We start from the raw sequence: 50136 nt of genomic DNA on the forward strand, positions 1-50136 counted from the left end.
ATTGGCTCTCCTCCATGTTCGCCTCCGTAATGACGGCCGGTCTGGCTCCCGAGGCCGCGAAATGACCCGGCCTCCCTTCGCTTCGGTCACCGAGGACGACATCACTATCGTCTCGGCTCAGCTGGGACGCCCGGCCCGCAACGTCGTGGGCATCGCCGCGCGCTGCGTTTGCGGCGCCCCGACCGTGGTGGCGACGGCGCCGCGCCTTGCCGACGGCACCCCCTTCCCCACGTTGTATTACCTGACGCACCCCGCGGCGACCGCCGCGCTGTCGTTCCTTGAGGCCACCCAGGTGATGAACGAGTACAACCAGTTGCTGGCCGACGACGAGCAGGTGCGTGCCCGCTACCGGCGTGCGCATGAGGGTTTCCTCGCCGACCGGGAGATCCTGGGCACGGTTCCGGAAATCGTCGGCATCTCCTCCGGCGGCATGCCCGAACGCGTGAAATGCCTGCACGCGCTGGCCGCGCACTCTCTGGCCGCAGGTCCCGGAGTGAACCCGATCGGTGATCTGGCCCTCGCCCGGGCAGCCTGGACGCCCGCCGTCTGCGAGTGCCTCGACTACACCACGGCCGACGAGTGACCCGCTCCGCCTGGCGTCGGATCGGCGCGGGCGTCGCCCTGGGCCTGACCATGGCGCTGGGCGGGGCTTTCGTTGCACCGACCGCGCCGGCCTTCGCGGAGAACACGCAGGTGCGTGACCTTGAGTACTGGCTCAACGACTACGGATTCACCCAGGCCTGGAATACGACCCGTGGTGCGGGTGTGACGGTGGCCGTCATCGACACGGGAGTCGCCGGCGTCGCCGACCTCACCGGTGCGGTCGTCGGCGGAACGGATGTCTCCGGGCTCGGCTCCGCCAACGGGCAGACGCCCGTCGGAGAAGGCAGCGAGCACGGAACTCTGGTGGCATCCCTGCTGGCCGGCCGCGGCACGGGTGAGGGGTCCGGCGTGCTGGGAGTGGCTCCCGAGGCGTCGATCCTGGCCGTCTCGGTGGCCTTCGGCACCAGCGACGCCACCCTCAGCAACGACGACCAGATCGCCGAGGGCATCCGCTGGGCCGTCGACAACGGCGCGGACGTCATTAATATGTCCCTCACCCGCAACACCTTGGACTGGCCGCCGAGCTGGGACGACGCCTTCCTCTACGCGTTCGAGAACGACGTCGTGGTCGTGGCCGCCGCCGGGAACCGAGGCAGCGGCACCACCGAGGTCGGAGCCCCGGCCACCATCCCTGGGGTGCTGACGGTCGCCGGTGTCGACCGCAACAAGGGCGCCAGCTTCGACGCGTCCTCGCAGGGCATCACGATCTCGGTGGCCGCGCCCAGCGAGCAACTCGTGGGCGTCGTTCCGGGCGGCGGCTACGTGCAGTGGAACGGCACCAGCGCGGCCGCGCCCATCGTGTCGGGCCTGGTCGCCCTGGTGCGCGCCGCCTATCCCCGTCTCGATGCTGCGGAGGTGATGAACCGGGTCATCGAAACTGCCGACCCGAACGGGCGGGTCGTGCCCAGCCCGATCTACGGCAACGGTCTGATCGATGCCGCGGCGGCGGTCACTGCGGTCGTGCCGGCATCCACGAGCCCGGAACCGGCCGCCCTGCTGGAGGAGTGGATCCGGGTACACCGGCGGGCGGACACCGAGGTCGAGCCCACGCCGCAGACCGCCACGCAGGTGCCGGTCGCGCCGAAGGAAGACCCGGCGTTGCCTGCCCCCAGCGTCGTCGCGGCATGGTTGCCCAGCCCGCTCACGCTGAGGTATGTCACGGTGCCGCTCCTCGTCCTGGTCGGGTTTGGTACTCTGTTAACGCTGCTCGGCACCGGGGCCACTCGGCACATCAAGCGAATCCGGTCAAAACGGTAAGTTTTCGTGCAGCCAAATCATGTAGGAGGACTTTCATAGTGCCCAAAATTCTTATTGTCGGTGGCGGCTACGCCGGGTTCTACACCGCGTGGAAGCTGGAGAAATGGCTTCGCGCCGGCGAGGCCGAGGTCACCATGGTCGACCCTCTGCCGTATATGACCTACCAGCCGTTCCTGCCGGAGGTCGCAGCCGGATCTATCGAGGGGCGCCACGCCGCAGTCGCGCACCGTCGTCACCTCAAGAAGACCAACGTCGTGACGGCCAAGGTCACCCACATCGACCACGCCACGAAAACCGCGACCATCACCCCGCCCAGTGGCGAGCCCTACGAATTCGTCTATGACGTCGTCGCGGTGACAGCCGGCGCCGTGTCGCGCACGTTCCCGATCCCGGGCGTCGCGGACCAGGCCATCGGTCTGAAGACCATTGAGGAAGCCGTCGCCATCCGTGACCGCGTGCTCACCAACTTCGACAAGGCTGCCCAACTTCCGGCCGGCCCCGAGCGCGACCGCCTGCTCACCTTCGTCGTCATCGGCGGGGGCTTCGCCGGCATCGAGGTGTTCGCAGAGCTGCGTTCCTTCGCGTCATCGCTGCTGAAGTCCTACCCGCAGATCGGGTTCGACGACACCCATTTCCACCTGATCGAGGCGATGGGGCGCATCATGCCCGAGGTCTCGCTACCGACCAGCCTCTGGGTCATCAAGCACCTCGACGAACGCGGCGCGCAAATCCACCTGAACACGCAGCTGACCAGCTCGGTCGACGGCAAGGTCGAACTGTCCACCGGCGAGAGCTTCGAGACCGATCTGATTGTCTGGACAGCCGGAGTCATGGCTAACCCGGCCATCGTGCGCCACACCGACCTGCCGATCGAAGATCGTGGACGCCTGCAGGTGCGCCCCGACCTGCGCGTCGGAACCGAAGACGAGATCATCGCCGACGCTTGGGGCGCCGGCGATATCACCGCCGTCCCCGACCTGAGCGGCGGGGGCGTGGGCGGCTTCTGCGTGCCCAACGCTCAGCACGCGGTGCGCCAGGGCAAGCTCCTCGCGAAGAACATCGTCGCGGTGCTGCGCGGCGAGACTCCCAAGGAATACCTGCACAAGAACCTGGGTGCCGTCGCCGGCCTCGGCATCGGTTCCGGTGTCTTCCAGTCCGGCAAGATCGCCATCACGGGTCTGCCGGCCTGGTTTGCCCACCGCGGCTACCACGGCCTGGCCATGCCCAGCTGGGAGCGCAAGCTGCGCATCGTCTGGGGCTGGATGAACAACTTCTTCCTCGGTCGCGACATCGTCTCGCTGGCCGCGGTGCAGCATCCGCGGGCCACGTTCGTGGAGTTTGCCTCGCGGCCCAAGCCGGTCGTGGATTCTGCCGCTCCGGCCAAGGCTCCGGTGACCGTCGCCGCATCGGCCAAGGCAGCGGCCACCGTAGCCGCGCCCGGCACGGGTCCCGCCGCCAAGGCAACGGCGCGCGCACCCCGGGCCCCGCGAAAGACCGCGGCCGACAAGGCTGCGGAAGTCGCTTCGGCAGGGACGACCGAGAAGGCCGCGGCGACCGCACCCGTCAAGTAATAGCGTCTGCGGGCGTCACCGGGAGAAACCGAAGACGCCCGCAGCCCCTACGCTTGAGGCGTTCGGTTCACCGGGCGCGCCCCCGTAGCCCAATGGCAGAGGCAGACGACTTAAAATCGTCACAGTCTGGGTTCGACCCCCAGCGGGGGCACCACACGGTACGTCACAGCGTCACAGCCCGACGCCCGCCGTCCGGGCGGCAGCATCCGAGCCTCGTCGTTCGACCTGTGCGGCAGCCTGTCCGGCCCGGTTCGTGGCGCTACCCTCTGCGAGTGAATCGGCCGATTCCTCCTGCCACGTGCCATTCCCCGACGTGAGAACGGTGTCAGGGGCATTCTGCACGCAACGTGGGACATCAGCCGCTTCTTCTTCTGGAAGTGATCACCACGGCGAAGGCGCCGCGCCGACCAGAGCGCTCCCTCGGCGCCACCCGGTTGGAGCTCAGACGGCCGAGTGCGGAACCAATTCGACGGAGATTTTGGCCTCGGAGCCCGTTTCGCGCCATTCTCGGCAGAATCTCCGTCGAATGGGTCAGGGGCAGCTACTCCAGGTGGTCCAGATACCTCAGGATGATGCCCTCGCGGAGCGCCCACGGCGACACTTCCAGCTCGGTCACCCCGAACGCGGCCATCGCCGCGTGGAGCACAATGCCACCGGCCACGATCTGGAAGGTGCGGTCGGCGGTGATGCCGGGCAGCGCCGGGCGCGCCTCAGCCGGGATCCGAGCCAGTCGGGGGACCCAGTCGCTCAGCTGCGAGCGGCTCAGCTGCATCCGCTCGCCCGACCCGAAACCGTCCGTGGTGGAGCCGGCCAGTTTCGCCAGGGAGCGGATGGTCTTGGACGAACCGACGACGTGGTGCGGCGCCGGGAGCCCCTCGAACGCCACCAGGGCTTCCGCGAGCACGGCGGCGGCGTGCTCGCGGAGGGCGGAGACCTGCGCGGGCAGCGGCGGGTCGTTGTGCAGGAAGCCGATGGTGGAACGGCCGGCACCCAGCGGCAGCGACAGCGCGACCGCGGGCACCTCGTTCGCGCCGGCGGCGATCTCCAGGGAGCCGCCCCCGATGTCGAAGAGCAGGATGTCCCTGGCGGACCAGCCGTACCAGCGCCGCACGGCCAGGAACGTCAGTCGGGCCTCGTCCTCGCCGGACAGGACCTGCAGGGCGACCCCGGTTTCCCGTTCGACCCGGGCGAGCAGTTCGGGCCCGTTCACGGCCTCACGCAGTGCGGAGGTGGCGAACGGCAGGAGGTCGTCGACGTGGTGGTGGCGGGCCACCTCGGCCGCGTTCCGCACCGACTCGAGCACGGCGGTGCACCCCTCGTCGGTGATGGCGCCCTCGGGGGTGAGGTAGCGCATCAGGCGCAGCACGGCCTTGTCGGAGGCCATCGGCACCGGTTGGGCGCCTGCGTGCGCGTCGACGACCAGCAGGTGGACGGTGTTCGAACCGACATCAAGGACTCCGAGGCGCACGCTCTCGACGATAGCGTGCGCCGCGGACGCGCCGTGACGCTGTGACGCTGTGGCGGCTCGTCGTCAGGGTGCCGTCGACCAGGGTGGACGTCACGGCGAGCAGGCGGGCGTGCCTCTAAATGCTCCAGACCGTGAAGAATGCGCCGACGGCCAGCGCCGAGACGCCGAACAGCAGCGCCACCATGAGCAGCCGGCAGCCACACATCTACCCGAAGCTCGGGGTGTCCTCACGCACGGCGGCCGTCGCGGCCGGCCGGCAGGCCGGCCTGATCCGTCGGGCCTGACCGGCCGTGCGACTTCTCGGCGGGCCTGATCCCGCGCCCTCTCGGCGGAATCATCGAGGTGGCCGAGGCTCAGACTCGGGTGGGCGTGACGAACCGCTGCCAGGCCCAGGCCCCGATGCTGACGGCGGCGAACAGAGTGCCTGCCACCCACCACAGGCTAAGGCTGCCACCTTCGTGCCAGAGTTCCACCGCCGGGGACAGCACTCCGAACATGATCGTGAAGGCGAGCACGGTCAGGCACGCCCAGATCGGCGGTGACCAGGCGAGGATGCTCCGTCCGCTGGTGCGTCCGATCGGGATCAGCACCAGCGCTGCCGAACCGATCGCGGCCAGCACCACACTGTTGATGATCTCGGCCGCCAGCGCGCTGAGGAAGCCGTCCGCGGCCGGCAGCAGGCCCAGCGTCAGCCAGCCGACCACGGCCAGCCCGATCAGGCTGCCGGCCCGAACGGCGGCGAGTGGGCCGCGCCTCGGCGTCAGCACCTCGGGGGCCACGGTGACGCTGCCGAGCAGCCCGAAGACGAGCGCCGGGTGAACGTCGAAAGCCCGGGAGGCCAACGCGGTCAGGGCGACCAGTAGCAGGTAACGGGGCAGGAAGGTCACGGACGCCTTCGTCCGCCACACGCGGGAGCTCCACCAGAGCGGAACGAGCGCTCCGACCGCGTTGACGATGAGGAGGGCCAGCGCCACGGCGAGGAGCAGCCGCAGGTAGGCTGGCTGGCTGGTGACCGGTCCGGACAGCATGACGAGGGTGGCCGCGGCCAGCACGGCGGCGCCGGCCACCAGCCACCGGTTCAGAGGTAGTTCGGGAACGGTCTCGAATTCCTCGCGGGACCGGTTGCGGCCCGCGATCGGCATGCTCTGCCAGAGTGGGCGGCCGTCCGTGGCCCGGAACACGGTCCCGGCGAGGAGGCGCGCGGGGATGCATAACAGCAGGAGGGCGCCGAGCGCCAGCAACGCCGCCTGGAACCAGGAGAGGTCGGGGGTCGACCACGGTGGCAGCACGGCCGTGGCGAACCGGGTGGGGTCGTTCCAGCCGCCCGGCAGCGGTGTGGCCAGGGCCACGGCCGGACGGTCCGCCTGCGGTGCCGGCGAGGCCGGGGCTGCAGGGCCGGGCGGGGCTTCCGCCGGTGCGGACTCCTCGGCCGGCGGTGGGGCGGCGGGGGCGTCGGCGGACGGGGCGGTCGCCTCGGGGCCGGTCGAGCCGGAGGGGGCAGGGGTGGGGACGCCGTAGCGCACGTCCACCCCGGGGCTGCCCGGGCCGAGGTTGCCTGCCAGGTCGAGTTGCACCGCGATCACCCGGAAGGTACCGGCAGCGACTCCGCCCGCCGAGCAACTCCACGACCCGGATGCCACGACGGCGCTGCAGACCGAATATGACCCGGCGAAGACGGTCACGGTCGCACCCTCTTCACCGGTTCCCGTGTACCCGGCGTCGGTGAGCGGCAGCTGGGCGCCGCTCACCGGCGTGGTCAGCGTGGGCGGCCCCGGACGGTCGAGGTCGAAGACGAGGTCGACCGGTGCGCTCGAATTGGACCATGAGGGATTGCTGTAGCTCGTCTGCTGGCTGGCCGAGACCTCGGCCTGCCCGCCGGCGAGGCCGTCGGCGAACGTGCACGACCAGTTGCCGGAGGCGTCGGCGGTGGCCGTGCAGCGCGGGCCGTCGCTCACCGTGACGACGACGGAGGCCCCCGGATAGCCGGTGCCGCGCACCGTGCCGTTGGTCAGGCTCCCACCGGTGGGACCGCCCGTCACCCGGGGGGCGGACAACACGGCGATCGTGTGCTCGTCGGTCAGGTCGGCGGCTCCGGTGACGACGACGCGAAGCGGCACGGATGGCCCGCTCGGCAGGGAAACCGCGGCGCAACTCCACTGGCCGGCTCCGTCGACCACGGCGAAGCAGAGCGGGTCCTGACCGTCGACGGGGGAGAGCAACTGGATCTCCCGGCCGGCTTCGCCCGTGCCGGAGACGGTGGTGGTTCCGCTGCCCACGAAACTGCCCGGCGGTGGGCCGACGATGGCCGGCGCGTTCGCCGGCGCCTCCGTGGCGTCCCGCTCGCTTGTGGGAGTCGGCGTGGGAGTCGGCGTGGCTGCGGCAGCCGGTTCGGCGAACGCCGCGCCCGGTACGCCGAGGAGAAGCAGGCCGACCAGGGCGACGAACAGAGGCAGGGGGCCGGGCATCCACCGTCGACGACGACGCCCGGGCGTTCCGCCCGAACCGGCCATACGTGTCCCGAACATGATTCCCCCTGTGACCATTTCACGGGCCAGCGCCGCGAAAGTCAACGTGCGACACCCAATTAGACGGCGACGACACCCATTCGTGATCGGCGGGGGCCATAGGGCATACTGGCGCTGGAACATCCGTGCTGCTGCTTCCCCGCGCAAGAGCACGGGGCGGCTGTGGCTGGGTCACCGCGCCGGGTATCCTCGGTCCCGGCTACTGAAGGCGGTGCGCTGATGCTCGACCTCTCCCCCCGCCCCACGGGCCGGTCGTGGCAGACGCCGGGGCTGTTCTGGCCTGAGCTCACGGCCGCGACGGCGCACCTGGACGCCCCCGTCGCCGCCCTGCACCTGGGTGCCCTGCGCCACAACGCGCACGACCTGCTGGACCGCGCGGCCGGCACCTCCCTCCGGGTCGCGTCGAAGTCGATTCGGGTGCGCGGCGTGCTTGAGGCCATCCTGGCCATGCCCGGCTATCGGGGTGTGCTGGCCTACACCCTGGCGGAGGCGCTCTGGCTGGCTGAGACGGTGACGGATGTCGTCGTCGGCTACCCCACGGCCGACCGGTCCGCGATCCGCACGTTGGGCCGCTCGCCCGAGCTGGCCGGGGCGGTCACCCTGATGGTCGACTCGATCGCGCACCTCGACTTCATCGATGCCGTGCTTCCGCCCGGCAGACGGACCCCGATCCGGGTCTGCCTTGAACTCGACGCGGCCTGGGACGCCCCCGTGCTCGGCCACCTGGGCGTCTGGCGTTCACCCGTGCACACCCCCGGCGAGGCCCGCCGGCTCGCTGAGGACATCGTCGCCCGCCCCGGCTTCGTTCTCGTCGGCGTGATGTCCTATGAGGCGCAGGTGGCGGGGATCGGCGACAGGTCGGCCGGGAAACCGATCCGGGGCCTGGTCACCCGCTGGGTGCGGCGCCGGTCCATTGGCGAGCTCAGGGAGCGGCGCAGCGCGGCCGTCGCCGCGGTGCGGGAGGTCGCGCCCCTCGAGTTCGTGAACGGGGGCGGAACCGGCTCGGTCGAGAGCACGCGCGCCGACGCGTCCGTCACCGACATTGCCGTCGGCAGCGGCTTCTTCGGCGGCCACCTCTTCGACAATTTCGCGAGCTTCCGGCCCGCGCCTGCGGCCGCGGTCGCCCTCACGGTGGTGCGGAAGCCCCGCCCCGCCACGGCCGTGCTGCTCGGCGGCGGCTGGATCGCGTCCGGCGTGCCCGGGGCCGACCGGCTGCCCCGCGTGGTCTGGCCGGAGGGCCTCGGTCTGGTGCCGCGGGAGATGGCCGGTGAGGTGCAGACCCCGCTCACCGGTGTGGGTGCGGCCCGGCTCCGCGTCGGTGACCGCGTCTGGGCGCGGCACACCAAGTCGGGGGAGTTGAGCGAGCACGTGAACGAGTTCGCGCTGGTCGAGAATGGAAAGGTGGTCGACATCCTGCCGACCTACCGGGGTGAGGGGAAGGCCTTTCTGTGAGTGCGAGCGGAGCGGTGTGGCGCAACTGGGCCCGGAACCAGGCGGTGACTCCGGTGCGCGTGGAGCGGCCGTCGAGCGTCGCCGCCGTGCAGCGCGCCGTGGTGGCGGCCGGGGCGGTGGGCCTTCGGGTCAAGGCCGTGGGCTCCGGGCACAGCTTCTCGGGCATCGCGCTCGCGCCCGGGGTGCAGCTTGACCTGTTTGACCTCGCCGGGCTGATCGGTGTGGACACCGTGGCCGGGCAGGTCACTCTGGCCGCGGGCACCCGACTGTTCGAACTGCCCCGGCTGCTGCGGCCCTACGGTCTGGCCCTGCCGAACCTGGGCGACGTGGACCGGCAGACGATTTCCGGCGCCACGTCCACCGGGACGCACGGCACGGGCGGCCGGTACGGCGGTCTGGCCACCCAGATCGTGGCGCTGACCCTGGTAGTCGGTGACGGCAGCCTGCTGCGCGTGAGCGCCACGGAGAACCCGGAGCTGCTGCCCGCGACCCGGCTCGGTCTCGGCGCGCTCGGAATCGTGGTGGACGTGACCCTGCAGTGCGTGCCCGCGTTCCTGCTGCACGCGGTGGAGGCGGCCGAGCCGCTCGCGGAGGTCCTGGAGCACTACCTCGACCGGACCGACCACAGCGATCACTACGAGTTCTTCTGGTTCCCGCACACCGAGACCGCCCTGACCAAGACCAACACCCGGCTGCCCCTGGAGTCCGGCCGGTCGCCGCTCGGCAAGGTCGCCCGCTTCGTCGACGACGAACTGCTCGCGAACGGGGTCTACCGCGGCATTTGCGCCCTGGGCGCCGTGGCGCCGGCGACAGTCCCCGGATTCAACCGACTCGCCGCCCGCTTGACCGGGAGACGCGAATTCACGGATGTCTCGCACCACGTGTTCCTGACGAACCGCACGGTGCGTTTTCAAGAAATGGAATATGCCGTGCCGCGCGTCCGGGTACCGGCCGCGCTGCGGGAGGTGCGGGCGCTGATCGAGGCGCGGGGTTGGCGCATCTCGTTCCCGATCGAGGTGCGCTCGGCCGCCGCCGACGACGTCTGGCTGTCCACCGCCGCGGGCCGAGAGACCGGCTACATCGCCGTGCACCGGTACTACCGGGAGGACCCGGCGGCGTATTTCCAGGCGGTCGAGGCCATCATGCGCGCGCACGGCGGGCGTCCGCACTGGGGCAAGATGCACGACCAGGACGCGGCGTCCCTCCGCACCGACTATCCGCACTTCGACGACTTCCTTTCGGTGCGTGACAGGCTTGACCCGGAGCGCCGCTTCAGCAACAGCTATCTGGAAAGAGTTTTGGGTCGATGAGCAACAGCAACACCCCCGCCGCCCGCGCCTGGGAACACCGGGCGGGGGAACTGGGCGACCGGCTGCCCGACGGCTTCACCCTGGGCGTGGCAACCTCCGCGTTCCAAATCGAGGGTGGCGCCCGGGACGGCGGTCGCGGGGAGTCGAGCTGGGACCCGTTCACGGCCACCGCCGGGCGCATCCGTGACGGCTCCAACGCATCCGTTTCGACCGATCACTTCAATCGGCTCGACGAGGACGTCACGCTGCTCCGCGAACTGGGCGTCGACGTCTATCGGTTCTCCCTGGCCTGGTCCCGGCTGCAGCCCGATGGCCGCGGCTCGCTCAGCCGGGCCGGCCTGGCCTTCTACGACCGGCTGCTCGACGGGCTCCTGGTCGCGGGGATCAGCCCGATGGCGACCCTGTTCCACTGGGACACCCCGGTGCGGTTGCGCGGCGGCTGGCTGAACCGAGACACCGCGATGCGGTTCGGCGACTACGCCCACCAGGTCGGCGAGGTGTTCGGGGACCGGATCGACTCCTGGCTGACCCTGAACGACCCCGCGACGGTGACCCTCAACGGCTACGCCCTCGGAACGGATGCCCCGGGGGAGGCCCGGCTCTTCGGTGCCCTGCCGGCGGCGCACCACCAGTTGCTTGCTCACGGACTCGCCGTGCAGGGGCTGCGCGCCGCCGATGTGCGCGGCCGGATCGGGATTTCCAACGTGCACTCGCCCGTGCAAGCCGCCAGCGGCCGCGAAGCCGACGAGGTCGCCGCCGCGCTCTTCGACGTGCTGCACAATCGCGTCTACGCCGACGCGGTGCTGCTCGGCCGCTACCCGAAACCGCCGGAGCCCTACCAGGTGCCGATGCGGATGCTGCTGGAAACCGACCCGGACGACCTGCGCACCATCCACCAGCCGCTCGACTTCTACGGGCTGGGTTACTCCCAGCCGAGCCGGATCAAGGCCGGCGCCGCTGCCCCGAAGACCCCGAACGGGCCTCCGCCCAGCGGGCCGGCGGAGAAGCCCGTGGCCTTTCCCTTCCACGTCACCCCGTTTCGCGAGTTCCCCGTGACCAACGCCGGCACGGCCATCGCGCCCGAATACCTCGGTGTGGCCCTCGGCGAACTGCGCGACCGCTACGCGGAGAACCTGCCGCCCGTCTGCATCACGGCCGGGGGAGCGAGCTTCCCCGACGCCGCCGACACGTGGGGTGCCGTGCACGATCCGGCCCGGATCGACTACCTGGCCGAGCACATCACGGCGGCGCTCGCCGCGGCGGCCCCCGGCGGGATCGCCGACGGGGTCACCCTGCAGGGCTACCTGGTCTGGTCCCTGCTGGACAGCTTCGAATGGACGGCCGGCTACACCCAACGGTTCGGCCTCGTGCACGTCGACTTCCAGAGCGGCACCCGCACCCGCACCCCCAAGTCCTCCTACCGCTGGCTGCAGACGGTGCTCTCCGCCCGCTGACGGTCGCGTGGGGCCGGTCATCGCCGCGTTTCTTGGAGTGTGTCGGGAAGCGCATGTGAGCCCCAGGGCCCGCGGTTATGATGGTGCGTGCGTCGTAAAAAACGCCGCCGCGGCCTGCTTGCCCGCCCCGCCTCACCTCAAGGAGAAGCTGCCATGGAATGGCTCATCCCGCTCCTCATCGTTGTTGCACTCGTCGTCATCATTGGGATTTACCTCTGGGCCACGTACAACTCCCTCGTCACCCTCAAAGTGCGCGTGGACGAGGCATGGAGTGATATCACCGTTCAGATGAAGCGCCGGGCCGACCTGATCCCGAACCTGATCGAGACGGTCAAGGGCTACGCGGCACACGAGCGGGCCGTTTTCGAGAACGTCACGAAGGCACGGGCCGAGTCGCTCAACGCGCAGGGTCCGGCCGAGGCCGCCGCCGCCGAGAACCACATGCAGACCGCGCTGCGCAGCATCTTCGCCGTAGCGGAGGCGTACCCGCAGCTGCAGGCCAGCCAGAACTACCTGCAGTTGCAGGGCGAGCTCGTCGACACGGAGGACAAAATCCAGGCCTCACGCCGGTTCTTCAACGGCGGCGTTCGGGAATTGAACACGAAGATCCAGGTCTTCCCCAACAACCTCATCGCCCGCAACCTCGGGTTCACCCAGCGAGACTTTTTCGAGGTGTCCGACTCCGCCGCCATCGCGGAGCCGCCTCGCGTTCAGTTCTAGCGGACGGCTGCCATGTACAGCGCTATTGCGCGCAACAAGCGCAACACCGTCTTCATCATCATCCTGTTCATCGCCATCATCGCGGGTCTCGGCTGGCTCGCCAACGCGGTCTACAGCACGCCCGGTGACTACAGCATCCTGATTTTCACGGTCGTCTTCGCCACGGGGTACGCCGTGGTGCAGTACTTCGTGGCCGGTCGCCAGGCGATCGCGATGAGCGGCGGCATCCGCATCACCAATCAATCGGAGAATCCGAGGCTCTGGAACATCGTCGAGAACCTCTCAATCACCACCGGCACGCCGATGCCCGCGATCTATGTCATCAACGACCCGGCGCCGAACGCCTTCGCCACCGGGCGCGACCCGGAACACGCGATCGTCGCGGCCACCACCGGCCTGCTGGAGATCATGACCGACTCCGAGCTCGAGGGCGTCATGGCGCACGAGCTCGGCCACGTGCGCAACTACGACATCCGCCTGTCAATGGTCGTGTTCGGCCTCGTCGTCGCCGTCGGGTTCATCTCGGACATCTTCCTTCGAATGGCGTTCTTTGGCCGGAACAGCAAAAACAATGGCAGCCCCGTCATCATGGTGGTCGGTCTCGTCGCCATGCTCGTGGCGCCCCTGATCGCCACGATCGTGCAGCTTGCGGTGTCGAGGCAGCGCGAATACCTGGCGGATGCGACGGCCGCCCTGACCACGCGGCATCCGGACGCCCTGGCCAGCGCACTCGGCAAGCTCGAGGCCTTCGGGCGCCCGATGAAGAAGCAGAATACCTCGATGGCCCACCTCTGGATCGCCGACCCGCTCAAGCCCGGCGTGATGGACAAGCTCTTCGCCACGCACCCGCCGATCGCCGAGCGCGTCGAGCGCCTGCACACGATGGGCCGCAAGTTCTGACCATCCTCGACGGCCGCTAACGCAGCTCGGCGGCCAACGCCTCGGCGAGGTTGCCGCGCGATTCCACCTCGATCTGCGGCAGGCCCTGCCAGGCGGCGGCCTCCTTGAGAACAGCTGCGAGGCGTCCGGCCGTGTCCGATGGCGCGCCGGGCTCCGCCCAGGCCGCGCGCACCCGCAGCACCTGCGCCTGCCGGTCGTTCTTCAGGTCGACCCGGCCCACGATCGTGTCGCCGAGCAGCACGGGCAGGCAGTAGTAACCGAACACCCGCTTCGGTTCGGGCGTGTAGATCTCGATCCGGTAGTGGAATCCGAACAGGCGCAACGCGCGCGCCCGTTCCCAGACGACCGGGTCGAACGGCGACAGCAGGGCCGCGGCATCCACCCGGCGGGGGAGCCGCGCGTCGCGGTGCAGCCAGGCGCCCCCCGGTGCGCCGCCCGCACCCCAGCCCGGCACCTCGACCGGGATGAGCTCGCCGGCATCCTCGAGGTCGTGGATGGCCGCCAGGGTCGCCGGGCCGCGCAACCGGAAGTAGTCGGCGAAGTCCTTCCCCGTACCGATTCCGTGCGCCCGCGCCGAGCGACTCACCAGCTCGCGGTGCGCGTCGTCCCGGCCGACCGTTCGCTCCCGCAACTCCCGCGGGAACACCTGCTCCGGCAGCCCGTAGACCCGTTCGAACCGTTCCCGGCCCGAGATCGCCACGTCGCCCCAGCGGAACAGGGTCTCCAACCCGGTCTTCACGTCCGACCAGCCCCACCACGGGCCGCTGCGGCGGTTCGCGTCGTGCTCGATGGCGCTCGCGCGCAGGGGACCGTTGGCGGCAAGCTCGGCGAGCAGCCAGTCGAGCATCGGCCGGTTGCCCTGCGCCCACGCCTCGGTTGCCGACCGGGCCCGGAATTCGCGCATCCGCCAGCCGAAGAGCGGCCAGGCGTCGCGCGGCAGGAACGACGCCTCGTGCGCCCAGTACTCGGTGAACCGGGATTCGCGGCCCGAGGTCAGTCGGTCCAGCTGCGCCTTGTCGTAGGCGCCGAGTCGGCTGAACGCCGGCATATAGTGGCTGCGCTCGAACACGTTCACGGAGTCGATCTGCAGCAGCCCGAGCCGGTTCACCAGGGCATCCAGCTGACGGATGCCCGGCGTCACTGTCGGCGGGCGGCCGAAGCCCTGCGCGCCGAGCGCGATCCGGCGGGCAAGGGCTGGGGAGATCGTCTGCACCACTCTCCGACCCTAGTGGCACGCTTCAGACGGCATTCACCCGATGTTCAGCGGCGCACCCCCTCACGGTCGACGGCCGCTCCTAACCTCGCCTTGACCGGCTACCCGGCTCCACACGTCCGCGTTTTCGCGCGGCGGCCGCCACGGGTCCGATGGAGGAATCTTGTTCACCACGCGCATCCTGGCCGCGGCCGCGGCCACCGCCCTCGCCCTGAGCCTGTCCGCCTGCTCCGGTGCCGCGGATGCCGGTTCCGGACCCACGGGGGTCGATGCCGCCTCCGCGACCAGCCTCTCCGCCTTCGGCGACCTGGCCGCCCTCGAGGACGCGGCCCGGGCCGAAGGCGCTCTGAACGTGATCGCCCTGCCGCGGGACTGGGCCAACTACGGCGCCGTGCTTGACGCATTTTCCGAGAAGTACCCGGAAATCACCATCACCGAGGCCTCGCCGGACGCGTCCAGCGCCGAGGAGATCCTGGCCGCGGACAACCTCGCCGGGCAGGACACCGCCCCCGACGTGTTCGACCTGGGCCTCGCGGTGGCGCTGTCCAGCACCGATCGCTTCGCGCCCTACCAGGTGGCGGCCTGGGACGAAATCCCGGATGCGCTCAAGGAGGCCTCCGGGCTGTACACGGGCGACTACGGCGGTTACCTGGCGGTCGGCTACGACCCCGACGCCGTTCCCGCGCCGACCGAGCTGCGTGACCTGCTCGGCGCCGAGTACACGGGCAAGGTCGCGATCAACGGCGACCCGACACAGGCCGGGGCTGCGTTCGCCGCCGTCGGGCTGGCCACCGTGCAGAGCGGGAGCGAGGTGGGCGACTTCCAGGCCGGCATCGACTTCTTCGACGAGCTCAACCAGGCCGGCAACTTCGTCAAGATCGACCCGACGTCGGCGACCATCGCGTCGGGTGAGACCCCGGTGGTCTTCGACTGGGACTACCTCAACGTGGGCTACGGAACCAGTCTGGCCGGCGAGCGCAACTGGGAGGTCGTCGTCTTCCCGGGAACCGGTTATGCCGGCTACTACAACCAGGCCGTGAACAAGGATGCCCCGAACCCGGCCGCAGCCAGGCTCTGGCAGGAATTTCTCTACAGCGACGAGGGCCAGAACCTCTGGCTCGCCGGCGGCGCCCGCCCCGTTCGCGCCGAGGCGATGGCCGCGGCCGGCACCATCGACGCCGCGCTCTTCGCCGCACTCCCGGCGGCCCCGGCCGAGACGGTCGTCCCCTCCGAGGCGGAGAGCGCCGCGGGAGCCGCGCTCCTCGCCGCCAAGTGGGCCGCAGCTGTCCGGTAGCCGGCGCGGCACGGCGGCAGCCTTCGGGCTGCTGCCGTTCGCGGCATATGTGGTGCTCTTCCTGCTTGTTCCTACCCTGATCGCCGTCGGAAGCGGCTTCGTCGACGAGTCCGGGGTGTTCACTCTCGAGACTGTGGCCGCGCTGGGCACCCCGGTCGTGAGAGACGCCTTCGCCGCGTCATTCGGACTGTCGGCAGTCACCGCCGTTGTGGGTGCGGTCGTCGGTGCCCTTGCCTGCTACGGCTTGCTCGGCGCGCGCGAGAACGGCCCCCTCCGCGCCGTCGTGGACTCCCTCAGCGGCGTGCTCGCCCAGTTCGGCGGCGTCATGCTGGCCTTCGCGTTCGTGGCGACCATCGGCATCCAGGGTCTGGTCACCGTGATCCTGCGCGACACCTTCGGTGTCGACATCTTCGCCGACGGGGTATGGCTCTACGAACTTCCCGGCCTCGTGCTGCCCTACATCTACTTTCAAGTTCCCCTGATGATCATCACCTTCCTGCCCGCCCTGCAGGCGCTCAACCCGCACTGGGCCGAGGCCAACGCAACCCTCGGCGGCAACCGATCCACCTACTGGTTCCGGATCGCGTTCCCGGTGCTGGCGCCCTCGTTTCTCGGCAGCCTGCTGCTGCTCTTCGCCAACGCGTTCTCCTCCTATGCGACCGCCGCCGCGCTCACCAGCCAGGGATCGCAGATCGTTCCGCTGCAGATCCGCTCGGCCCTGACCAGTGAAACCCTGCTCGGCCGGGAGAATCTCGCCGGGGCGTTGGCGCTCGGCATGATCCTGGTGATGTTCGTCGTCATGTCCGGCTACTCGGCCTTGCAGGCACGGGCGGCGCGGTGGCAGCGATGAAGGCGGTGGCGCACACCCCCACCCGGCTGGCGCGCGGCCTCATCCTCGGCAGCATCGGCCTCCTCTTCGCCATCCCCATCGTGGCCATGGTCGAGTTCACCCTGCGCCGCGGCCTCGCCGGCGGCCACGACCTCTCCCGTTGGACGGCCCTGTTCCAGGGTGGCTTCGCCGGCCCGTACCGTTCGGTGCTCGTCGCGCTCGGGAACTCGGTCGGGCTGGCCGTGGGCACCGTTTCGATCGTTCTCCTGCTGCTGGTGCCGACCCTGCTGCTGGTGCACCTGCGGTTTCCCCGCCTGCGCCGCGTGATGGAGTTCGTCTGCATTCTGCCCATCAGCATCCCGGCCATCGTCCTTGTGGTCGGCCTGGCCCCGGTGTACTCGGTGCTCGGCCGCCTGCTGGGCAGCGGTGTGTGGACCCTCGCCTTCGCCTACGGCATCACGGTGCTCCCGTTCGCCTACCGGGCCATCCAGACGAACCTCGACGGCGTCGACGTGCGCACGCTCAGTGAGGCGGCCCGCACGCTCGGCGCGGGCTGGGTGAGCGTGCTCGTGCGGGTACTGATTCCGAACCTGCGCCGCGGCATCCTCGCCGGCGCGTTCATCTCGGTCGCAGTCGTGCTCGGCGAATTCACGATCGCCTCCCTGCTCAACCGCATCACCCTGCAGACTGCGCTCGTTGTCGTGAGCAAGGCTGACCCCTACACGGCCGTCATCCTGTCTCTGCTCGCACTCACCTTCGCATTCCTGCTCTTGCTCGTCATCGGGCGTCTCGGCACGGTTCGCACCGGCAGTCGGCCACGGCCCACCACCGGAGGTCAGCTATGAACCAGAACCAGCTTCGGACCCAGAATGAGAACCGGGACCGTCCGGCGGCGAACGCCCCGGCGGGAGCCTCGGTGCGCTTCGCGGGCGTGGTGAAGGACTTCACCGGCCATCGTGCCCTGGATGGCTTCGATCTCACCCTGCACGCGGGCGAGTTCGTCGCCCTGCTCGGCCCGAGCGGCAGCGGCAAGACCACCGCGCTGCGGGTATTGGCCGGGCTCGAATCCACGGATGCCGGAAGCATCCTGATCGACGGAGCCGACGTGTCGACACTGCCGACGAGCCGGCGCGACCTGGGCATGGTGTTCCAGTCCTACTCGCTGTTCCCGCACCTCAGCGCGGGTGAGAACGTCGAGTTCGGCCTGCGCATGCGGAAGGTCCGTGGCGAGGAACGGCGCGCCCGCGCGGCCGTGGCCCTCGCCCTGGTCGGGCTCGACGCCCACTACGACCGCTTCGCGCACCAGCTCTCCGGCGGTCAGCAGCAACGCGTGGCGCTGGCGCGCGCCCTCGTCACCGAGCCTCGGGTGCTCCTGCTCGACGAGCCGTTGTCGGCCCTTGACGCCCAGGTTCGGGTGGTGCTGCGCGAGGAGATCCGGCGCATCCAGACCGAACTGGGCATCACGACCCTGTTCGTCACGCACGACCAGGACGAGGCGCTCGCCGTGGCCGACCGCGTCGCCGTGATGCGGGCGGGTTCCATCGAGCAGGTCGGAGCACCGGAAGAGCTCTATACCCGGCCGGCCTCGTCATTCATCGCGGAGTTCGTGGGGCTCAGCAATCGACTGGTCGGCGTGGTGCGCCACGGGTTCGCGCGGGTTCACGGTGCCTCTCTGCCGCTGCTCGACCCCTCGCAGGCGGATGGCGCTGTGTCCGTCTCCGTGCGGCCGGAAGACCTCGAATTCGGCGCTGCGGGGGCACCGGGGGTCGTGCTCTCGTCGAGCTTCCACGGCTCGCTCCGGCGCACGAGGGTGCGCCTGGACGACGGAGCGTCGCTCGTCGTGCAGCACGGCGCGCGGCTGCATCCGTCGGCCGGGGACCGGGTCCTGGTGCGGTTCACGGGCGCGCCCGTCTCGGTCGACCCGCTCCCGTCTCGGGCATAGTGACCGGTCCGGGGCCTGAGGCGGCGAGCACCTTTGGCCCATACCGGAGACGGCACGTGTGATTGCCTAGACTGAGTCCGTGATGGAAACCGACGGAAAACCCGCCCGCAGCGGCTTCTTCGGCGTGTTCGGCCGCCGCCGCACCGTACCCCCGCTCCTGGTCGAGCTCCCGCCCTCGCACGGCTACGGGGTCGACGAGAACCTGCCGGCCGGCATTCGACTCGCCGCCGCCTGGTCCTGGCGCCTGCTCGCGCTCGCCGGCGCACTTGCTGTCTTCATCTTCATCGTCATCCAGCTCCGGTTGATCGTCATCCCGTTGCTCGTGGCCGTGCTGGTGTCGGCACTGCTCGTGCCCTTCGTCGGATTCCTGGTGCGACATCGATTTCCCAAGGCTCTCGCGGTCGTGATCGCTCTGATCAATACCTTCGCGATCCTCGGCGGACTGGTCACGTTGGCCGTGACGCAGATCGCCATCGGCACGGTCGGCCTGAACGACAGGCTCGCCGCCTCCTACGACAGCCTCAAGGCCGTTCTCCTGGCGTCGCCGCTGCAGCTGACCGAACCGGAGCTCAACGCGTTCCTCGGCCAGGCCTGGGACGCCATTCAGGCGGACAGCCAGGTTTTCGTTTCCGGGGCGCTCTCCGTGGGGTCCTCGCTCGGCCACCTGGTGACGGGTTTCCTTCTGGCGCTGTTCAGCCTGCTGTTCATCCTGATCGATGGCAAGGGCATCTGGTCCTGGATCGTGCGCCTGTTTCCCCAGGGCGCGCGCGCGGCCATCGACGGCGCGGGGGTGGCCGGCTGGACCACGCTGGGGAACTTCGCCAGGGTGCAGATCTTGGTGGCGTCCATCGACGCGATCGGCATCGGGGTCGGGGCCGCACTGCTGGGGGTTCCGCTCGCCATCCCGATCGGCGTGCTCGTTTTTCTCGGCTCGTTCATCCCCATCGTCGGCGCCGTGGCCACGGGCGCCGTGGCGGTCGTGATCGCCCTGATCTTCAACGACTGGGTGGTGGCCTTGCTGATGCTCGGCGTTGTGCTGCTGGTGCAGCAGGTCGAGGGTCACGTGCTACAGCCCCTGATCATGGGTACGGCGGTCAAGGTGCATCCACTGGGTGTCGTGCTCGTGGTGGCGGCCGGCGCCCTGCTCGCGGGCATCGCCGGCGCCCTCTTCGCCGTGCCGATCGCTGCCGTGCTCAACGTCATGATCAGTTACATCAACAGCGGGGCGTGGCGATCCGAGCAGGTCGCCTCGGCACCCGTCTTCGCCTCCACGTTGTGGCAGACCGTCCCGCAACGCCCCGGTTTCCGCCGACCGGCATACCGCCTCGAGAAAAGTGCCTCCCATGACTAATGTCTCGCTCGTCGGACCGACCCTGGCTGATTTCGAGTCCGCCCGGGATGTCGTCGGTCGGGTCGCCGCCGTCACCCCGATGGAAACGTCCCGCTACCTCTCGAAGCTCCTCGGCGCGCCGGTCCTCCTCAAGTGCGAGAACCTGCAGCGCACCGGGTCCTACAAGATCCGCGGTGCGTACAACCGGATGTCCAAGCTCACCAACGAAGAGAAGACCCGCGGTGTCGTGGCCGCCTCGGCCGGCAACCACGCCCAGGGCGTCGCCTTCGCGGCGCGGGAGCTCGGCATCCAGGCCACGATCTTCATGCCCGTGGGCGTCGCCCTGCCCAAGCTGCAGGCAACCCGCGACTACGGCGCGCACGTCATCCTGCGCGGCAATACGGTGGCCGAGCCGCTGCTCGCGGCCGCGGAGTGGGCCGCCGAGACCGGCGCCATCCTGATCCCCCCGTTCGACCACGCGGATGTCGTCACCGGCCAGGGCACCGTGGGTCTGGAGATCCTCGATCAGGTTCCCGACCTCGCCACCGTGATCGTTCCGATCGGTGGCGGCGGCCTCATCTCCGGTGTCGCCAGCGTGCTCAAGCAGCGCGCGCGCCGGGACGGCCGCCAGATCCGGGTGATCGGGGTGCAGGCCGCCAACGCGGCCGCCTACCCCCCGTCCCTCGAGGCCGGCCGGGTGCTGGAGATCCAGATCATGCCGACCATCGCCGACGGCATCGCGGTGGCCAAACCGGGCATGCTCAATTTTGAGATCGTGCGCGATGCCGTCGATGAGGTCGTCACCGTCACCGAGGACGACACGGCTCGTGCCCTCCTGGTGCTGCTCGAGCGCGCCAAGCTCGTGGTCGAGCCGGCCGGCGCGGTCGCCGTGGCGGCGATCCTCGCGGGCAAGGTCACCGCGACCGGCCCAACGGTCGCGATCCTCAGCGGGGGAAATATCGACCCGCTGCTGATGCAGCGCGTGATCAGCCATGGTCTCTCGGCATCCGGCCGCTATCTCACGTTGCGCATCATGCTGCCCGACCGTCCCGGGCAGCTGGCCCGCATCTCGGAGCTGCTCGCCGAGGCGCACGCCAACGTGATCGAGGTTCTGCACACGCGGCACGGTGTGGGGCTTCAGATCAGCGAGGTCGAACTCAACGTCAGCGTCGAGACTCGCGGGCCCGATCACCGCCAGCTCGTCGTGGATGTGTTGCGTGCGGCCGGATACGACCCGCAGATCGACTAGCGGGCGAGCGTCGACGAATCGAGCGTCGTGGGTTCGACGCTCGTGACGGTGCCGTGCCGCCAACGAATTCGACGGCGGGAGCCAAGCGGGGCGCGAGCGGGGAATCGGTGCTGTTAGTTGCCGGTCCAGGTCTCCACGAGGAAGATCTCGACGGCGATTTCCTTGCCGGTGGGCGTCACGTACGACGTTGTCGCTCCGACGGCCAGGCCGATGATCGCGGTGCCGAGCGGGCTCTGCTCGCTGAAGACGTCGAGGTCGCTGTCCCCGGCGATCTCGCGGCTGCCGATCAGGAAGCGGGTCTCATCGCCGGCGATCGTGGCCGTGATCACGGTTCCCGGCTCGACGACGCCCCGGCTTTCCGGCGCATGGCCGACCTCGGCGTTGCGCAGCAGCAGGACGAGGGTGCGGATGCGGGCCTCCATCTTCCCCTGCTCATCCTTGGCCGCGTGGTAGCCCGAGTTCTCCTTGAGGTCGCCCTCCTCGCGAGCCGATTCGATCTTCTTCGCGATCTCGACGCGCCCGACGGTGCTGAGCGTGTCCAGCTCCGCGGCGAGGCGGTCGTGGGCCTCCTGCGTCAGCCAGGTGACCGTGGTTTCGGTAGTCATGGGTGGAATCTCCTCATGCTTGTTCGTGCTCGTTCGATGCCCGTGCGGGTGAACCCGCAGATATACAACGGACGCCCCGACGATCACGTCAGGGCGAAGCCATCAGTCTAGGTCAGCCAGCAGCGGTAAATCAATCCGGTGTTACTCTGCTCGGTGGTGCGCACATCCGTCGTCGTCGACCGCGAATACACGGTGCTCGCGGGCAGGTCGACGACTTTCCAGCCAACCACCGTGAAACTCTCGTTGAGCGCCTGAACGGCGCAGCTGGCGGTGCGGCCGACCGGGATGGACGCCTCGAACGTGACGCTCACAGTGTTCTCGTCGATGATGCTGTGACGGATGTCCCGGGTCTCGATCAAAGGCTCCGACGCCCCCAGTCCCACCCAGACCACGAAGCCCAGGAGGATTGCCGCGAGGGAGCCGGCTGAGACGAACAGAACGCGACGGTCTCTCGTGCCCCGGTTCGGGGCGCGCCCGTACCGGGTGTCGAGGTTGCTGCTCAGGGCCACTCAGACTCCACACTCACGGATCAACGATTAGTCTTAGTACCAAGGATATCTGGCATTTCTGAGGAGTTTCATGACGCTGCGACTCTTGGCGGTGCACGCCCATCCCGACGACGAGTCGAGCAAGGGCGCTGCGACCTATGCCCACTACCGGAGTCTCGGCGCAGAAGTGATGATCCTGAGCTGCACGGGCGGCGAGCGGGGGAGCATCCTGAATGAGGCCCTGCTCGGCCATCCGCTGGCCGAGCGCGACCTGCCGGGACTGCGCCGTCTGGAAATGGCCGAGGCCCAGCGGGCCCTCGGCGTGCAGCACCGCTGGCTCGGCTACGAGGACTCCGGCATGAACGAAGACGGTTCGGTGCCCCCGAACTCGTTCGCGGACATCCCGGTGGCGATCTCCGCCGAACCGGTCGTCCGGCTGATCCGCGAATTTCGACCGCAGGTCCTGGTGACCTACGACGAGAAGGGCGGCTACCCGCATCCCGACCACATCCGCTGCCACGACGTGTCGATGGAGGCCTACCGTGCCGCCGCCGACGCGACCCGGTACCCGGATGCCGGTGAGCCCTGGCAGGTCGACAAGCTCTATTACGATCGGATTTTCAACCTCGAACGCGTCGACGCCATGTTCCTGGAACTGAGCGTCACGGAGCCGGACTCGCCCCTGCTGGAGCCGCTCGGGGCGGCCAGGGAGTGGATGAAAGACTACCCGAAGCTGGCCACGACCCATGTGCCAGTCGGGGACTTCCTCGAGGTGCGGGACGCGGCGCTTCGCGCCCACGCGAGTCAGGTTGCCCCCACCAGCAGTTTCTTCTTCTGGCCGAACGACCTCATCCGCGAGGCGTGGCCCTATGAAGACTTCCAGCTCGTCGAATCGAAAGTGGACACCGTGATACCTGAATCCGACCTCTTCACCGGAATCCGGGACGACTCGTGAGCGCCCTGATCCTGGCTCCGCTCGTGAGCATCGTCCTGGCCGCGACCCCATCGCCGGAGTTCGACCCGAACACGGTGACGCCGGGCCCGGAGGGCTTTGTGGCGATTGCTCTGGTCGCCGTGGGAGCGGTGCTGCTGGCGATGGACATGGCCCGCCGAGTGCGCCGCAACACCTACCGCGCCGAGATTCAGGAACGTCTGCAGGCGGAGATGGCCGCACAGAAGGCCGCAGAGGCCGGAATCGCTGACGAAGACTAGCGAACTACGGGTGGATCGGGTTCGTCGCGATGATCATGATCGCCGCCCAGTGGCAGAGGAAGGCCACCACGGTCAGGGTATGGAAGATCTCGTGGAAGCCGAATACGCCCGGCAGCGGGTTCGGCCGCTTCATGCCGTAGATGACGGCGCCGACCGAGTAGCAGAGCCCGCCGATCATGATCAGTGTCATCATCGCTGCGTTGGCCTGGAAGAAGTCCACGATGAACATCAGCGCTCCCCAGCCGAGTGCCAGGTACAGCGGAACGTAGAGCCAACGCGGGGCGTGGATCCAGAACACCCGGAAGGCGATTCCGAGGATGGCGCCGCCCCAAACGAGCGACAGAAGCAGCGTGGACTTGGCGGGCGGCAGGGCCAGCACGGCGATGGGCGTGTAGGAGCCCGCGATCAGGAGGAAGATGTTGGCGTGGTCGATCCGTTTGAGGATGACTTTCGTGCGCGGACTCCAGTCGAACCGGTGGTACAGCGCCGAATTGCCGAACAGCAGCATCGAGCTGAGCACGAACACGAGCGAACTCCACCGGGCCGCGCTGCCCTCGGCCGACAAAAGCAGCACGATGCCGGCCACGATCGTGACCGGGAACGTGCCGGCGTGGATCCATCCCCGCCAGGTGGGCTTGACGTCCATTTGCGGGGGCAGGTCGTCCTCGAACAACGGCAGGTTGGGGATGTCATCCGCTGAGGCCATGCTGCAAGAATACGTCAGTGTGCATGCCGCGCGCGGTACGCGACCCTCCCGAGTGGGCTAGCGTAACTGTGTGCAGAAACGGGAAGTTCCTTGGGCGCGCGGCATTCTCTACGGGGTCTATCAGCGTCGACTTCGTCGCGGGCTGACTCCGGATGTGCTTCCGAACCACGTCGCCATGATCATCGACGGCAACCGGCGCTGGGCCAAACAGCTCGGGTTCGACTCCGCCGCCCACGGGCATCGGGCCGGCGCCGCCAAGATGCGGGAGTTCCTCAAGTGGTGTGACGACCTGGGCATCTCCGTCGTCACGCTTTACCTGTTGTCGTCCGACAACCTCACCAACCGGCCCAGCGAAGAACTCGCGGAGCTGACGAAGATCATCGCCAAGCTCGCGGAGGAGCTGTCCCGGTACCGCGACTGGCGGGTGCAGCAGGTCGGCTCGAAGACCGGACTGCCCGAGCCGCTGGTGGCCGCACTGAACGCCGCGGAAGCGCGCACGGCCCGCAAGAAGGGGCTGCACATCAACCTTGCCGTCGGCTACGGCGGGCGCACCGAGATCACCGACGCCATGCGGAGCATCGTGGGAGCGCACCTTGCCAGCGGCGGCGTGCTCGAAGACCTTGCGGAGACGCTGACCCCGGATCTGATCGGGGCGCACCTGTACACGGGCGGCCAGCCCGATCCGGACCTGGTCATCCGCACGTCGGGGGAGCAGCGCATCAGCGATTTCATGCTCTGGCAGAGCGCACACAGCGAGTTTTACTTCGTCGAGGCACTCGGGCCTGACCTCCGCCAGGTCGACTTTTTGCGCGCCCTGCGCGATTTTGCCCGACGCCAGCGCCGCTTCGGAGGGTAGGGGCACCTCATGACGGATCTCGAACGGTTCCTTGACGGGTTCATCGCGGAACCCGGTTACCTCGACTATGCCCGGATCGGCCCGCTGTCGGCGGGGGTGGTCGCCGAAACCCTCGGCCAGACCGAGGCGCTCTCGCGGGCCCGGTTCGGCAGCCTGGACCACTTCCAGGCCCAGGACGAGCGGCTGCGCACCGCCGTGGCCCGGGCGACCGGATTCCGCGCCGACCAGGTCGTTTCCGAGCCCAACACCACCACCGGTGTCATGCAGGCCATGTTCGGCCTGACGGGGGCGGTGCTGCTGTCGTCGGGCGATTTTCCCACGGTCCCGTTCGCGGCCGTGCGCGCCGCGGAGGCGCTGCGGGTGGTCACCCCACTCTGGCTGGAGACCGACCACGGCCGCGTCACCCCTGGGCAGATCCGGGAGCAGCTCACCCCGGCCACTGCCGCAGTGGCGGTCTGCCTCGTCGATTCTCGCACCGGCCATCGCGTGGATCTCGAGGGCATCCGTCAAGTGATCGGCGACCGTTTGCTCATCGTCGACGCCATCCAGGGTTTTGGCGCAGTGGATGTCCCCTACGAGGTGGCAGACGTCGTCGCGTCGGGCGGGCAGAAATGGTCCAGGGCCGGCTGGGGCACCGGGTTCCTGGCTCTCAGCGACCGTGCGGTGGAACGCCTGGTCCCCGTGTTCTCCGGTTTCGCCGGCACCGACGTCCCCGAGCCGTGGGACGCAGTGTTGCCGCCGAGCCGCAGCGCAAACGCATTCCGGGTGAGCAATGGAGACGCCATCGCCCAGGCCCGGTTCGCGGCCGCCCTCGAGGAGGTGGCCGAGGTCGGTATCCGTGCCATAGAAAACGCGATCGCGGTGAACGTGTCGCTTCTGATCGATCTGGCGGACGAGTTCGCCGTGCCCGTGGTTTCCTCCCGGGACGACCGGGAGCGGGCCGGTATCCTGGTGCTCGAGCCGCCGGCGAGCCAGCTCACGCTGCTGAGCATCGCGCTGCACAACCACGGGGTGACGGCGACGACCCGCGACGGCACCGTGCGGCTGAGCACCCATGCGGCGCTCAGCCCGGACACGGTTGACATGCTGCGCGGGGCGTTCACCTCTTATGCGACCGCCGTGACCTACTGACGACGGCTCGGTGAACGTTGTTTCGAATGGGCGTGTCGCTCTTCCCCTGGAGCGTGCGGGTAAGTAGCGTCATGCCTATCAGGTATGGCGCCTGATCGAGTCGGCCACATAAGTACGGCTCGAGAACCCTGTGGCCGCTCGCCAACACAATCTGTGCCTCACGGGGCACGGGGTGGGAGTGGTTGTGACCGCTAATCAGATCGATAACAAGGGTTCTAAGCAGGGCGCGTCGGCGACGGGGCAGACCGAATGCACGTACGTTCTTGACACCTCGGTTCTGCTCTCCGATCCCAAAGCGATTTTCCGTTTCGCGGAGCACGCCGTCGTGCTCCCCGTCGTGGTGATTGCGGAGCTCGAGGCCAAGCGCAACGACCCGGAGATCGGCTACTTCGCCCGCCAGTCACTGCGGCTCCTCGACGAACTGCGGGTGAAGCACGAACGGTTGGACTTCCCGATCCCGGTCGGTGACGGCGGCAGCCTCCGCGTGGAGCTCAACCACTCGAACATGTCGGTGCTGCCGTCCGGACTGCAACTCGGTGACAACGACTCCCGCATCCTCGCCGTGGCCCTGAATCTCGCCCACGACGGTTTGAACGTGACCGTCGTGTCCAAGGACCTGCCCCTGCGGGTCAAGGCGGCCTCGCTCGGCCTCACCGCAGAGGAGTACCGTCACGAACTTGCCGTGGACTCCGGCTGGACCGGCATCGACGAGATCACCCTGGGCTCGAACCTGATCGACGAGCTCTACGACAAGGAGGTCGTGCACACCCGTCTCGTGCAGGACATGCCCGTGAACACGGGCCTGGTCATCCACTCCGACCGCGGTTCGGCGCTGGGCCGGGTGACCGGCAACGGTGCGATGAAGCTCGTGCGCGGTGACCGGGACGTCTTCGGGCTGAAAGGACGCTCGGCGGAACAGCGGCTCGCCATCGACCTGCTGCTCGACCCGGAGATCGGCATCCTGTCACTGGGAGGTCGGGCCGGAACGGGGAAGTCGGCGCTCGCCCTCTGCGCCGGGCTCGAGGCCGTGCTGGAACGCCAGCAGCACCGCAAGATCATGGTCTTCCGGCCGCTTTACGCGGTCGGCGGCCAGGAGCTGGGGTACCTGCCCGGTGACGCCGCCGAGAAGATGAGCCCGTGGGCCCAGGCGGTCTTCGACACACTCGGGGCCATCGTCTCCGAGAACGTGCTTGAGGAGGTCATCGAGCGCGGCATCCTCGAAGTCCTGCCGCTGACGCACATCCGCGGCCGGTCCCTGCACGACGCCTTCGTGATCGTCGATGAGGCTCAGTCGCTCGAACGCAACGTGCTACTCACGGTGCTCAGCCGGATCGGGCAGAACTCGCGGGTGGTCCTCACCCACGATGTGGCGCAGCGGGACAACCTGCGGGTCGGCCGCTTCGACGGGGTGGCGTCGGTGATCGAGACGCTCAAGGGACATCCGCTCTTCGCCCACATGACGCTCACCCGCTCGGAGCGGAGCGCGATCGCCGCCCTCGTGACCGAGATGCTCGAAGGCAACGAGGTGCGCTAACTGTTCTTCCGTCGAATGGGTGAGCGCTGAACGGACAAGGAGCTGCGCAAGTGAGAAAGCGCGGGGCTACCTCGCCTGAGGCGGGCGGGTCATGCTCAGCACGTCGAGGGCGGTGTCGAGCAATTCGAGGGTGACCTCGCCGCGCTCAACGAAACCGAGCGCGATGACGGACTCGCGCACGGTCACCCCTTCGGCCACCGAGTACTTGGCCACCTTGGCCGCGGCCTCGTAGCCGATGACCCGGTTCAGAGGAGTGACGATCGCAGGGGAGGATTCGGCCAGCGCGCGCGCGCGCTCGACGTTCGCCGTAAGGCCGTCGACGGTCTTGTCGGCGAGCACGCGGGCCGCGTTCGAGAGCAGGCGGATCGACTCGAGCAGGGCGGTGCCCATCACCGGGATCGCGACGTTGAGCTCGAACGAGCCCGACGCGCCCGACCAGGCGATGGTGGCGTCGTTGCCGATCACGCGGGAGCAGACCATCAGCACGGCCTCGGGGATCACCGGGTTCACCTTGCCCGGCATGATCGAGGAGCCCGGCTGCAGGTCGGGGATGTTCAGCTCGCCGAAGCCCGTGTTGGGGCCCGAGCCCATCCAGCGCAGGTCGTTGCAGATCTTGGTGAGGCTCACCGCGATGGTGCGAAGGGCGCCGGATGCGTCCACCAGGCCGTCCCGGTTGGCCTGCGCCTCGAAGTGGTCGCGTGCCTCGGTGACCGGCAGCTCGGTCTCCTCGACGAGTAGCTCGATCACAAGTTGCGGGAATCCGGCGGGCGTGTTGATGCCGGTGCCGACCGCAGTGCCGCCGAGGGGGACCTCCGCGACGCGGGGAAGCGCGGTGCGCACGCGCTCGATGCCCAGGCGCATCTGCCGCGCGTATCCGCCGAACTCCTGGCCGAGGGTGACCGGGGTGGCATCCATCAGGTGGGTGCGGCCGGCCTTGACCGCGCCGGCCCACAGCTCGGCCTTGGCCTCGAAGGCCACGGCCAGGTGGTCGAGTGCGGGGACGAGCTCGTCGATGAGCGCGCTCGTCACGGCGAGGTGCACGGATGTCGGGAACACGTCGTTGGAGGACTGAGACGCATTCACGTGGTCGTTCGGGTGCACCGGGCGCCCGAGGCTGCGGGTCGCCAGGGTCGCGAGGACCTCGTTCATGTTCATGTTCGAGGAGGTGCCGCTGCCGGTCTGGTAGACGTCGATCGGGAACTCGGAGTCGTAGCGACCGGTGGAGACCTCGTCGGCGGCGGCGGCGATCGCGTTGGCGATGTCGACGTCGAGTACCCCTAGTTTCGCGTTCGCCAGGGCGGCGGACTTTTTGATACGCGCCAGGGCGGCGATCTGGGCGGGCTCCAGCACCGAGCCGGAGATCGGGAAATTCTCGACGGCCCGCTGCGTCTGCGCCCCGTAGAGGGCGGCGACCGGAACCCGGACCTCGCCCATGGTGTCGTGTTCGATCCGGTACTCGGCTTCAGCGGTCTTGTCCACCACGGTGTGTATTACCTTTCGGTTGGGAATCTTTTCGGTACGGGAACGCGCGGCGACGGCCTGGGCGGCTCGCCGCGGGCGGGTTGCTCGGCTAAACCACGCCGACAACGATGTCGGGCACGGCACGGCCTGCGAGCAGCCGGTAGTTCGCCCCGACGATAGCCAATGTACCTTCTGCCACGGCCGCGCTGATCATCTCCGAGCGCTCGAGCAGTTCGGACACCGTGTCGCGAAGGTGTTCGCGGCCGACGGCGAGGGCGTCGACCAGCTCGGGATCGATCGGCGTCGCATCCTTGGACCCCGCCACCCGGCGGACGGCCGGCACGATCTTCTCGATGATCCGGCTGATGTGCGCGGGCAGTGGTTGCGCGTCGGCGGCCTGGGAATCGATGGCGGCGCGCACGGCCCCGCAGCCGTCGTGGCCGAGCACCAGGATGAGCGGCACACGCAGCACGGCGACCGCGTATTCGAGCGAGCCGAGCACCGAATCGGAGATGACCTGACCGGCATTGCGCACGACGAACAGGTCGCCGAGGCCCTTGTCGAAGATGATCTCGGCGGCCAGCCGCGAGTCGCTGCAGCCGAACAGGGCCGCGTCGGGGGTCTGTACGAAGGCGAGCTCGGCTCGTCGGTCCACATCCTGGCGCGGATGCCGCGGCTCGCCGCTCACGAAGCGGTCGTTTCCGCGCTGCAGGTCGGTCCAGACGTCTGCCGGTGTTGCTGCCTCGTCCATTACTGTCCCTCGGTGCTGTTGGAACTGATCTGTTCGGCCAGCACTGCGGCCAGAACGGCGAGTTCCTCGTCGTCGGCGGTACCGACGAGGAGGTAGGTACTGTCGCCGGCCCTGGTCACCAGAGCGGATTCGAAATTGCCGCGGTCATCTTCCGGTGCGGTGTTGCGGTAGACGTCCCAGGAGACGCCGGCGATCATGACGGTGCCGGCGACCGGAGCATCCTGCAGCTCGTCGGCGAGCCAGCTCGGGTTGGCGCCGAGCGCCTGGGTGAGGCCGATGAACTCGGTCTTGGCCGTGATCAGGCCGATGTACCAGGACGGGATCTTGTCGCTTCCGCCCAGGCGCCACTGCGCCGCGTTGGCCGTCCACCCACTCGGCAACTCCGGAACCAGCAGGGGATCGCTGAGGCCGGGTTGCACCTGCGCGGCAACGGATTGGAAATCGACGTCGCGGTTTCGCGGGGCGTCGCTACGCGGCACCAGCAGCACGAGCACCAGGACTGTGCCCAGTGTGGCCAGCAGGGACAGGATCAGATTGTTCACGGTCTTGTGGGAGCGGTACTTGCGGGAGTTCTCGGCCAGTCGGGTGCGGGTTTCATCCGGCGTCTCCGGGCGCCCGAGCTCTGCGACGATTCGGGGCGCGCGCTTGGCGGAGCTCATCCGGCTGTCGCGGCGGAGTCGACCTGGCCTGCCCGGGCGGCATCCAGTCTGGCTTTCGCGCCGATCAGCCACTCTTCGCAGCGGCGGGCGAGAGCCTCACCTCGTTCCCACAGTGCGAGCGATTCCTCCAGCGACGAGGCACCCTGCTCGAGGGCGTCCACCACGCGCACGAGCTCATCCCGGGCCTGCTCGTAGCTCAGTGCATTGATTTCGTCTGGTGCCGAGGTCATGGTGTCCATTCTAATTTCACATTCGACGGTGTCGGGTCCGAGGTTGCCGCGTTCGCGGTGGCCGCCAGAGCGCCCTCGGCGAGCGTGATCAGGAGTTTCGTCTGCGACGGTGCCTGCCCGGGCGAGCGCACCACCTGGCCGCCCTGCAACTGCACGATCGAGTAGCCGCGGTCGAGGGTGCCCTGGGGGGAGAGGGCGCGCAACTGGGAACGCAGGTCGACGATCACCGCTCCGGCCCGCTCGACCGCCCGGTCGACCAGCTCGGCGCCACGGGCGACGTAGCGGGTGAGGTCCTCGGACCGGGAATCGATGATCCACTGGGGGGTGGCGAGCACCGGGCGTGAGCGAAGCTGGCCGATCCGGTCGACCTCGTGCGCGAGGATGCCGGTCAGCCGGTTGCTGAGGCGGGCCCGGGCTTGCTGTACCCGGTTGAGTTCGTCGGAGACGTCCGGCACGACGCGTTTGGCGGCATCCGTCGGCGTCGACGCGCGCAGGTCGGCCACGTCGTCGAGCAGCGGCCGGTCGGCCTCGTGGCCGATCGCGCTGACCAGCGGGGTCGTGCAGGCCGCCGCAGCCCGGATCAGCGTCTCGTCGCTGAAGCCGAGCAGGTTCTGGAAGTCGCCGCCGCCGCGGGCGACTATGATCACGTCGACCTCCGGGTCGTCGTCCAGCCGCTGGATGGCCGCGGTCACCTCGGACACCATGCGGTCACCCTGCACGGCGGCGTAGGCCAGGTTGAAAGTGACGGCCGGCCAGCGCAGCTGGGCGTTGCGGATGACGTCTTTCTCAGCGTCGGAGTCTTTGCCGGTGACCAGGCCGATGCAATGGGGGAGGAAGGGCAGCGGCTTCTTGCGGGACGCATCGAAAAGACCCTCGCCGGCCAGCCGATTGCGCAGCCGTTCGAGCCGTTCCAGCATGTCGCCGAGGCCCACGTGGCGCATCTCGAGCATCTGCATGGTGAGAGTGCCGCCCTTGACCCAGTAGTTGGGTTTGACGAGGGCGATGACCCGGTCGCCCTGCTTGAAGTCGCTGGTCAGCTTCGCGCGCACCGACGACCAGATCGTGAAGCTGACCGTGGCGTCTTCGGTGAGGTCCTTGAGCTTGCCGTAGACGTTGCCGCCGCTGGCGCCCCACTGGGTGATCTCACCCTCGACCCAGGCCGTGCCGAGGCGCTCGATGTAGCCGCGGATCTTGTTGGCCAGCAGCCCGACCGGCCAGGGGGTCTCGAGGGTGGGTGGTGTGTCCGTCATCAATCGTTCCTCCCACGGACTGCACAGTCGGCCCCCCATAAGATGAGGAGGTGACTATCAGTACGGATTCGCCTGTGATCGGCCTTGGCATGCCACGGCTTCCCCGCGCACGCAACAGGCTCAAGGATACCCCGGTGCTCGGGCACAAACGGGTGCTGCTGGCCGCCCCGCGCGGTTACTGCGCCGGCGTGGACCGTGCCGTCATCGCCGTCGAGAAGGCCCTCGAACTGTACGGCTCCCCCGTGTATGTGCGCAAGCAGATCGTGCACAACATCCACGTGGTCTCCGAGCTGGAGAAGAAGGGGGCGATCTTCGTCGAGGAAGTCGACGAGGTGCCCACCGGCTCCCACATCGTTTTCAGCGCCCACGGCGTGTCCCCGGCCGTCGTCACCGCGGCCACGGACCGAGGCCTGCTGGCAATCGACGCCACCTGCCCACTGGTCACGAAGGTGCACCGTGAGGCCGTGCGCTTCGCCCGGGACGACTTCCAGATCCTGCTGATCGGTCACGAAGGCCACGAAGAGGTCGAGGGAACCGCGGGGGAGGCACCCGAGCACACCACGCTCGTCGGGAGCCCTGACGACGCCGACACCATCGAGGTGCGCGACCCCGACAAGGTGGTCTGGCTGTCTCAGACCACGCTGAGCGTGGACGAGACCATGGAAACCGTGCGTCGCCTGCGTGCCCGTTTTCCAAATCTGCAGGATCCCCCCAGCGACGACATCTGCTACGCCACCCAAAACCGCCAGGTGGCGATTAAGAAGGTGGCCCGTGATTCGGACCTTGTCATTGTGGTCGGATCGGCGAACTCGTCCAACTCGGTGCGACTGGTCGAGGTGGCCCTGGAGCACGGTGCCCGGGCTGCCTACCGCGTGGACTTCGCCAGCGAGATCCAGCAGGAGTGGCTCGACGGGGTTGTCACCGTGGGCGTGACCAGCGGGGCATCCGTGCCCGACGAACTGGTGCACGAGGTGCTCGCCGATCTGGCCGAGGCCGGCTACGGCGACATCGAAGAGATCAAGACGGCCGAGGAGGACCTGCTGTTCTCACTGCCGAAGGAACTGCGAAAGGATCTGTCCGGCAACGCGGATGCCCGCGGTCTCGGCGGACGGGTCAGCAGCTAGGAGCCGGCCGGCCGCGTTCACCACGAAGGCCCCCGTCGATCAGATCCAGGATCTGACCGACGGGGGCCTTCGTGTACGCCGGATACGGCAGCACGGCGTCGCCTACAACGTGCCGTAGACGTCCATCAGGTTCGGGTCGTTGAGCAGCGTCGGGTCGGTGGCCAAAACCGCGGTGGTGAAGGCGATGAACACGAACGCGGACAGAACCGCACCGATCAGCGGCACGTAGAACGCGCGCTTGCCTCGGACCAGCAACAGGATCACGCCTGCCGCTGTGGCCAGCCAGACGAGGGACACACCGATGATCCCGGCCGTGACCAGCCCGGCCGCGGAGGGATCCGGCTCATACGCGGCGAGATCCAGCTGGGTATGGAGCAGTTGAATGGACTCGGTGATCATCGTGAGCATGCTGACCGCGAAGAACGTGGACAGGAGCCCGAGGACGAGCAGGCTCAGAGTCACCGGCCGGTCCCAGGCCGGCGCGGTTCCGGCCGGGCGCACAGCCCGCTCGGGGGCCGCGGCCGGCCCCGCAGCCGGCGGTGTGGCGAGCGTGCGCTCATCCGGGGTAGGAGTCCAGCTCCAACCCTCGGGCGCAAGCTCACCGTACTGGGGACGGGGCCGGGAATCCTCCGGAGGGGTTCCCGAAGGAGTCGACGAAGAATTCTCGGCCATCGTCATCCGGTGCTAGCTGTTCGAGTGGCCGGCGGAGCCGAGCTGGCGGGTGGCGTCAGCGACGCGAGCGGCCATGGCCGTCTCGGCAACCTTGCCCCAGGCGCGCGGGTCGTAGACCTTCTTGTTGCCGACTTCGCCGTCAATCTTGAGCACGCTTTCATAGTTGCTCAGCATGTAGCCGGCGACCGCGCGGGTGAACGCGTACTGGGTGTCGGTGTCGATGTTCATTTTGACGACACCGTTCGCGACGGCCTCGGCGATCTCGGCGTCGGTCGAGCCTGACCCACCGTGGAAGACCAGGTCGAGCGGCTTCGGGCCGGTACCCAGCTTGGCGGCGACGCCGTCCTGGATCTCCTTGAGGAGCTCCGGGCGCAGCTTGACGTTGCCGGGCTTGTATACGCCGTGCACGTTGCCGAAGGTGAGCGCAGCCATGTAGCGGCCGTTCTCGCCCATGCCGAGGGAATCGATCATCGAGAGCGCGTCGTCGAGAGTCGTGTACAGATTCTCGTTGATGTCGCCCTCAACGCCGTCTTCTTCGCCGCCGACGGCGCCGATCTCGACCTCGAGGATGGCGTTGATCGCCTGGGTGCGCTTCAGGATGTCCTTGGCGATGTCCAGGTTCTCTGCCAGCGGGATGGCGGAGCCGTCCCACATGTGCGACTGGAAGATCGGGTTGCGGCCGGCCTTCACCTCGTCTTCGGAAGCGGCGATGAGCGGGAGGACGAAGTCCTCCAGCGCACCCTTGGGGCAGTGGTCCGTGTGGAGTGCAACGGTAATGGGGTAATTGTCGGCGACGGACTGTACGAAGCGCGCCATCGCGAGCGCACCGGAGGCGCGGTTCTTGACCGTGTGGCCGGCGAAGTAATCTGCGCCACCGGTGGTGACCTGGATGATGCCGTCAGAGCCGGCTTCGGTCAGGCCCTGAAGGACGGCATTAATGCTTTGAGAAGACGAAACGTTGAACGCCGGGTAGGCGAACCCCTTCGTCTTGGCCTTGTTGAGCATCTCGGCATACTGGTCTGGGGTTGCGATGGGCATTGTTGAGTCTCCTCGATTGAACCGTTTCGGTCTTCTCATCCTACCGAGGTGGGTCTCCGGCCGTGCCAGCGAGCGCACACCCCCCGCGACGAAGAGCGGGCGCTAGGCTGAACGAGGCAGCACCGACACCGGTGCCGGCCCAATGATGGGTCTTGCCACTGCCGCACTCTTCGTCCGGGAAGGACCATCTGTGAACAGCCCCGAAGTCGCCCCCAATTTCATGCACCCCGACCGCAACCTTGCGATGGAATTGGTGCGGGCCACCGAGGCCGCAGCGATTCGTGCGGTCCCGTTCATCGGCCGCGGCGACAAGAATGCCGCAGACAAGGCAGCCGTCGACGCCATGCGCGTCTTCCTCGGCACCGTGAACTTCGACGGACTCATCGTCATCGGCGAGGGTGAGAAAGACGAAGCCCCGATGCTCTTCAACGGTGAGCGCGTCGGCAACGGAACCGGACCCGCCTGCGACATCGCGGTCGACCCGATCGACGGCACCAGCCTCACCGCCGCCGGACGCCAGAATGCCCTCTCCGTGATCGCGGTCTCCTCCCGGGGCACCATGCTCGACGCGTCATCCGTGTTCTACATGGACAAGATCGTCACGGGCGCCGCCGGGCGCGGAGTCGTCAGCCTCGACGCCCCGATCGGCGACAACATCCGTGAGCTGTCGAAAGCGACGGGCAAGCCGGTCGGCGAAATGGTCCTCGCCGTGCTCGACCGTCCCCGCCACGCCGAACTTATCGACGCCATCCGCAGCGCCGGAGCGGGCACGCGGCTGATGAGCGACGGCGACGTCGCCGGCGGCATCAACGCGGCCCGCTGGGAAACGCGCATCGACATGTGCGTCGGTACGGGTGGCAGCCCCGAAGGCATCACCACGGCCTGCGCGCTCAAGGCCATCGGCGGTTACATGCAGGGACGCCTGGCACCGAAGGACGACGCCGAGCGTGCGGGCGCCGTCGCGGCCGGTCTCGACGTCGACAAGCTGCTGGAGCTGGACGACATGGTCAGCGGCGACAACACCTTCTTCGTCGCCACGGGCGTGACGGATGGCGGACTCGTCGACGGCGTGCGCCGCCAGGGCCCGATCATCCGCACCGAGAGCATCGTGCTGCGGTCGAAGTCCGGCACCACGCGTCGGGTGATCGCCGAGCACCTCGCCTCGAAGTGGCTCTAGGCGCTCGGCTTTAGCTGCCCGCACGGCCGAAAATCGCCGTTCGGACGGCGATTCTCGACGTTATCGGCGATTCTCGGAGTCAGTCAGTCAGTCAGTCAGTCAGTCAGTGCGGCGCCATCGAGTGCGGCGCTTTCGACTACCGCGCTTTCGAGTACCGCGGCCTCCAGTTCCGACACGAACTCCCAGGCGGCCAGTTCGCGCGGGGTGTCCTCGATGCCCGCCAGCGGTGCCAGCACCTTTGACTCATCGAGGGCGTTGAGCTTGCGTGCGGTGGGCAGTACCTGGCGTTCCATCGAGCCGACGAAGCCGTTGTAGTCCTTCACCGTGCGCTCGATCGACCGGCCCAGTTTTTCGATGTGCGTGGCCGTGGTGGCCAGACGGCCGTATAACTCCCGACTGAGGTCGAACAAGACTTTTGCGTCATGCGTGAGTACGTCCTGCTGCCAGGTGAAGGCCACCGTCTTGAGCACCGACCACAGGGTCACCGGGGAGGCGAGGGCCACCCGTTTCGAGAACGCGAATTCCATGATCGAGGGGTCGGCCTCCAACGCCGAGGAGACCAGGGACTCGCTCGGGATGAAGGCGATCACGATCTCCGGGGAGGCCTCCAAGCCCTGCCAGTAGGCCTTGCTACCGAGAGCGGTGATGTGGTCGCGCACGGCCTTGACGTGCGCCTTCATGTAGACGGCCCGCTGGGCTCCCAGGGCGCCGGTAGCGGTGACTGGGATCTGGCTGGCTTCGAGGAACGCCGTGAACGGCACCTTCGCGTCGACGGCGATGTTCTTGCCGCCGGGCAGGTGCACGACCATGTCGGGGCGGCCGGCGCCGGCGTCGGAGGTGATGCTCGACTGCACGTCGAAGTCGACCCGCTCGATCAGGCCGGCGGCCTCGACCACGCTGCGCAGCTGGGTTTCGCCCCAGACCCCGCGCGTGTTGTTGGCGCGCAGGGCCGACGCGAGCGACTCGGCAGTGCTCCGTAGGCGCTCCTCCGACTCGGTCGCCGACCGCAGCTGCTGGCTGAGCTCGCCGTGTTGCAGGCTGCGCTGGGCCTCGAGCTCGGCGACCTTCTGCTGCATGTCCTGCAGGCTCTCCTTGACCGGGGCGAGGGCCTGGAGCACCTTGCTTTCCTGCTTCTGCTGCTCGGTGCGCGCGTCCTGGTCGTCGCGCTGGCGGTCGCTCAGTTCGCGGTATTGCCGCCCCGCGTCGACGACCTGCCCGCGCAGGGCGTCGGCGGTGGCCTGAACTGAGGCCAGCTCTTCGCGCAGGATGGATTGGATGCCGGCCTCCCGGGCATGCACCTCGGCCAGGGCCACCTGGTGCCTGGCCTCGACGACGAGAGGATCGGTGCCGGACGAGCCTCCGTTGCGGCGCTCGGCGGAACGCGCCGTGAGGACCACCGTGAGCAGGGTGCCGAGCAGGGCGCCGACGACAAGGCCGAGAAGAAGACTGAACCAGGAATCCATGGTTCTACTCTGCCAGTGGCCACCGACATTGCCCGAAGCGGTGCCTCAAGGATGCCTAGTTCAGCGCCATCGGGCCGTGCGTGGCGGACTTCTCCTTCGTGGCGACCGGCCCGATGGCGCCGATCTTCACGCCGGTGATCTGCGCCAGCTCCTCGAGAGTGCCGGCCCCGTGCCGGTCGGCGGCGTGGATCATGATGGCCGCGCAGGCCTCCGCGTCGGCCAGGGCGTCGTGGTGGGCGAAACCCTCGAAGCCCGCGGCCATCGCGGCCACCGGAAGCCGGTAGGACTCGAGGTGGTAGGTGCGGCGGGCCACCTGGAGGCTGCAGACGTAGTTGAAGTCGGGCACGACCAGCCCGGCGACAGTGGAGGACGTCTTGATGACCCCCAGGTCGAACCCGGCGTTGTGCGCCACGAGGTGGTCGTCGCCGGCGAAGGCGACCAGATCGGGAAGCTGCTGCGCCCAGGTGGCCGCACCGGCGACATCCGTCGGCCGGATGCCGTGGATCTTGATGTTCCAGGCCAGGAAGACGTCGTGCCCGACGGCCGGCTTGATGAACCAGGCGACACGGTCGACGACCTTGCCGTCACGGACCTTCACCAGCCCGACCGAGCACGCCGAAGCGCTGGAGGAGTTGGCGGTCTCGAAGTCGATGGCGGTGAAGTTGACTGGCACCGCTTCATCCTGTCACGGGCCGCCGACAGCGCGTCGCCTCTGTGCTGACCGGCCCCGGGTCGCAGACGGTACGATTGACTCTCGTGGCTCTTACTATTGCAATCGTCGGACTGCCCAATGTTGGCAAGTCCACCCTCTTCAACGCGTTGACCAAGAACAACGTGCTCGCGGCGAACTACCCGTTCGCCACCATCGAGCCCAACGTCGGCATCGTCAACCTGCCCGACCACCGCCTGGCCAAGCTGGCGGCGGTCTTCGGTAGCGAGCGTCTGCTGCCTGCCCCGGTGTCGTTCGTCGACATCGCCGGCATCGTGCGCGGCGCCAGCGAGGGGGAAGGGCTCGGCAACAAGTTCCTCGCCAACATTCGGGAGGCAGACGCCATCGCTCAGGTCATCCGCGGTTTCGCCGACCCCGACGTGGTGCACGTCGATGGCGCCGTCGACCCGGCCGGCGACATGGAGACGATCAACACCGAACTCATCCTCGCCGACCTGCAGACCCTCGAGAAGGCGGTCTCCCGCTTCGAAAAAGAGGTCAAGGGGCGCAAGCTTCCCGCCATCGTGCTGGAGACCGCGCTTAAGGCGCAGGCCATCCTCGACGCCGGAGCGCCGCTGTCATCGGCCACGCTCGACATCGAGCCCATCCGGGAGCTGGGCCTGCTGACGGCCAAGCCGTTCATCTACGTGTTCAACGTCGACGAGGCGGTGCTGCAGGATGCCGGGAAGCTCGCTGTTCTGGCCGCGCTGGTGGCCCCGGCCAACGCCGTGTTCCTCGACGCGAAGCTCGAATCCGAGCTCAGTGAACTCGACGCCGAGGACGCTGCCGAGATGCTGGCGTCCACCGGCCAGGCCGAGAGCGGGCTCGACCAGCTCGCCCGCATCGGCTTCGACACCCTCGGCCTGCAGACCTACCTCACGGCCGGGCCCAAGGAAACACGCGCCTGGACCATCCACAAGGGCTGGACCGCTCCGCAGGCCGCCGGCGTCATTCACACCGACTTTCAAAAGGGCTTCATCAAGGCGGAGATCTTCTCCTTCGACGATCTGATGGAGGCCGGTTCCGTGGCGGAGGCCCGCTCCAAGGGCAAGGCCCGCATCGAGGGCAAGGAATACATCATGCAGGACGGCGACGTGGTGGAGTTCCGTTTCAACGTCTAGTTCAAGTGGATCCAGGGCTTGAAGCGGTGATGGGCGCCCGTGCCGGTCACCGCGCTTTCTCTGGCGAATCGTTGCTTCATTTGGCCAAAGTGGTCGCGGAAGCCTCGACGTACGTCATGATGCGAGCGCTAATTACAAAAGTCCGCGATTCGGCGATTTCGCGATGAGACGAACTCGATCGTTAGTCTCCGATAATCCTGATAGGCAGCCATCGTCCTCGGAAATGCGGGCGGGCGGAAGTCATCGAACGGCATCAAGGACCTGACTGCAGTGGAGTCTTCATTCACAAGATCTTGCAGGAGGAAAAATTTCACGTAGCCTTCGAAGCTTTCGAACAGAGCGAAGAAATCGGGATACCGGGCAAGCGTCTCACCGAGGGGGCTGCCCATGCCGAGGTAGTGCCGTCGTACACCTTCGAGGGTGAGATCGAGCCGATCGGCGATCTTCTGATTGAACCCGCGGGCACCGTTGATGGTCTGTTTACCGTCCACCTTATTGCCGGGGAAAAGCATCATCCCAACGATTGTGTACCCGATGTCGTGGAACGACTTCCGTTCCACTTCCGGTATCTCGTCGATAATGTGCGCCATCCTGAACCAGCTGGCGAACGTGGGTATGACGGAATCACTCGCAAGGTAGAACTCGCCCAAGGCAGACTTGTGGTGCAGATACGCGTCCGGCGTGTGGTCGTCCAAGTCGAACAGAACGCCGCTGGGCAAGGGTTTGCTCCAGATCTGCATGTGATAATTGCGAAGTGTTCGACTGTGCGTGTCAGGATCTTTTCCGCGAGCGTCGGTCCGCACGTCAAACGTCGTATCGATAGCTGAGTTTCGCCCCATGAACCCGAATCTTACTAAGCCTCGATCTACCGGTCCGCCTTGAGTGAACGGGGTCGCTGACTGCTGGGCGGTGTTTTGGTGGTGGGCACGGCGAAGTTGTCGGCCTTTGCTGCCGATGGTGTTCCGTGAGCTTCGGTGCCGTGTGGCGGATGGTCAGGTGGTGACGGTTTGCGGCGGGCCGCAGGCCGCCGCGAATGCGGCTGTCCGAGTTGCGACTCGGCATCGATAGCTTCGGCGGTCTGGCATCACTGCCGTGATGGATGCCATGCTCCAAACATGAGCAATTGGTGGCGCAGGACTCTCGGCATTGGGGTCGTTCTTTCAGTGAGTGTCGGTCTCGTCGCGTGCTCGGCGACGTCGGCGTCCTCGGTTCAGGAATCCCCGAACGGCCGGTTGATTGCCGTCTCCGGGCAGACGAGTGACGTTCAAGAGCAGGCGCTCGCGGAGGGAACAGTCGCGTGGGGGCGTGGCGATTGCATGGTGGTCGAAGCAGAGGAGACCTACCTCATCGTGTTCCCACAGGGCACGACTATTGGCGGCAGCGATGAGGTGATTCTTCCCGACGGCTATGTCATCAGCGCTGGCGACGAGGTAGGACTCGGGGGCGGCTTCCACCCGGTTTTCACAGCGAGTGAGCTCTCGGCGACGCTGGGGGCGTGCCTGACCGAAGAGGTGTTCTGGGCAAGCGGCGAGGTGGCCGAGTAATCTCGACCACTGGATAGCGCCCTCACCCACATGCGCGAGAGGGCCGCCCATCCCAGATCTATCCTCTCGACGTGACTGCGTGGAATTTAAATTCAGTGTCTAGTTCTGAGTGTGCATGCCCCTATCGGGCTCGAATACCGCAGGGGACTCCCTATGCCGATTCCAGAGTTCGAACCAATCCGTGGAGCCGGTCAGCTCGATTCCGTCGTCGAGATAGGACGACCATCGGCGCGTCTGATCGTTGGCGTCGATCAGCGGGAGGAACAATCGAAGCATGGGAAAACTGGCATATCGATCCGGGACGAGATCGCGCGCTGGCGTGATGTCGCTCATTCTCGTTCCGCCTCCCGAGGGCCCCAAGATGAATCGACGCAATTCACGGGCCGTGGCTGACGAATACCGTGCCGCTGAGGTCGTACTGCGCGCTGGTGAACCGACTACTGTCGTAACGTTGCTTGGTGACGCAACGTGGTGGAGTTCCGTTTCAACGTGTAGCTCGTAGTCCCGGCTGCAACTGTTCCTGTTTCGGACAATTGTGGCCGGCGCACCGGCAGCAGTTGTCCGTTCCGGCAACAACTGCCCTGATCTCGTGGGTGAGTACCTCTCTCGTGGACCGCGGGCCCGCATGCGGCAGCAGAGTTTCCGTCTCGCTCAGGTGTGATTTACCTCCTCTTGGCCGGCTGGACGGCCTATTTTCGCGTCATGCACTTCCCGGTCAGCTGGCGCAGTTCCGCTTCAACGTGGAGCCCGCAGACTAATAGACCCGGGACGACTCTCGCGATGGGCGCAGCAGCCGGCGGGGTTGGGCAGACCCTTTCACGGGGTGTGTGGCGGCTCAGGCCCCTGAATCCACCGAGGGGACATAGAAGTGGGTGATCGGCCCGAGTGGATCGTCGGCGATGAGGACGACTGACAATGTGCGGTCTTGTCGGTCTGATGATGGCGTGCAGGGTGGAAGTGAAACATGACCCACGACGATGCGGAGCTGGAGCGGGTCATCCGTGGGCTGGCCAAGCGAAGAGATGTTCCACGAGGAATCGGGATACTGGGCTTCAAGTTCGGCGGCGTTGTCTCCGACGGCGATTCCGTCGACTGTGCCGATGTGGACCCCGTTCACGGTCTCGGCTGACACTGCGAAAGTGGTGTTCGGGCAACGAGGTGCATTCGGGCTATCCCAATCCCGATCCCAATCCTGCACGACAAAATCGGCCCAGGAGTAGGTGATTCTCGGATGCCGCTCGTCGCCCAAGGTATCGAATATTGGCGCGCTGCCCAGGGCCAACGAAAGTGCAGGGACCAACTCGCTGGCGGGCTGGAAATAGTCGAATGTGGACAGGGCATTGCCCGATGCATCCCGCAGCTCGATCGACGTCGCACTGAGGAAGATGTCCGTCACTTCGGCTGGATCGGGCGGCGACACCGATTGAGTTGGTGTCGGTGCCGCCGTGGGCATTGCCGTCGGGCTGGGAGTACGGGGGATAGGAACTGCTGGACCAGAACAGCCGGTCAGCAGCACCGCGCCAAAAGCGAGGAGCAGGGCTGAGAGGACTGCGCCCACACCAGACACGCCGTGATCGGCCATGGTTTTTCCCCAGAGTCATCGGACGCATAGCGCCCTCGGTACATCGTTACACAGACGATCAGATATTCCTCAGGAGTGGGTTGGTGTTGCCGTCTCAAGGTCACGTTCTTTGGTTCCGAAACGCGGTGGAGTTCCGTTTCAACGTCTAGAGCGTTCCGGCCGCAACTGATTCCGTTTCGGACAATTGCTGCCGGTGCGCGGGGCGCAGTTGTCCGCTGCGGCACCAGTTGCGATGGTGAGGCTCGGTGCACTTGAGCGAGTCGTGATGGTCTTCCTTGGCTTGGCCGGCTGAGTTCTCTGGTACTCGTAATGTGTTTTCGTGCGGTAAGGCGGTGGAGTTCCGCTTCAACGTCCAGCGCGTTGCGTGGGGCGTGTGGGGTGTGGCTAAATCAGGAGATCTGTCGCCCGGGGATGCCACCAGGGCGGTCTTTCAGAGTGGATCCCGCCACGGGTCGGACAATTCTCCTGAATTAGCCACCGCGCGGGGCTCCCCGCTCCAGCAAATCGTGTTGCAGGGGCAGGGGAGATCCCTCGGCCGACACCTCGACTTCTCCGCGGACGAGCAACAGAATCGGGATCGGGGCCACGCTCGATGAACTCAAAACCGCGTGCCCCGATGCTCACGGACCAGAGAGACTGCCTCCGCCCCCTCAACCGGCCGCGACGCGCAGGATGACGTTGCCTTTCTTATGGCCGGCCTCGACGAAACGGTGCGCCAGAGCGACGTCGGCCAGGTCGTACGTCCGATCGATGACCGCCAGGAACCGACCCGACTCGGCAAGGTCGACCAGGTGCGCGAGAGCATCCGCGGTGCTGTCGATGTTGCCCGCGACGACCCGCCTCCCGCTCCTCCTGGTGTGCCAGGCGGCCAGAAGCAGCCCCCGGAGATCGGAGACGACGAGCAACAGGGCGCCGCCGGAAGTGAGGCACGCCGCAGCGCGTTCACAGGGGGCGTTCCTGACGCAATCCATGATGACGTCGTAGGTTTGCCCCTCGAGCAGGAAATCCTCCGTTGTGTAGTCGATCACCCGGTCGGCGCCGAGCGCGGTGACCAGCTCGCGGTTGGCGCCGCTGCACACGCCGGTGACGCGCGCGCCCATCTGCTTGGCGAGCTGCACCGCCGCCGTGCCCACGGCACCGGATGCGCCGTTCACGAGAACGGTGCTGCCCGGTTTGATCTCGGCGCGGCTGAAAAAAGCATGGGCGGTGGTCCCGCCGAAGACGAGAGTCACGGAATCCGTGAAGGTCATGTTCCGTGGCTTCGCCGTGATCGCGCCATCCTGCGGGATGCAGACGTATTCCGCGTGCCCGCCGAATCGGCTGCCGAGCATCGCGATCACCTCGTCGCCGGGCCCGAACGACGCTCCCAGCAAGGAGAACACGGTCACGCTGAGGATATGCGTCACGATGGGCACGGGGGAGTCGAGGAACCTGGCGTTGTGCGCCGAGGCGACAGCCCCGCCCGCCTGCTCGGTCAGCCGCGCTGCCCCGGCGAGCAGCGGGATGAGGCTGAGCAGGATCAACCCGGTTGACGCACGCCACTGCCCCGCTGGGCCATCCTTCGACTGTCGTGGGGTGCCGCGGCAGTCGCGATGTCCCGGGTCATGGTTGCCTGCTTCCCAGAGCGTTGACGGAGATCAGCGTCACACCCAGGTCACTCACTCGGCGCAGCAGCCCGTGCAGCGCGGCCTGGTCGATGACCGAGCCCGTGAGGACTGTCGTGCCGTCGCCTGTCCCGGTCAGTGTGAAGCCCTCGAACCAGTCACTCCAACTCTCCACGAGCTGCCCCTGAAGCCGAATCTCATAGCGGTCGAGTTCAGCCCGTGATGCCGACCAAGCCGAGGACGGCCATGCCGAAGCTGAGACTGTGCACCGTCACCCAGGTCTGGGTGGTGAGGGAGGCGGCCTCGTCGGCGGGGTGGATGAACTGGATGACGATGTAGATCAGCCCGGACAGTGCGGCGGCGACCGCGGCCCTTCGGGTGAGAGTAGAAGGCGTGATGCTCATGAGGTGCTCCGATGCTCTGAGAAGCCCCAGGCGGATACCCGAGGATGACCCGAATCTAAGGAGACACATGCTGACGGGGCATCACCCCACGTGGTGACCGAGGTGGTGATTATGCCGACTGCCGGATTAGATCAGGCCCAGCTGGGCGGCGTGGCTGACGGCAACCGAACGGCTGTTGACGTTGAGCTTGCCGAAGATGTGCCTGCTGTGGGTGCGCAGGGTGTTGAGCGAGACGCACAGTTCACGGGCGATCTGGGGACCGGTGAGTTCGGTCGCCAGGAACCGGAGTACGTGCAGCTCGCGCTCGCTCACGGGCTCAGGCAGGGTCGGCGGGCCGACTGTTTCATCGCCGGATGTTTGCAGGGCCCGGCCGATCCGTCGCACGTAGTCGGAGCTGATTCCCGCCTCGGCGGCCTACTCCGGCGGCGGCCAGAAGCCGGTCGAGCAACCGGATGGCCGACCCGATCGACCCCTCGCTCGGATCGGCCCGGTGTTGCGCGAGGAGCAGCTTCGCCAGGGTGATGTGCCCGAACTCGCTCAGGTAGGTCAGCTCGTCGTCCGCGGACAGGCCGTGCTTGTCGGCCCAGGCCCGGGCATCCGTCAGCCGTCCCTGCTGGATCCGCAACCGCGCCCGCAGGACATATGCAGAGAGGTGGTGATACCGGTACCAGCGGCGCCGGTCAACCAGGGCAACGACGAAGAGATCCTCCGCTCGAGGGACTCCAGCATCTCGCTGCTCCCCGTTTCCTCGGTGACGGCGTCACAGAGGGGGCCAGTGAGCCGGTCCAGGATGCAGGTGCGCAGCAGGAATGCCCGCACCTTCTCGGGCTGACGTTGCATCACCTCCTCGGCGAGATAGTCGATCACGAACCGGTTGCTCCCGGTGAAGCCGTGAATGAAGCCGGAGACATCCGAGCGTTCCCGCATCGAGAGGGCCGCCAGCCGGAGACCGGCGATCCAACCCTCTGTGCGTGTGTCAAGAGCGGCGATGTCCTCGGCCGAGAGCTTCAGGTCCACCATGTCCTTCAGGAAGGCGGAAGCCTCGTCCGGGGTGAAGCTCAGATCGGATGCCCGCAACTCGGTGAGCTCGTTCCCGGCACGCAGTCGCGCCACGGGGTGGAGCGGATCGGATCGGCTCGCCACGGCCAGGTGCAGATTCGACGGAAGGTGATCGAGGAGGAAGACCAGCGCATCGCGGATATCCGGTGCCTCAATCAGTTGGAGGTCATCGAGCACCATGATGATCTCGTGCGGACTCTGGGCGACGTCGTTGATCAGTCCCGTCAGCGCCGACTCGAACGACGTCACCGGAAGGGTCAACGCTGCTGCACCGATCGCGGGATCTGCCCGAGTGCGCGCGTGACGCCCCTGGTTGCGGAAGCCGGGGCGCAGCTCGGCGCACAGACCCGCTGCACCCGACCGGGTGTCCGCACTCAGACGGGAGTAGGCAAGGGGAACGTGGCGAGCACCGTGCGGCCGCTCGCCGCCGATCGGGGCGCCATGTCCACGAGGGCGATCTGGGTGAGAGCGAGCCGCTGGCCCTCGTGCACCCGGGCGCCGTTCTTGATCGTGATGTGGGCCCGGAAGCCGGGACCCGTGAACGCGGGCTCGTCGGGGGTGGAGGCAAACGGCCGCACAGCCTCGACGAGGGCGCGGTGCAGCCGGGTCAGGCGCGGGTCGTCCCCGACGAGCGTCACCGGCACGTCCTCGCGCCGGCCGAACAGCGCGTCGGCACCCGCGACCGCCGTGAGGGCGGTGCGGCCCGATGCCGTGGCGGCGACGACGCCGGAAATGACATCCGCGATGACGGATGCAACGGCATCCGTGTGAAAGGGGGGCAGCACGGTGATGTGCAATGGCCACTCCGACACCGGGAAGCTGTCGCCTGTACGGAGCGCCGTGAGCGGGAGGACGACGACGAGGCGGGACATCCGCCGAGTCTAGGGGAATCCCGCCGGCGCGCCGCCGGTGGCACAATGGTCGCATGATGCTGCACCTCACCGGCGATGACGCCGCCGACGCCCTGCTCAGCGATGACCCCTTCGCGCTCCTCCTCGGGATGCTGCTGGACCAGCAGATCGCGATGGAGACCGCGTTCGCCGGGCCGGCCAAGATCCGCGACCGGATCGGCACGCTCAATCCGGCGACCATCGCCGGTTTCGACGCCGATGCACTCGTCGAGGTGTTCCGGGCCACGCCGGCGGTGCACCGCTTTCCGGGCTCGATGGCCGCTCGCACGCAGACCCTCGCGGGCGTGATCGCCACAGACTGGAGGGGTGATGCGTCCGCCCTGTGGACCGCCGACTCCCCGGACGGCGCCGAGATCCTGCGGCGCCTGAAAGCGCTCCCGGGATTCGGCGAGCAGAAGGCGAAGATCTTCCTTGCCCTGCTCGGCAAGCGTCAGGGTCTCACCGTGCAGGGCTGGCGTGAGGCCTCCGAGCCCTATGGCGAGGACGGCTCGTTCCGGTCCGTCGCCGACATCGTCGACCCCGAATCCCTGAACCGGGTGCGGGAAACCAAGCGGGAGGCGAAGGCGGCCGCCAAGAAGAAGGAGTAGCCATGGTGCGTTTCCTGATCCGCGCGGCCATTTTCCTCGGTTCGGCCGCGCTCGGCCTCGGGGTGGCGTCGCTGGTACTCGTGGGTTTCAGGCTTACCTGGCAGGGATTCCTGATCACGGTGCTCGTTTTCGCGGCCGCGTAGAGCATCCTGTCGCCCTCTATCACGAAATTGACGGCACGTAATACGCCGGCGTTCCTGGGCGGGGTCGGCCTGGTGTCGACCTTCGTGGTGCTACTGGTCGCATCCGTCGTCGCCAACGGGCTTGTCATCCGCGGCTGGCAGACCTGGATCCTGGCCGCCTTGGTGGTCTGGCTGGTCACCGCCCTCGCGACGGTCATTCTGCCGCTGCTGTTCCGGCGTACGGTGGCACAGCAGGTCGGCACCAGCAGGTAGGGCGGTGTCGACCACATCAGCGAGCGTATAGCGGCTGAGCGCCATCTGCACCGTAGCTATTGACCTGCTGACCGGCGGCGATACTCTATGCAAAGAATCAGGAAACGTGTACTAAATTCATAGTTAGCAATCAGATAGGCAGTTCAGTAACTGAGAAATCAATAAACACAGCAAAGCTCTTCGGCACGACTCTTTCCTGTTCTTTCTCGCTTATTCGGAGGACAACGTGATTCCCGATTCCCTCACCCAGATTCAATACGACACCGTCTACAACGTGTTCTCGCTCGTCATCGCGTCACAGCTGTTCACGGCGATCTTCATCATCATCTCGCTCAAGCGGGTCCTGCCCCGGTATCGTCAGGCGATGACCGTCGCGGCCATCGTCTGTGCGATTGCCGCCTACCACTATTTCCGCATTTTCGACTCCTTCAAGGCTGCCTTCGTCACCGAGGCCATCGGCGGGGCGGGCGACTATGTGCAGGTCGCCGGGGAGTCCTTCAATGAGGGCTACCGCTACGTCGACTGGTTGCTCACGGTTCCCCTGCTGCTGCTCGAACTGATCGCGGTTCTCGCCCTGGCCCGCAAGGTGCAAACCAGTCTCCTGTACCGGCTCATTCCGGCTTCGGCCCTGATGATCATCCTCGGGTACCCCGGCGAGCTCAGCGGGGACAACGCCGTACGCGGAATCTTCGGTCTGCTCTCCACCATCCCGTTCGCGTACATCCTCTACGTTCTGTTCGTCGAACTGACCAAGTCCCTCGACCGCCAGCCGCAGAGTGTGCGCCGCACGATCAGCCAGCTGCGCCTGCTTCTGCTGCTGACCTGGGGTGTTTACCCGATCGCCTACCTACTGCCCATGCTGGGTATCGACGGCTCGGATGCCTGGGTCGGCAAACAGATCGGATACTCGGTCGCCGACATCCTCGCCAAGGCCCTCTACGGTCTGATCATCTACCGCATCGCGCGGATGAAGTCGTTCGCGGATGACCCGGCATTCGCACGCCTCGAACTGTCGGTCGATGAGGCCGAGGAGATGGCCGCCCCGGTGCACGTGCGGAACAAGTAGGCCTACCCGGCCACCTGCTCACCGCCAACGGGCCTGGGCCGATCGCGATCATCTTGATCGTGACCGGCCCAGGCCCGTTTCGCTTTCTGCTGCCCCTCAGGCGGAGTCTAAAATCAAGTGTGCTCATCGCCCTGAACGACAGAACCGCGGATGCCGTGGTGCGGCGCCATCTGCACCACCTGGTCGATGACGAGGTGCGGGCGAGCCCGAGCATCCGGGGCGGCCAGACCAGCGCCGACCGTGCCCTGGCGGAATTCTCGGTGGCGGGCTATGCGGCCAAGCGCAGCCAGGTGCTGCCGGAAACCGATCGCGGGGCATCCCGGCTATCACCGTACATTCGGCACTCCTTGGTGCCGCTTCGCCGGGCTTGGGAGCACGTCGGCAACGGACCTGCCCGAGATACCCGCAAATTCCGGGACGAGTTGCTCTGGCAGGAATACGCCCGACACCTCTATGCGCGTGTGGGTGTGGCCCTGCACCGAAACCTGCGCTTTGCGGCACCCTGGGCCGGAGAATTCGAACCTCAGGCCTGGCCGCGCCGGATGCACTGCATCGACTCGGTCGTGTCGGAACTGGAAACCGACGGCTGGCTGGTCAATCAGACCCGGATGTGGCTGGCCTCCCAGTACACGGTCCGGTCTGGCGCGGGGTGGCATGCCGGCCAGGAAGAATTCTACCGGCACCTGCTCGACGGCTCCCGCGCGGCCAACCTCCTGGGCTGGCAGTGGACCGTGGGTGCCGGCACCGGCTCCGCCTACGGCTTCGCCCGCTGGCAGGTTGAGAAACGGGCACCGCAGCTCTGCCGGGAGTGTCCGCTCGCCCGGGCCTGCCCGATCGAGCAGTTTCCGGTGGGGGCAGCGCCAGTGCCGGTGACGGATGCTCCGGCCACTCTCACGCACGATCCGCACCTGTCCGACACGATGGGGCCCACCGACGTCGTGCGGCGCCGCGCACCCCGGTCGGTGCTGCTGACGGTCGATTCCCTGGGCGACGCCGATCCGGCGCTCGCGGCGCATCCCGCACTGCCGGCCGCCTTCGTCTTCGACGAGCCGGCCCTGGCCAAGCTGCGGCTCTCAAGCAAAAGACTGATCTTCACCGTGGAAACCCTTCAGGATCTGGCCCGGCGTCGCGAGGTGGTCGTGTACCTGGGTGACCCGCGAGTGATCGTTCCGGGCCTCGACGCAGCAGTCACGTTTGCGCCGGTGCCCAGCTTCGCGCGCTACGCGGAGGGCGCGGCCGTGCTGCACCCGTGGCCGTGGCTGGTGCCGCCGCATAGCGGATCGGTGGCCAGTTTCTCGGCCTGGCGCCGTGCCTCGGCCGGCGTCTAGAGTCCGAAGCCGAGCGTGCGGGCTAGCTGTTGTTCCCACTGACGTTGTGAGCACGGTTGATGGGTGATTTGCCGCCGATGCCGGTATGGGGTCTGTGGTGATTGTAGCTATGGATCCAGTCTTGGTAGGTGGCTGCTCGGGCGGCGTCTGAGTTGTAGTGGTGGGCGTAAGCCCATTCCGCGGCGAGGGTGCGGTGGAATCGTTCGATCTTTCCGTTGGTTTGGGGTCGGTAGGGCCGGGTGTACTTGTGCGTAATGTCGCCCAGAGCGTCGTTGAAGAACTTCGACCGGTAGCAGGAGCCGTTGTCGGTCATGACGCGCAGCACAGTGATGTCGTGGGTCGCGTAGAACGC

At 67.6% G+C, this 50136-nt stretch carries 56 protein-coding genes and 1 tRNA gene (1 of these 57 cut by a window edge); 31 read left to right on the forward strand and 26 right to left on the reverse strand.

The window, feature by feature from the left end:
* The 5 genes from E3O22_RS02025 to E3O22_RS02045 form a co-directional block, all read left to right on the forward strand.
* A protein-coding gene (locus E3O22_RS02025) for a septum formation initiator family protein (RefSeq protein ID WP_134343481.1) crosses the window boundary here: on the forward strand, positions 1 to 65 show its 3' portion. It extends 412 nt beyond the left edge of the window; 65 of the gene's 477 nt are visible here — the last part of the coding sequence; the start codon falls outside the window, past its left edge; it ends in the stop codon at positions 63 to 65.
* A complete protein-coding gene (locus tag E3O22_RS02030) occupies positions 62 to 583 on the forward strand; it encodes a DUF501 domain-containing protein (protein WP_134393816.1) in 522 nt (173 codons plus the stop codon). Before E3O22_RS02025 ends, E3O22_RS02030 begins: the two co-directional genes overlap by 4 nt.
* A complete protein-coding gene (locus tag E3O22_RS02035; protein ID WP_370448395.1) occupies positions 580 to 1860 on the forward strand; it encodes a S8 family serine peptidase in 1281 nt (426 codons plus the stop codon). The genes E3O22_RS02030 and E3O22_RS02035 overlap by 4 nt, the downstream gene beginning before the upstream one ends.
* Before the next feature lie 38 nt (positions 1861 to 1898).
* Complete coding sequence (locus E3O22_RS02040; RefSeq protein WP_134393815.1) at positions 1899 to 3431, forward strand: NAD(P)/FAD-dependent oxidoreductase; 1533 nt, start codon at positions 1899 to 1901, stop codon at positions 3429 to 3431.
* 78 nt (positions 3432 to 3509) lie between these two features.
* A tRNA-Leu gene (locus E3O22_RS02045) sits at positions 3510 to 3585 on the forward strand.
* Positions 3586 to 3972: 387 nt separating this feature from the next.
* Here E3O22_RS02045 and E3O22_RS02050 read toward each other — a convergent pair.
* Positions 3973 to 4899 (reverse strand): Ppx/GppA phosphatase family protein, encoded by a 927-nt coding sequence (locus E3O22_RS02050; protein WP_134393814.1) that lies wholly within the window; start codon positions 4897 to 4899, stop codon positions 3973 to 3975.
* Positions 4900 to 5018: 119 nt separating this feature from the next.
* On the opposite strand from E3O22_RS02050, the gene E3O22_RS15775 reads away from it, so the two are divergent.
* Positions 5019 to 5183, forward strand: a complete 165-nt coding sequence (locus tag E3O22_RS15775; protein ID WP_166784531.1) for a hypothetical protein — start codon at positions 5019 to 5021, stop codon at positions 5181 to 5183.
* Positions 5184 to 5252: 69 nt separating this feature from the next.
* On the opposite strand, the gene E3O22_RS02055 is transcribed toward E3O22_RS15775, so the two are convergent.
* Positions 5253 to 7424 (reverse strand): hypothetical protein, encoded by a 2172-nt coding sequence (locus E3O22_RS02055; RefSeq protein ID WP_166784532.1) that lies wholly within the window; start codon positions 7422 to 7424, stop codon positions 5253 to 5255.
* A gap of 219 nt (positions 7425 to 7643) precedes the next feature.
* Here E3O22_RS02055 and E3O22_RS02060 point away from each other — a divergent pair, with 219 nt between their 5' ends.
* The 5 genes from E3O22_RS02060 to E3O22_RS02080 all read left to right on the forward strand — a co-directional run bounded on the left by E3O22_RS02060 (position 7644) and on the right by E3O22_RS02080 (position 13260).
* Positions 7644 to 8876, forward strand: coding sequence for an alanine racemase (locus tag E3O22_RS02060; RefSeq protein ID WP_134393812.1), 1233 nt, complete (start codon positions 7644 to 7646; stop codon positions 8874 to 8876).
* Positions 8873 to 10186, forward strand: a complete 1314-nt coding sequence (locus E3O22_RS02065; RefSeq protein WP_134393811.1) for a D-arabinono-1,4-lactone oxidase — start codon at positions 8873 to 8875, stop codon at positions 10184 to 10186. Before E3O22_RS02060 ends, E3O22_RS02065 begins: the two co-directional genes overlap by 4 nt.
* The gene (locus E3O22_RS02070) at positions 10183 to 11640 is read left to right on the forward strand and encodes a glycoside hydrolase family 1 protein (RefSeq protein ID WP_134393810.1); all 1458 of its coding nucleotides are present in this window, start codon (positions 10183 to 10185) and stop codon (positions 11638 to 11640) included. The genes E3O22_RS02065 and E3O22_RS02070 overlap by 4 nt, the downstream gene beginning before the upstream one ends.
* A gap of 153 nt (positions 11641 to 11793) precedes the next feature.
* The gene (locus E3O22_RS02075) at positions 11794 to 12360 is read left to right on the forward strand and encodes a LemA family protein (RefSeq protein WP_134393809.1); all 567 of its coding nucleotides are present in this window, start codon (positions 11794 to 11796) and stop codon (positions 12358 to 12360) included.
* 12 nt (positions 12361 to 12372) lie between these two features.
* Positions 12373 to 13260, forward strand: coding sequence for a M48 family metallopeptidase (locus E3O22_RS02080; RefSeq protein ID WP_104100843.1), 888 nt, complete (start codon positions 12373 to 12375; stop codon positions 13258 to 13260).
* A 16-nt stretch (positions 13261 to 13276) separates the two neighbouring features.
* Here E3O22_RS02080 and E3O22_RS02085 read toward each other — a convergent pair whose 3' ends face one another.
* The gene (locus tag E3O22_RS02085) at positions 13277 to 14476 is read right to left on the reverse strand and encodes a winged helix-turn-helix domain-containing protein (RefSeq protein WP_134393808.1); all 1200 of its coding nucleotides are present in this window, start codon (positions 14474 to 14476) and stop codon (positions 13277 to 13279) included.
* A gap of 160 nt (positions 14477 to 14636) precedes the next feature.
* On the opposite strand from E3O22_RS02085, the gene E3O22_RS02090 reads away from it, so the two are divergent.
* The 6 genes from E3O22_RS02090 to ilvA all read left to right on the forward strand — a co-directional run bounded on the left by E3O22_RS02090 (position 14637) and on the right by ilvA (position 21117).
* Complete coding sequence (locus E3O22_RS02090) at positions 14637 to 15767, forward strand: ABC transporter substrate-binding protein (protein ID WP_134393807.1); 1131 nt, start codon at positions 14637 to 14639, stop codon at positions 15765 to 15767.
* Between the two features lie 52 nt (positions 15768 to 15819).
* Positions 15820 to 16617 (forward strand): ABC transporter permease, encoded by a 798-nt coding sequence (locus E3O22_RS02095; protein WP_370448466.1) that lies wholly within the window; start codon positions 15820 to 15822, stop codon positions 16615 to 16617.
* Positions 16614 to 17441 carry an ABC transporter permease gene (locus E3O22_RS02100; RefSeq protein ID WP_134393862.1) on the forward strand — a complete coding sequence of 276 codons (828 nt, stop codon included), beginning with the start codon at positions 16614 to 16616 and terminating at the stop codon, positions 17439 to 17441. The genes E3O22_RS02095 and E3O22_RS02100 overlap by 4 nt, the downstream gene beginning before the upstream one ends.
* On the forward strand, positions 17438 to 18538 hold the full coding sequence (locus E3O22_RS02105; RefSeq protein ID WP_134393806.1) for an ABC transporter ATP-binding protein: 1101 nt from the start codon (positions 17438 to 17440) through the stop codon (positions 18536 to 18538). Before E3O22_RS02100 ends, E3O22_RS02105 begins: the two co-directional genes overlap by 4 nt.
* 82 nt (positions 18539 to 18620) lie before the next feature.
* Entirely contained in the window at positions 18621 to 19889 is a 1269-nt protein-coding gene (locus tag E3O22_RS02110) for an AI-2E family transporter (protein ID WP_134393861.1), read from the forward strand.
* Positions 19882 to 21117: a threonine ammonia-lyase gene (ilvA, locus tag E3O22_RS02115; protein WP_134393805.1), complete on the forward strand. Its 1236-nt coding sequence runs from the start codon at positions 19882 to 19884 to the stop codon at positions 21115 to 21117. Before E3O22_RS02110 ends, ilvA begins: the two co-directional genes overlap by 8 nt.
* Positions 21118 to 21230: 113 nt before the next feature.
* Here ilvA and greA read toward each other — a convergent pair whose 3' ends face one another.
* Positions 21231 to 21722, reverse strand: a complete 492-nt coding sequence (greA, locus tag E3O22_RS02120; RefSeq protein ID WP_134393804.1) for a transcription elongation factor GreA — start codon at positions 21720 to 21722, stop codon at positions 21231 to 21233.
* A 107-nt stretch (positions 21723 to 21829) separates the two neighbouring features.
* Positions 21830 to 22231, reverse strand: a complete 402-nt coding sequence (locus E3O22_RS02125) for a DUF4307 domain-containing protein (RefSeq protein WP_134393803.1) — start codon at positions 22229 to 22231, stop codon at positions 21830 to 21832.
* 70 nt (positions 22232 to 22301) lie between these two features.
* Between E3O22_RS02125 and mca the strand changes: the two genes are divergently transcribed.
* Together mca and E3O22_RS02135 are read left to right on the forward strand one after the other, a co-directional pair.
* Positions 22302 to 23165 carry a mycothiol conjugate amidase Mca gene (mca, locus tag E3O22_RS02130; protein ID WP_174722033.1) on the forward strand — a complete coding sequence of 288 codons (864 nt, stop codon included), beginning with the start codon at positions 22302 to 22304 and terminating at the stop codon, positions 23163 to 23165.
* Positions 23162 to 23422 carry a hypothetical protein gene (locus E3O22_RS02135; protein WP_134393802.1) on the forward strand — a complete coding sequence of 87 codons (261 nt, stop codon included), beginning with the start codon at positions 23162 to 23164 and terminating at the stop codon, positions 23420 to 23422. Before mca ends, E3O22_RS02135 begins: the two co-directional genes overlap by 4 nt.
* 4 nt (positions 23423 to 23426) lie before the next feature.
* On the opposite strand, the gene E3O22_RS02140 is transcribed toward E3O22_RS02135, so the two are convergent.
* Entirely contained in the window at positions 23427 to 24128 is a 702-nt protein-coding gene (locus E3O22_RS02140) for a hemolysin III family protein (RefSeq protein WP_134393801.1), read from the reverse strand.
* 70 nt (positions 24129 to 24198) lie between these two features.
* Between E3O22_RS02140 and E3O22_RS02145 the strand changes: the two genes are divergently transcribed.
* From E3O22_RS02145 to E3O22_RS02155, 3 genes are all read left to right on the forward strand, one after another.
* Positions 24199 to 24984, forward strand: coding sequence for an isoprenyl transferase (locus E3O22_RS02145; RefSeq protein ID WP_134393800.1), 786 nt, complete (start codon positions 24199 to 24201; stop codon positions 24982 to 24984).
* Positions 24985 to 24993: 9 nt separating this feature from the next.
* The gene (locus E3O22_RS02150; protein ID WP_134393799.1) at positions 24994 to 26115 is read left to right on the forward strand and encodes an aminotransferase class V-fold PLP-dependent enzyme; all 1122 of its coding nucleotides are present in this window, start codon (positions 24994 to 24996) and stop codon (positions 26113 to 26115) included.
* 199 nt (positions 26116 to 26314) lie between these two features.
* Complete coding sequence (locus E3O22_RS02155; protein ID WP_241976484.1) at positions 26315 to 27649, forward strand: PhoH family protein; 1335 nt, start codon at positions 26315 to 26317, stop codon at positions 27647 to 27649.
* Between the two features lie 66 nt (positions 27650 to 27715).
* Here the strand turns inward: E3O22_RS02155 and E3O22_RS02160 are convergent, their stop codons facing one another.
* The 5 genes from E3O22_RS02160 to xseA form a co-directional block, all read right to left on the reverse strand.
* A complete protein-coding gene (locus E3O22_RS02160) occupies positions 27716 to 29131 on the reverse strand; it encodes an aspartate ammonia-lyase (RefSeq protein ID WP_134393798.1) in 1416 nt (471 codons plus the stop codon).
* Positions 29132 to 29219: 88 nt separating this feature from the next.
* Positions 29220 to 29861: a carbonic anhydrase gene (locus tag E3O22_RS02165; RefSeq protein ID WP_134393797.1), complete on the reverse strand. Its 642-nt coding sequence runs from the start codon at positions 29859 to 29861 to the stop codon at positions 29220 to 29222.
* Positions 29861 to 30520: a DUF4245 domain-containing protein gene (locus E3O22_RS02170; protein ID WP_134393796.1), complete on the reverse strand. Its 660-nt coding sequence runs from the start codon at positions 30518 to 30520 to the stop codon at positions 29861 to 29863. The genes E3O22_RS02165 and E3O22_RS02170 overlap by 1 nt, the downstream gene beginning before the upstream one ends.
* Positions 30517 to 30750, reverse strand: coding sequence for an exodeoxyribonuclease VII small subunit (locus E3O22_RS02175; RefSeq protein WP_370448393.1), 234 nt, complete (start codon positions 30748 to 30750; stop codon positions 30517 to 30519). Before E3O22_RS02175 ends, E3O22_RS02170 begins: the two co-directional genes overlap by 4 nt.
* Positions 30747 to 32000, reverse strand: coding sequence for an exodeoxyribonuclease VII large subunit (gene xseA, locus E3O22_RS02180; RefSeq protein WP_134393794.1), 1254 nt, complete (start codon positions 31998 to 32000; stop codon positions 30747 to 30749). Before xseA ends, E3O22_RS02175 begins: the two co-directional genes overlap by 4 nt.
* Before the next feature lie 89 nt (positions 32001 to 32089).
* Between xseA and E3O22_RS02185 the strand changes: the two genes are divergently transcribed.
* Entirely contained in the window at positions 32090 to 33124 is a 1035-nt protein-coding gene (locus E3O22_RS02185; protein WP_134393858.1) for a 4-hydroxy-3-methylbut-2-enyl diphosphate reductase, read from the forward strand.
* A gap of 102 nt (positions 33125 to 33226) precedes the next feature.
* On the opposite strand, the gene E3O22_RS02190 is transcribed toward E3O22_RS02185, so the two are convergent.
* Both E3O22_RS02190 and fbaA read right to left on the reverse strand, forming a co-directional pair.
* Complete coding sequence (locus E3O22_RS02190) at positions 33227 to 33796, reverse strand: DUF6264 family protein (protein WP_134393793.1); 570 nt, start codon at positions 33794 to 33796, stop codon at positions 33227 to 33229.
* 12 nt (positions 33797 to 33808) lie between these two features.
* Entirely contained in the window at positions 33809 to 34834 is a 1026-nt protein-coding gene (gene fbaA / locus E3O22_RS02195; protein ID WP_134393792.1) for a class II fructose-bisphosphate aldolase, read from the reverse strand.
* 220 nt (positions 34835 to 35054) lie between these two features.
* Here fbaA and glpX point away from each other — a divergent pair, with 220 nt between their 5' ends.
* Positions 35055 to 36011, forward strand: a complete 957-nt coding sequence (gene glpX, locus E3O22_RS02200; RefSeq protein WP_233191397.1) for a class II fructose-bisphosphatase — start codon at positions 35055 to 35057, stop codon at positions 36009 to 36011.
* 95 nt (positions 36012 to 36106) lie between these two features.
* Here glpX and rmuC read toward each other — a convergent pair whose 3' ends face one another.
* Both rmuC and E3O22_RS02210 read right to left on the reverse strand, forming a co-directional pair.
* Positions 36107 to 37474: a DNA recombination protein RmuC gene (gene rmuC / locus E3O22_RS02205; RefSeq protein ID WP_134393791.1), complete on the reverse strand. Its 1368-nt coding sequence runs from the start codon at positions 37472 to 37474 to the stop codon at positions 36107 to 36109.
* A 55-nt stretch (positions 37475 to 37529) separates the two neighbouring features.
* Positions 37530 to 38147 (reverse strand): exonuclease domain-containing protein, encoded by a 618-nt coding sequence (locus E3O22_RS02210; RefSeq protein ID WP_134393790.1) that lies wholly within the window; start codon positions 38145 to 38147, stop codon positions 37530 to 37532.
* Positions 38148 to 38230: 83 nt separating this feature from the next.
* Between E3O22_RS02210 and ychF the strand changes: the two genes are divergently transcribed.
* A complete protein-coding gene (gene ychF / locus E3O22_RS02215; protein WP_134393789.1) occupies positions 38231 to 39304 on the forward strand; it encodes a redox-regulated ATPase YchF in 1074 nt (357 codons plus the stop codon).
* Positions 39305 to 39432: 128 nt separating this feature from the next.
* Here ychF and E3O22_RS02220 read toward each other — a convergent pair whose 3' ends face one another.
* Positions 39433 to 40044, reverse strand: coding sequence for a hypothetical protein (locus E3O22_RS02220; protein WP_241976479.1), 612 nt, complete (start codon positions 40042 to 40044; stop codon positions 39433 to 39435).
* 576 nt (positions 40045 to 40620) lie between these two features.
* Here E3O22_RS02220 and E3O22_RS02225 point away from each other — a divergent pair.
* Entirely contained in the window at positions 40621 to 40848 is a 228-nt protein-coding gene (locus E3O22_RS02225; RefSeq protein ID WP_134393787.1) for a hypothetical protein, read from the forward strand.
* Between the two features lie 99 nt (positions 40849 to 40947).
* Here E3O22_RS02225 and E3O22_RS02230 read toward each other — a convergent pair whose 3' ends face one another.
* The 9 genes from E3O22_RS02230 to E3O22_RS02270 form a co-directional block, all read right to left on the reverse strand.
* Positions 40948 to 41181, reverse strand: coding sequence for a hypothetical protein (locus E3O22_RS02230; protein ID WP_134393786.1), 234 nt, complete (start codon positions 41179 to 41181; stop codon positions 40948 to 40950).
* A 502-nt stretch (positions 41182 to 41683) separates the two neighbouring features.
* Positions 41684 to 42430 (reverse strand): hypothetical protein, encoded by a 747-nt coding sequence (locus E3O22_RS02235; protein WP_134393785.1) that lies wholly within the window; start codon positions 42428 to 42430, stop codon positions 41684 to 41686.
* A 650-nt stretch (positions 42431 to 43080) separates the two neighbouring features.
* Positions 43081 to 43953, reverse strand: coding sequence for an NAD(P)-dependent alcohol dehydrogenase (locus E3O22_RS02240; protein WP_134393784.1), 873 nt, complete (start codon positions 43951 to 43953; stop codon positions 43081 to 43083).
* A 79-nt stretch (positions 43954 to 44032) separates the two neighbouring features.
* The gene (locus E3O22_RS02245) at positions 44033 to 44209 is read right to left on the reverse strand and encodes a hypothetical protein (RefSeq protein ID WP_198410553.1); all 177 of its coding nucleotides are present in this window, start codon (positions 44207 to 44209) and stop codon (positions 44033 to 44035) included.
* Positions 44210 to 44246: 37 nt separating this feature from the next.
* Complete coding sequence (locus tag E3O22_RS02250) at positions 44247 to 44438, reverse strand: hypothetical protein (protein WP_134393782.1); 192 nt, start codon at positions 44436 to 44438, stop codon at positions 44247 to 44249.
* Between the two features lie 126 nt (positions 44439 to 44564).
* Positions 44565 to 44750: a response regulator transcription factor gene (locus E3O22_RS02255; RefSeq protein ID WP_166784533.1), complete on the reverse strand. Its 186-nt coding sequence runs from the start codon at positions 44748 to 44750 to the stop codon at positions 44565 to 44567.
* Positions 44751 to 44781: 31 nt separating this feature from the next.
* Positions 44782 to 45063 carry a hypothetical protein gene (locus E3O22_RS02260; protein ID WP_134393780.1) on the reverse strand — a complete coding sequence of 94 codons (282 nt, stop codon included), beginning with the start codon at positions 45061 to 45063 and terminating at the stop codon, positions 44782 to 44784.
* Positions 45039 to 45746: a hypothetical protein gene (locus tag E3O22_RS02265; RefSeq protein WP_134393779.1), complete on the reverse strand. Its 708-nt coding sequence runs from the start codon at positions 45744 to 45746 to the stop codon at positions 45039 to 45041. Before E3O22_RS02265 ends, E3O22_RS02260 begins: the two co-directional genes overlap by 25 nt.
* Positions 45747 to 45871: 125 nt before the next feature.
* Entirely contained in the window at positions 45872 to 46369 is a 498-nt protein-coding gene (locus E3O22_RS02270) for a 2'-5' RNA ligase family protein (protein ID WP_134393778.1), read from the reverse strand.
* Between the two features lie 53 nt (positions 46370 to 46422).
* Between E3O22_RS02270 and E3O22_RS02275 the strand changes: the two genes are divergently transcribed.
* The 5 genes from E3O22_RS02275 to E3O22_RS02290 all read left to right on the forward strand — a co-directional run bounded on the left by E3O22_RS02275 (position 46423) and on the right by E3O22_RS02290 (position 49784).
* Positions 46423 to 46995 carry an HhH-GPD-type base excision DNA repair protein gene (locus tag E3O22_RS02275; protein WP_134393777.1) on the forward strand — a complete coding sequence of 191 codons (573 nt, stop codon included), beginning with the start codon at positions 46423 to 46425 and terminating at the stop codon, positions 46993 to 46995.
* 2 nt (positions 46996 to 46997) lie between these two features.
* Positions 46998 to 47138 (forward strand): hypothetical protein, encoded by a 141-nt coding sequence (locus tag E3O22_RS16225; RefSeq protein ID WP_241976480.1) that lies wholly within the window; start codon positions 46998 to 47000, stop codon positions 47136 to 47138.
* A 27-nt stretch (positions 47139 to 47165) separates the two neighbouring features.
* A complete protein-coding gene (locus E3O22_RS16230; protein WP_241976481.1) occupies positions 47166 to 47390 on the forward strand; it encodes a hypothetical protein in 225 nt (74 codons plus the stop codon).
* 226 nt (positions 47391 to 47616) lie between these two features.
* Positions 47617 to 48456, forward strand: a complete 840-nt coding sequence (locus E3O22_RS02285; protein WP_134393776.1) for a bacteriorhodopsin — start codon at positions 47617 to 47619, stop codon at positions 48454 to 48456.
* 119 nt (positions 48457 to 48575) lie between these two features.
* Positions 48576 to 49784, forward strand: a complete 1209-nt coding sequence (locus tag E3O22_RS02290) for an FAD-binding domain-containing protein (RefSeq protein WP_198410554.1) — start codon at positions 48576 to 48578, stop codon at positions 49782 to 49784.
* Positions 49785 to 49806: 22 nt separating this feature from the next.
* Here the strand turns inward: E3O22_RS02290 and E3O22_RS02295 are convergent.
* On the reverse strand, positions 49807 to 50136 hold a 330-nt coding region (locus tag E3O22_RS02295), incomplete at its 5' end, for an integrase core domain-containing protein (RefSeq protein ID WP_134397067.1).

The organism is Cryobacterium sp. TMT2-18-2, assembly GCF_004402245.1.
In the GTDB taxonomy this organism is placed as follows: Bacteria; Actinomycetota; Actinomycetes; order Actinomycetales; family Microbacteriaceae; genus Cryobacterium; species Cryobacterium sandaracinum.

Excerpts from the sequence above, each read along its gene's own strand:
- E3O22_RS02030 (WP_134393816.1), top strand. The coding sequence starts at position 62 with ATGACCCGGCCTCCCTTCGCTTCGGTCACCGAGGACGACATCACTATC.
- E3O22_RS15775 (WP_166784531.1), top strand. The coding sequence starts at position 5,019 with ATGCTCCAGACCGTGAAGAATGCGCCGACGGCCAGCGCCGAGACGCCG.
- E3O22_RS02055 (WP_166784532.1), bottom strand. The coding sequence starts at position 7,424 with ATGTTCGGGACACGTATGGCCGGTTCGGGCGGAACGCCCGGGCGTCGT.
- E3O22_RS02060 (WP_134393812.1), top strand. The coding sequence starts at position 7,644 with ATGCTCGACCTCTCCCCCCGCCCCACGGGCCGGTCGTGGCAGACGCCG.
- E3O22_RS02070 (WP_134393810.1), top strand. The coding sequence starts at position 10,183 with ATGAGCAACAGCAACACCCCCGCCGCCCGCGCCTGGGAACACCGGGCG.
- E3O22_RS02075 (WP_134393809.1), top strand. The coding sequence starts at position 11,794 with ATGGAATGGCTCATCCCGCTCCTCATCGTTGTTGCACTCGTCGTCATC.
- E3O22_RS02080 (WP_104100843.1), top strand. The coding sequence starts at position 12,373 with ATGTACAGCGCTATTGCGCGCAACAAGCGCAACACCGTCTTCATCATC.
- E3O22_RS02100 (WP_134393862.1), top strand. The coding sequence starts at position 16,614 with ATGAAGGCGGTGGCGCACACCCCCACCCGGCTGGCGCGCGGCCTCATC.
- E3O22_RS02105 (WP_134393806.1), top strand. The coding sequence starts at position 17,438 with ATGAACCAGAACCAGCTTCGGACCCAGAATGAGAACCGGGACCGTCCG.
- E3O22_RS02110 (WP_134393861.1), top strand. The coding sequence starts at position 18,621 with ATGGAAACCGACGGAAAACCCGCCCGCAGCGGCTTCTTCGGCGTGTTC.
- ilvA (WP_134393805.1), top strand. The coding sequence starts at position 19,882 with ATGACTAATGTCTCGCTCGTCGGACCGACCCTGGCTGATTTCGAGTCC.
- greA (WP_134393804.1), bottom strand. The coding sequence starts at position 21,722 with ATGACTACCGAAACCACGGTCACCTGGCTGACGCAGGAGGCCCACGAC.
- mca (WP_174722033.1), top strand. The coding sequence starts at position 22,302 with ATGACGCTGCGACTCTTGGCGGTGCACGCCCATCCCGACGACGAGTCG.
- E3O22_RS02140 (WP_134393801.1), bottom strand. The coding sequence starts at position 24,128 with ATGGCCTCAGCGGATGACATCCCCAACCTGCCGTTGTTCGAGGACGAC.
- E3O22_RS02150 (WP_134393799.1), top strand. The coding sequence starts at position 24,994 with ATGACGGATCTCGAACGGTTCCTTGACGGGTTCATCGCGGAACCCGGT.
- E3O22_RS02165 (WP_134393797.1), bottom strand. The coding sequence starts at position 29,861 with ATGGACGAGGCAGCAACACCGGCAGACGTCTGGACCGACCTGCAGCGC.
- E3O22_RS02170 (WP_134393796.1), bottom strand. The coding sequence starts at position 30,520 with ATGAGCTCCGCCAAGCGCGCGCCCCGAATCGTCGCAGAGCTCGGGCGC.
- E3O22_RS02175 (WP_370448393.1), bottom strand. The coding sequence starts at position 30,750 with ATGACCTCGGCACCAGACGAAATCAATGCACTGAGCTACGAGCAGGCC.
- xseA (WP_134393794.1), bottom strand. The coding sequence starts at position 32,000 with ATGACGGACACACCACCCACCCTCGAGACCCCCTGGCCGGTCGGGCTG.
- E3O22_RS02185 (WP_134393858.1), top strand. The coding sequence starts at position 32,090 with ATGCCACGGCTTCCCCGCGCACGCAACAGGCTCAAGGATACCCCGGTG.
- E3O22_RS02190 (WP_134393793.1), bottom strand. The coding sequence starts at position 33,796 with ATGGCCGAGAATTCTTCGTCGACTCCTTCGGGAACCCCTCCGGAGGAT.
- fbaA (WP_134393792.1), bottom strand. The coding sequence starts at position 34,834 with ATGCCCATCGCAACCCCAGACCAGTATGCCGAGATGCTCAACAAGGCC.
- glpX (WP_233191397.1), top strand. The coding sequence starts at position 35,055 with ATGCACCCCGACCGCAACCTTGCGATGGAATTGGTGCGGGCCACCGAG.
- rmuC (WP_134393791.1), bottom strand. The coding sequence starts at position 37,474 with ATGGATTCCTGGTTCAGTCTTCTTCTCGGCCTTGTCGTCGGCGCCCTG.
- E3O22_RS02220 (WP_241976479.1), bottom strand. The coding sequence starts at position 40,044 with ATGCAGATCTGGAGCAAACCCTTGCCCAGCGGCGTTCTGTTCGACTTG.
- E3O22_RS02225 (WP_134393787.1), top strand. The coding sequence starts at position 40,621 with ATGGTGGTCGAAGCAGAGGAGACCTACCTCATCGTGTTCCCACAGGGC.
- E3O22_RS02230 (WP_134393786.1), bottom strand. The coding sequence starts at position 41,181 with ATGAGCGACATCACGCCAGCGCGCGATCTCGTCCCGGATCGATATGCC.
- E3O22_RS02235 (WP_134393785.1), bottom strand. The coding sequence starts at position 42,430 with ATGGCCGATCACGGCGTGTCTGGTGTGGGCGCAGTCCTCTCAGCCCTG.
- E3O22_RS02250 (WP_134393782.1), bottom strand. The coding sequence starts at position 44,438 with ATGAGCATCACGCCTTCTACTCTCACCCGAAGGGCCGCGGTCGCCGCC.
- E3O22_RS02270 (WP_134393778.1), bottom strand. The coding sequence starts at position 46,369 with ATGTCCCGCCTCGTCGTCGTCCTCCCGCTCACGGCGCTCCGTACAGGC.
- E3O22_RS02275 (WP_134393777.1), top strand. The coding sequence starts at position 46,423 with ATGATGCTGCACCTCACCGGCGATGACGCCGCCGACGCCCTGCTCAGC.
- E3O22_RS16225 (WP_241976480.1), top strand. The coding sequence starts at position 46,998 with ATGGTGCGTTTCCTGATCCGCGCGGCCATTTTCCTCGGTTCGGCCGCG.